The 55,831-nt window shown below is 63.8% G+C and carries 58 protein-coding genes (1 of these 58 cut by a window edge); 23 read left to right on the top strand and 35 right to left on the bottom strand.

The window, feature by feature from the left end; genetic code table 11:
* Together ACHIRB_RS02095 and ACHIRB_RS02090 are read right to left on the bottom strand one after the other, a co-directional pair.
* A protein-coding gene (locus ACHIRB_RS02095) for a LuxR C-terminal-related transcriptional regulator (protein ID WP_395123913.1) crosses the window boundary here: on the bottom strand, positions 1-2,347 show its 5' portion. 245 nt of this gene lie to the left of the window's left edge; the window shows 2,347 of its 2,592 coding nt (coding positions 1-2,347); its start codon is at positions 2,345-2,347; its stop codon lies beyond the left edge, outside the window.
* A gap of 82 nt (positions 2,348-2,429) precedes the next feature.
* Positions 2,430-3,719, bottom strand: coding sequence for an adenylosuccinate synthase (locus ACHIRB_RS02090; protein ID WP_199704315.1), 1,290 nt, complete (start codon positions 3,717-3,719; stop codon positions 2,430-2,432).
* Positions 3,720-3,916: 197 nt separating this feature from the next.
* On the opposite strand from ACHIRB_RS02090, the gene ACHIRB_RS02085 reads away from it, so the two are divergent.
* Positions 3,917-4,582 (top strand): hypothetical protein, encoded by a 666-nt coding sequence (locus ACHIRB_RS02085; protein ID WP_395113914.1) that lies wholly within the window; start codon positions 3,917-3,919, stop codon positions 4,580-4,582.
* Positions 4,582-5,364 (top strand): site-2 protease family protein, encoded by a 783-nt coding sequence (locus tag ACHIRB_RS02080; protein WP_395113915.1) that lies wholly within the window; start codon positions 4,582-4,584, stop codon positions 5,362-5,364. The genes ACHIRB_RS02085 and ACHIRB_RS02080 overlap by 1 nt, the downstream gene beginning before the upstream one ends.
* Here ACHIRB_RS02080 and ACHIRB_RS02075 read toward each other — a convergent pair.
* The 6 genes from ACHIRB_RS02075 to ACHIRB_RS02050 form a co-directional block, all read right to left on the bottom strand.
* The gene (locus ACHIRB_RS02075; RefSeq protein WP_395123914.1) at positions 5,320-6,876 is read right to left on the bottom strand and encodes a GMC oxidoreductase; all 1,557 of its coding nucleotides are present in this window, start codon (positions 6,874-6,876) and stop codon (positions 5,320-5,322) included. The genes ACHIRB_RS02080 and ACHIRB_RS02075 overlap by 45 nt on opposite strands.
* A complete protein-coding gene (locus tag ACHIRB_RS02070) occupies positions 6,873-7,466 on the bottom strand; it encodes a hypothetical protein (RefSeq protein WP_395113917.1) in 594 nt (197 codons plus the stop codon). The genes ACHIRB_RS02075 and ACHIRB_RS02070 overlap by 4 nt, the downstream gene beginning before the upstream one ends.
* Positions 7,463-7,822, bottom strand: a complete 360-nt coding sequence (locus ACHIRB_RS02065) for a hypothetical protein (RefSeq protein WP_395113918.1) — start codon at positions 7,820-7,822, stop codon at positions 7,463-7,465. The genes ACHIRB_RS02070 and ACHIRB_RS02065 overlap by 4 nt, the downstream gene beginning before the upstream one ends.
* A 2-nt stretch (positions 7,823-7,824) precedes the next feature.
* Complete coding sequence (locus tag ACHIRB_RS02060; protein ID WP_395113919.1) at positions 7,825-8,868, bottom strand: alpha/beta hydrolase family protein; 1,044 nt, start codon at positions 8,866-8,868, stop codon at positions 7,825-7,827.
* 81 nt (positions 8,869-8,949) lie between these two features.
* Complete coding sequence (locus tag ACHIRB_RS02055; protein ID WP_395123915.1) at positions 8,950-11,550, bottom strand: LuxR C-terminal-related transcriptional regulator; 2,601 nt, start codon at positions 11,548-11,550, stop codon at positions 8,950-8,952.
* 42 nt (positions 11,551-11,592) lie between these two features.
* Entirely contained in the window at positions 11,593-12,120 is a 528-nt protein-coding gene (locus ACHIRB_RS02050; protein WP_395123916.1) for a hypothetical protein, read from the bottom strand.
* A gap of 252 nt (positions 12,121-12,372) precedes the next feature.
* Here ACHIRB_RS02050 and ACHIRB_RS02045 point away from each other — a divergent pair, with 252 nt between their 5' ends.
* The 5 genes from ACHIRB_RS02045 to ACHIRB_RS02025 all read left to right on the top strand — a co-directional run bounded on the left by ACHIRB_RS02045 (position 12,373) and on the right by ACHIRB_RS02025 (position 17,655).
* The gene (locus ACHIRB_RS02045) at positions 12,373-14,199 is read left to right on the top strand and encodes an HNH endonuclease signature motif containing protein (protein ID WP_395123917.1); all 1,827 of its coding nucleotides are present in this window, start codon (positions 12,373-12,375) and stop codon (positions 14,197-14,199) included.
* A gap of 93 nt (positions 14,200-14,292) precedes the next feature.
* Positions 14,293-15,444, top strand: coding sequence for a TIGR03364 family FAD-dependent oxidoreductase (locus ACHIRB_RS02040; RefSeq protein ID WP_395123918.1), 1,152 nt, complete (start codon positions 14,293-14,295; stop codon positions 15,442-15,444).
* A gap of 23 nt (positions 15,445-15,467) precedes the next feature.
* Positions 15,468-16,166, top strand: coding sequence for a phosphonatase-like hydrolase (locus ACHIRB_RS02035; protein WP_395123919.1), 699 nt, complete (start codon positions 15,468-15,470; stop codon positions 16,164-16,166).
* Between the two features lie 173 nt (positions 16,167-16,339).
* Positions 16,340-17,260 (top strand): MFS transporter, encoded by a 921-nt coding sequence (locus ACHIRB_RS02030; RefSeq protein WP_395123920.1) that lies wholly within the window; start codon positions 16,340-16,342, stop codon positions 17,258-17,260.
* Positions 17,261-17,298: 38 nt separating this feature from the next.
* Positions 17,299-17,655 carry an MFS transporter gene (locus tag ACHIRB_RS02025; RefSeq protein WP_395113926.1) on the top strand — a complete coding sequence of 119 codons (357 nt, stop codon included), beginning with the start codon at positions 17,299-17,301 and terminating at the stop codon, positions 17,653-17,655.
* Between the two features lie 66 nt (positions 17,656-17,721).
* On the opposite strand, the gene ACHIRB_RS02020 is transcribed toward ACHIRB_RS02025, so the two are convergent.
* From ACHIRB_RS02020 to ACHIRB_RS01995, 6 genes are all read right to left on the bottom strand, one after another.
* Positions 17,722-18,471 carry a GntR family transcriptional regulator gene (locus ACHIRB_RS02020; protein WP_199704303.1) on the bottom strand — a complete coding sequence of 250 codons (750 nt, stop codon included), beginning with the start codon at positions 18,469-18,471 and terminating at the stop codon, positions 17,722-17,724.
* A 64-nt stretch (positions 18,472-18,535) separates the two neighbouring features.
* Entirely contained in the window at positions 18,536-19,591 is a 1,056-nt protein-coding gene (locus ACHIRB_RS02015; RefSeq protein ID WP_199704302.1) for an FHA domain-containing protein, read from the bottom strand.
* Positions 19,591-20,382: a PP2C family protein-serine/threonine phosphatase gene (locus ACHIRB_RS02010; protein ID WP_395113927.1), complete on the bottom strand. Its 792-nt coding sequence runs from the start codon at positions 20,380-20,382 to the stop codon at positions 19,591-19,593. The genes ACHIRB_RS02015 and ACHIRB_RS02010 overlap by 1 nt, the downstream gene beginning before the upstream one ends.
* Complete coding sequence (locus ACHIRB_RS02005; RefSeq protein ID WP_395113928.1) at positions 20,379-20,555, bottom strand: hypothetical protein; 177 nt, start codon at positions 20,553-20,555, stop codon at positions 20,379-20,381. The genes ACHIRB_RS02010 and ACHIRB_RS02005 overlap by 4 nt, the downstream gene beginning before the upstream one ends.
* 131 nt (positions 20,556-20,686) lie before the next feature.
* Complete coding sequence (locus ACHIRB_RS02000) at positions 20,687-21,853, bottom strand: thiolase family protein (protein ID WP_395123922.1); 1,167 nt, start codon at positions 21,851-21,853, stop codon at positions 20,687-20,689.
* A gap of 3 nt (positions 21,854-21,856) precedes the next feature.
* Positions 21,857-22,624: an acyl-CoA thioesterase gene (locus tag ACHIRB_RS01995; protein ID WP_395123923.1), complete on the bottom strand. Its 768-nt coding sequence runs from the start codon at positions 22,622-22,624 to the stop codon at positions 21,857-21,859.
* 56 nt (positions 22,625-22,680) lie between these two features.
* Between ACHIRB_RS01995 and ACHIRB_RS01990 the strand changes: the two genes are divergently transcribed.
* A complete protein-coding gene (locus ACHIRB_RS01990) occupies positions 22,681-23,199 on the top strand; it encodes a winged helix-turn-helix transcriptional regulator (protein WP_395123924.1) in 519 nt (172 codons plus the stop codon).
* Here the strand turns inward: ACHIRB_RS01990 and ACHIRB_RS01985 are convergent.
* Together ACHIRB_RS01985 and ACHIRB_RS01980 are read right to left on the bottom strand one after the other, a co-directional pair.
* On the bottom strand, positions 23,178-23,756 hold the full coding sequence (locus ACHIRB_RS01985; protein WP_395113934.1) for a TerD family protein: 579 nt from the start codon (positions 23,754-23,756) through the stop codon (positions 23,178-23,180). The two genes, ACHIRB_RS01990 and ACHIRB_RS01985, sit on opposite strands and share 22 nt — an antisense overlap.
* A gap of 70 nt (positions 23,757-23,826) precedes the next feature.
* A complete protein-coding gene (locus ACHIRB_RS01980) occupies positions 23,827-24,774 on the bottom strand; it encodes a helix-turn-helix transcriptional regulator (protein WP_395123925.1) in 948 nt (315 codons plus the stop codon).
* Between the two features lie 63 nt (positions 24,775-24,837).
* Between ACHIRB_RS01980 and ACHIRB_RS01975 the strand changes: the two genes are divergently transcribed.
* Positions 24,838-25,299: a pyridoxamine 5'-phosphate oxidase family protein gene (locus tag ACHIRB_RS01975; RefSeq protein WP_395113937.1), complete on the top strand. Its 462-nt coding sequence runs from the start codon at positions 24,838-24,840 to the stop codon at positions 25,297-25,299.
* On the opposite strand, the gene ACHIRB_RS01970 is transcribed toward ACHIRB_RS01975, so the two are convergent.
* Together ACHIRB_RS01970 and ACHIRB_RS01965 are read right to left on the bottom strand one after the other, a co-directional pair.
* Complete coding sequence (locus ACHIRB_RS01970) at positions 25,292-26,464, bottom strand: FUSC family protein (RefSeq protein ID WP_395123926.1); 1,173 nt, start codon at positions 26,462-26,464, stop codon at positions 25,292-25,294. The genes ACHIRB_RS01975 and ACHIRB_RS01970 overlap by 8 nt on opposite strands.
* Entirely contained in the window at positions 26,451-26,867 is a 417-nt protein-coding gene (locus ACHIRB_RS01965; RefSeq protein WP_199704293.1) for a DUF3151 domain-containing protein, read from the bottom strand. The genes ACHIRB_RS01970 and ACHIRB_RS01965 overlap by 14 nt, the downstream gene beginning before the upstream one ends.
* Positions 26,868-26,977: 110 nt before the next feature.
* On the opposite strand from ACHIRB_RS01965, the gene ACHIRB_RS01960 reads away from it, so the two are divergent.
* Positions 26,978-28,045, top strand: a complete 1,068-nt coding sequence (locus ACHIRB_RS01960) for an Rv0361 family membrane protein (protein ID WP_395123927.1) — start codon at positions 26,978-26,980, stop codon at positions 28,043-28,045.
* Between the two features lie 202 nt (positions 28,046-28,247).
* On the opposite strand, the gene ACHIRB_RS01955 is transcribed toward ACHIRB_RS01960, so the two are convergent.
* Positions 28,248-29,372: a BTAD domain-containing putative transcriptional regulator gene (locus tag ACHIRB_RS01955; RefSeq protein WP_395123928.1), complete on the bottom strand. Its 1,125-nt coding sequence runs from the start codon at positions 29,370-29,372 to the stop codon at positions 28,248-28,250.
* Between the two features lie 13 nt (positions 29,373-29,385).
* Complete coding sequence (fbaA, locus tag ACHIRB_RS01950; protein WP_395113941.1) at positions 29,386-30,426, bottom strand: class II fructose-bisphosphate aldolase; 1,041 nt, start codon at positions 30,424-30,426, stop codon at positions 29,386-29,388.
* A gap of 194 nt (positions 30,427-30,620) precedes the next feature.
* On the opposite strand from fbaA, the gene ACHIRB_RS01945 reads away from it, so the two are divergent.
* Together ACHIRB_RS01945 and ACHIRB_RS01940 are read left to right on the top strand one after the other, a co-directional pair.
* Positions 30,621-31,343 carry a VTT domain-containing protein gene (locus tag ACHIRB_RS01945; protein WP_395123942.1) on the top strand — a complete coding sequence of 241 codons (723 nt, stop codon included), beginning with the start codon at positions 30,621-30,623 and terminating at the stop codon, positions 31,341-31,343.
* 2 nt (positions 31,344-31,345) lie between these two features.
* Positions 31,346-32,005, top strand: coding sequence for a DedA family protein (locus ACHIRB_RS01940; protein ID WP_395113942.1), 660 nt, complete (start codon positions 31,346-31,348; stop codon positions 32,003-32,005).
* A gap of 10 nt (positions 32,006-32,015) precedes the next feature.
* Here ACHIRB_RS01940 and ACHIRB_RS01935 read toward each other — a convergent pair whose 3' ends face one another.
* Entirely contained in the window at positions 32,016-32,423 is a 408-nt protein-coding gene (locus ACHIRB_RS01935; RefSeq protein WP_395113943.1) for a PAS domain S-box protein, read from the bottom strand.
* A 186-nt stretch (positions 32,424-32,609) separates the two neighbouring features.
* Here ACHIRB_RS01935 and ACHIRB_RS01930 point away from each other — a divergent pair, with 186 nt between their 5' ends.
* Positions 32,610-33,521: a DUF559 domain-containing protein gene (locus ACHIRB_RS01930; protein ID WP_395113944.1), complete on the top strand. Its 912-nt coding sequence runs from the start codon at positions 32,610-32,612 to the stop codon at positions 33,519-33,521.
* A 64-nt stretch (positions 33,522-33,585) separates the two neighbouring features.
* Here ACHIRB_RS01930 and ACHIRB_RS01925 read toward each other — a convergent pair whose 3' ends face one another.
* Positions 33,586-34,359, bottom strand: coding sequence for an SDR family NAD(P)-dependent oxidoreductase (locus ACHIRB_RS01925; protein ID WP_395123929.1), 774 nt, complete (start codon positions 34,357-34,359; stop codon positions 33,586-33,588).
* 240 nt (positions 34,360-34,599) lie between these two features.
* Here ACHIRB_RS01925 and ACHIRB_RS01920 point away from each other — a divergent pair, with 240 nt between their 5' ends.
* From ACHIRB_RS01920 to ACHIRB_RS01900, 5 genes are all read left to right on the top strand, one after another.
* A complete protein-coding gene (locus tag ACHIRB_RS01920) occupies positions 34,600-35,388 on the top strand; it encodes an MFS transporter (RefSeq protein WP_395123930.1) in 789 nt (262 codons plus the stop codon).
* Entirely contained in the window at positions 35,307-35,963 is a 657-nt protein-coding gene (locus tag ACHIRB_RS01915; RefSeq protein WP_395113948.1) for an MFS transporter, read from the top strand. Before ACHIRB_RS01920 ends, ACHIRB_RS01915 begins: the two co-directional genes overlap by 82 nt.
* An 80-nt stretch (positions 35,964-36,043) precedes the next feature.
* On the top strand, positions 36,044-36,874 hold the full coding sequence (locus tag ACHIRB_RS01910) for a transketolase (protein ID WP_395123943.1): 831 nt from the start codon (positions 36,044-36,046) through the stop codon (positions 36,872-36,874).
* Complete coding sequence (locus ACHIRB_RS01905; protein WP_395113949.1) at positions 36,871-37,860, top strand: transketolase family protein; 990 nt, start codon at positions 36,871-36,873, stop codon at positions 37,858-37,860. Before ACHIRB_RS01910 ends, ACHIRB_RS01905 begins: the two co-directional genes overlap by 4 nt.
* A 116-nt stretch (positions 37,861-37,976) precedes the next feature.
* On the top strand, positions 37,977-38,639 hold the full coding sequence (locus ACHIRB_RS01900) for a GntR family transcriptional regulator (RefSeq protein WP_395113951.1): 663 nt from the start codon (positions 37,977-37,979) through the stop codon (positions 38,637-38,639).
* Here ACHIRB_RS01900 and ACHIRB_RS01895 read toward each other — a convergent pair.
* From ACHIRB_RS01895 to ACHIRB_RS01845, 11 genes are all read right to left on the bottom strand, one after another.
* A complete protein-coding gene (locus ACHIRB_RS01895) occupies positions 38,636-39,844 on the bottom strand; it encodes an MFS transporter (RefSeq protein ID WP_395113952.1) in 1,209 nt (402 codons plus the stop codon). The two genes, ACHIRB_RS01900 and ACHIRB_RS01895, sit on opposite strands and share 4 nt — an antisense overlap.
* 31 nt (positions 39,845-39,875) lie before the next feature.
* The gene (locus ACHIRB_RS01890) at positions 39,876-41,228 is read right to left on the bottom strand and encodes an LLM class flavin-dependent oxidoreductase (protein WP_395113953.1); all 1,353 of its coding nucleotides are present in this window, start codon (positions 41,226-41,228) and stop codon (positions 39,876-39,878) included.
* 19 nt (positions 41,229-41,247) lie between these two features.
* Positions 41,248-41,994 (bottom strand): ABC transporter ATP-binding protein, encoded by a 747-nt coding sequence (locus ACHIRB_RS01885; RefSeq protein WP_395113954.1) that lies wholly within the window; start codon positions 41,992-41,994, stop codon positions 41,248-41,250.
* Positions 41,970-42,863: an ABC transporter permease gene (locus ACHIRB_RS01880; protein ID WP_395123931.1), complete on the bottom strand. Its 894-nt coding sequence runs from the start codon at positions 42,861-42,863 to the stop codon at positions 41,970-41,972. Before ACHIRB_RS01880 ends, ACHIRB_RS01885 begins: the two co-directional genes overlap by 25 nt.
* Positions 42,863-43,957 carry an ABC transporter substrate-binding protein gene (locus ACHIRB_RS01875; protein ID WP_395123932.1) on the bottom strand — a complete coding sequence of 365 codons (1,095 nt, stop codon included), beginning with the start codon at positions 43,955-43,957 and terminating at the stop codon, positions 42,863-42,865. Before ACHIRB_RS01875 ends, ACHIRB_RS01880 begins: the two co-directional genes overlap by 1 nt.
* 64 nt (positions 43,958-44,021) lie before the next feature.
* On the bottom strand, positions 44,022-45,152 hold the full coding sequence (locus ACHIRB_RS01870) for a glycoside hydrolase family 76 protein (protein ID WP_395113958.1): 1,131 nt from the start codon (positions 45,150-45,152) through the stop codon (positions 44,022-44,024).
* Between the two features lie 21 nt (positions 45,153-45,173).
* Positions 45,174-45,863 carry a TrmH family RNA methyltransferase gene (locus ACHIRB_RS01865; RefSeq protein WP_199704281.1) on the bottom strand — a complete coding sequence of 230 codons (690 nt, stop codon included), beginning with the start codon at positions 45,861-45,863 and terminating at the stop codon, positions 45,174-45,176.
* On the bottom strand, positions 45,863-46,645 hold the full coding sequence (locus ACHIRB_RS01860) for an SDR family oxidoreductase (RefSeq protein ID WP_199704280.1): 783 nt from the start codon (positions 46,643-46,645) through the stop codon (positions 45,863-45,865). The genes ACHIRB_RS01865 and ACHIRB_RS01860 overlap by 1 nt, the downstream gene beginning before the upstream one ends.
* 25 nt (positions 46,646-46,670) lie before the next feature.
* Complete coding sequence (locus ACHIRB_RS01855) at positions 46,671-47,408, bottom strand: ABC transporter permease (protein WP_199704279.1); 738 nt, start codon at positions 47,406-47,408, stop codon at positions 46,671-46,673.
* Entirely contained in the window at positions 47,405-48,151 is a 747-nt protein-coding gene (locus ACHIRB_RS01850) for an ABC transporter ATP-binding protein (protein ID WP_199704278.1), read from the bottom strand. The genes ACHIRB_RS01855 and ACHIRB_RS01850 overlap by 4 nt, the downstream gene beginning before the upstream one ends.
* 8 nt (positions 48,152-48,159) lie before the next feature.
* Positions 48,160-48,819, bottom strand: a complete 660-nt coding sequence (locus tag ACHIRB_RS01845) for an LppX_LprAFG lipoprotein (protein ID WP_395123933.1) — start codon at positions 48,817-48,819, stop codon at positions 48,160-48,162.
* An 88-nt stretch (positions 48,820-48,907) separates the two neighbouring features.
* On the opposite strand from ACHIRB_RS01845, the gene ACHIRB_RS01840 reads away from it, so the two are divergent.
* The 3 genes from ACHIRB_RS01840 to ACHIRB_RS01830 all read left to right on the top strand — a co-directional run bounded on the left by ACHIRB_RS01840 (position 48,908) and on the right by ACHIRB_RS01830 (position 50,766).
* Entirely contained in the window at positions 48,908-49,354 is a 447-nt protein-coding gene (locus ACHIRB_RS01840; RefSeq protein ID WP_395123934.1) for a hypothetical protein, read from the top strand.
* Positions 49,345-49,821: a hypothetical protein gene (locus ACHIRB_RS01835; protein ID WP_395113965.1), complete on the top strand. Its 477-nt coding sequence runs from the start codon at positions 49,345-49,347 to the stop codon at positions 49,819-49,821. Before ACHIRB_RS01840 ends, ACHIRB_RS01835 begins: the two co-directional genes overlap by 10 nt.
* 144 nt (positions 49,822-49,965) lie before the next feature.
* A complete protein-coding gene (locus tag ACHIRB_RS01830; protein ID WP_199704273.1) occupies positions 49,966-50,766 on the top strand; it encodes an alpha/beta fold hydrolase in 801 nt (266 codons plus the stop codon).
* Positions 50,767-51,084: 318 nt separating this feature from the next.
* Here ACHIRB_RS01830 and ACHIRB_RS01825 read toward each other — a convergent pair whose 3' ends face one another.
* Complete coding sequence (locus tag ACHIRB_RS01825) at positions 51,085-52,896, bottom strand: tyrosine-type recombinase/integrase (protein ID WP_395123935.1); 1,812 nt, start codon at positions 52,894-52,896, stop codon at positions 51,085-51,087.
* Positions 52,893-53,912 carry a tyrosine-type recombinase/integrase gene (locus ACHIRB_RS01820; protein WP_395123936.1) on the bottom strand — a complete coding sequence of 340 codons (1,020 nt, stop codon included), beginning with the start codon at positions 53,910-53,912 and terminating at the stop codon, positions 52,893-52,895. The genes ACHIRB_RS01825 and ACHIRB_RS01820 overlap by 4 nt, the downstream gene beginning before the upstream one ends.
* Positions 53,913-53,976: 64 nt before the next feature.
* Between ACHIRB_RS01820 and istA the strand changes: the two genes are divergently transcribed.
* Together istA and ACHIRB_RS01810 are read left to right on the top strand one after the other, a co-directional pair.
* A complete protein-coding gene (gene istA, locus ACHIRB_RS01815; RefSeq protein WP_395123937.1) occupies positions 53,977-55,464 on the top strand; it encodes an IS21 family transposase in 1,488 nt (495 codons plus the stop codon).
* The coding region (locus ACHIRB_RS01810) for an ATP-binding protein (RefSeq protein ID WP_395127592.1) at positions 55,461-55,831 on the top strand (371 nt) is incomplete at its 3' end. The genes istA and ACHIRB_RS01810, both read left to right, overlap by 4 nt.

Here is a 55,831-nt window from a genome sequence, read left to right as displayed (position 1 = left end):
GACGTGCGGCAGTCGCTGCCGACGACACCTGGCCGCGCCGATTCTTGTTGCGCTCGTAGGCAATCGACGATTGAGCTGCCGCGTCTGCCGCTAACAGGATTGCCCCCATCCGTTCCCACAGCGCCGACGCGACGATCAACCCGGAACCGTCGTCAGCGGCGAACGCCGCCGCGTGCGCGGCCTGCATACGCATCGGCTCGACATCGACCGAATCCGTCAATTCGGCCAATCGTGTTGCGACGCTTCGATCTCCGAATCGCGCCGCCGCGAACAGCGCGTTGGCCTCGACGGTCCAGCGGCCGGATTGTGCTGCGATGGAGGCAGATTTGTGTGCGTGCGAGACTGCGGCCGACGACTGCCCCTGCGCGGCCGCAAGCCAGCCACGTGCAATTTCCAGTTCCGTTTCCAGAAGCTGCCCAGCGCCGCCGATCAACTTCTCCGCGCGCGCGAGTGCTTGCGTCGCCACCTCGACCTTGCCGAGCAACGCCGCCGTCTGGCACAGGTTGGTCGCCGCGAAGAATTCCCACGACTGCCCGACGCCCTGCAGTGCCGCGATCGCCTGCTCGAACTCACGACGAGCAGACTCGAGCCGTCCCGTCGCAAGGTAGACCTGGCCGAGCAGCACACCGGCTTTGGCACGGGCTGGTTGCTGACCTACCGCGTAGCCGACATACCGGTTGGCAGCGACCTCGGCAGCCTCGAGATCGCCATGAATCACGAGTGCGGGGACTTCGAGTAAACCGAGATTGAAACGCAGCAGACCGGACTTCGATTGCGAGGCAGCGCGGAGACCGCGCTGGACCAGGTCGAGCGTCTGCTCGATTCGACCGGACTGCAGATGAATACTCGCGGCGATGAAGGCCGCCCAGCCCTGCGACGCAGGACCTGTGAGGTCGGAGTCAAGCACCTCGTGTGCCGTTCGAAGTGATGCCCCGACGTCGTTGTCGACCATCGCCTGCCACATGTCGACGAACACCACGATCGGCCGCGCCGTCAGTCGGGAACGGACGCCGCGCAACACCGCATCGGCCGAAACACGGTCCCCCAGCATCCAATACAGGTTGGCAGCGCGGGTGGTCGACCAGATCGCGAGCTGGATTTCGTCGAGACCATCGGGGTCGAGCTCGGCGAGAACCGCTTCGGCTTCGCGCCCTTTGCCCTGCCAGGACAGCGACTGCGTAAGTGCAAGAGCAGCTTTGAATCCGCCGCCGAGTGCGACCGCCCGGCGTGCAAGTCGCTCTCCGAGCTCCAGATTGCCCAATGTCATTGCGTCGCCACTGGAATCGACCATCGACTCGACGTCGGGTTCACGGTCGCTGTCGAGTGCGAGGGCAACAAGCGCGATTCGGTCGCTGACGTGGGTCGGTCTGCTCGCAGACAGCGCGCCGACGAGTTCACCTCTGATCCGTCGCGCCTTCAGCGTCCCGGTGCGTGCACGAATCACCTCGGCGTAGATCGGATGTGACAGGGCGACAGTGTCCTTGTCCGCGTTGCTCAGCGACTTCGTCAGGCCTGCGGCGGCAGCTGCATCGACCGCACCGGGTTCACGCAACGACCGCAATACGTCCGCGTCGAGATTTCCGCCGAACGCCAACAGTTCGACGACCTTCAGCGATTCCTCGGGCAAGCCCGCCAGCCGCGCCTCGACGAGCGTCGACAGTTGTGGATTGATCACCGTCGGCCCCCGGAGTTGCCACACGCCGGCTACACGTCGCAGATTGCCCGCTTCGATCGCGCCTTCGACGAGGTGTCGCAGAAACAACGGATTGCCTTGCGACGTCTGCAGCAGCCGGTCGGCGCTGACGTCCTCGAGAGGTCCTTGCAGAACGGTTTCGACGACGTCGACAATCTCGTCGCGACTGAACGGGCTCAGATCGACCCGGGTGAGCAGGCCGTCGCGCCACAGCGCACTGATCGCGTCCGGCACATCGGACTCGATTCGGACGGTGACGACAAAGTGTGCGGCCCGCTCCATCGCCAACTGATGAACAACGGTGGCCGAGAGTCGGTCCAGCAGGTGCGCGTCGTCGACACCGACAACAACGTTGGGGTCGCCGAGCAGCAGGTGCTCGCGGACGGTCCGCAGTATCGCGTGGGGTTCCCGCCGGTCGGACACCTCGACGAGGTGAGCGAAAGCGCCGAGCGGAATACCTTTCGCGGTCTCGGTTCCCGCAACCCAGCGCGTTGTGCCGCGGAGTTGTTTCACCGTATGCCGAGCGAGCGTCGTCTTGCCGAGCCCGGACCCGCCCGTGAGTACGACACCGCGCGGACCGCCTCGGCTGCGCAACGCGGCCGACAGGGTGGTCAGGTGGCTTTGCCGTGCAACGGTGGGCCACGGCGACAACATGAACGAATTCTAGGGCGCTCCGCGCCTTGTGAGTCTTTTTGGTGGGCGGGCCCACCGAAAGACTCACGAGCGGCGGAGCCGCCTATGCCAAAATATCGCGGCGCACGATCGTCTGATCGCGACCGGGGCCGACGCCGACGCACGAGATGTGCGCTCCCGCCAGATCTTCCAGGCGCAGCACGTAATCCTGTGCATTTTTCGGCAGGTCTGCGAACGTGCGCGCGCCCGAGATGTCTTCCCACCAGCCGGGCATTTCCTCGTAGATCGGCTTCGCATGGTGGAAACCGGTCTGCGTCATCGGCATATCGTCGAAGCGTTCGCCGTCGACCTCGTAGGCAACGCAGATCGGCACGGTGTCCAGGCTCGACAGCACGTCGAGCTTTGTCAGGAAGTAGTCGGTGATGCCGTTGACCCGCGTCGCGTAACGAGCGATGACAGCGTCGAACCAGCCGCAGCGCCGTGCCCGACCGGTGGTCACGCCCACTTCGCCGCCCTGTTTCGCCAGGTAAACACCGTATTCGTCGAACAGCTCCGTCGGGAACGGACCCGACCCGACTCGGGTTGTGTAGGCCTTGAGAATGCCGAGAACGGTGGTGATCCGGTTGGGTCCGATACCCGAACCGACGGCAGCGCCGCCGGCTGTCGGGTTGGACGACGTCACGTACGGGTAGGTGCCGTGATCGACGTCGAGCAGTGTGCCCTGCGAACCTTCGAGCAACACCGTCTCGCCGCGCTCGAGTGCATCGTTGAGCAGCAGGCGCGTGTCGCTGATGCGGTGCTTGAAGCCTTCGGCCTGCTGGAGCACCTCGTCGACGACCTGCTGTGCGTCGAGCGAGCGGCGGTTGTAGATCTTGACGAGCACCTGGTTCTTGAATTCCAGTGCAGCCTCGACCTTTTGGGTGAGGATCTTCTCGTCGAGCACGTCGGCGGCGCGAACCCCGACCCGAGCGAACTTGTCCTGGTAACACGGGCCGATGCCACGACCGGTAGTACCGATCTTGTTGTTGCCGAGGAAGCGCTCGGTGACCTTATCGATGGCCACGTGGTACGGCATGATCAGATGCGCGTCGGCCGACAGCAGGAGCTTGTCGGTATCGACGTCGCGGGCTTCGAGACCGGCGAGCTCGTCGAGCAATACACCCGGGTCGACGACGACGCCGTTGCCGATCACGTTCGAAACACCCGGCGTCAGAATGCCCGAAGGAATCAGGTGCAGCGCGAAGTTGTCGCCGTTGGGAAGCACAACAGTGTGGCCTGCGTTGTTGCCACCCTGATACCGAACTACCCACTGGACGCTGCCACCGAGCAGATCCGTAGCTTTGCCTTTGCCCTCGTCGCCCCATTGGGCGCCGATCAGCACTATTGCCGGCATTGAGTTTCTCCTACGGTCGTTGCGCAGCGTCGCGAAGGCTGGCTGCAGCGTCCTGCCGTCCCTGCGGCAGTGGCCGGGAGCACAGTCTAGTCGAGAGGGTGCGGTCCACCCCAACCATGCTCTGCGCAATCAGCGTGCGGCTATCGTGGCAGTCTCGCACCGCGTCATATTCCCGCGCCCGACACGAGGAGCATTGCGTGCACATCTTCGTCCTGCGCTGTGGCGACGGGCCGGTGCCTCTTGCACTGGCGTCCCACACTGCGACGACGGTGCCGCCGATCCCGACTGCCGGTGACCTCGAAGATCTGCTGCACGCGATCGACGACGAGAAGCAGCCCCGATTGATCGTCCTCGGCGACGATTCGGCGCTCGCGGCGGTCCTGACTGTGCTGATGCGAACCGAAAGACTGCAGGTCGAAGTCGGTTACGTCCCGTGCGACCCGTCACCGTCCGCGCGGATCTACTCGACCGGCACGGGTGCGCAGGCAGCGAACAATGCCCTCAACGGCTCTGCGGTCGAAATGCCGCTGATCCGCGACGACCTCGGCATCGTCCTCGTCGGTGGCGCCACGATCACCGGCCCGCCAGGGGAAAGACTCGAGGGCGAGGCATACGTCGACGACACCAAACTCTTCACCGGTTCGATCGAGTCGATTGCACTGGAGCCGACTGCCGCCATGCCGGGGTTGCGCGCACACGTCCGGCGCCGCACCGTCCTCACTCGACGCCGGTGGGTGGCGGGGCGAGCGATGCAACTCGGCGCCCGTACCGCGGTGCTCGTTCGTGACGGGGTCCCGAGTGCGCACAGCCAGACCAGGTCGGCCTTCTACCGGCACCACGAGCCCTGGCTGCTGGTGCGCTGATGACGTATCCGTCACGCATACGCTCCAACGCCGTCCGGCCGAGCCCGGTGTTCCTTGCTGTCATCGCGCTCGCGGCGGTAGGTGGCGCCATCGCGTGGTCGGCTGACGTCGACAGCATCCTCGCCCACGTCGGCGTGATCATCTTCGTGGTCTTCGGCTGGATCGTGTCGCTGTGTCTGCACGAGTTCGCACACGCCTACACAGCGTGGCGTGCCGGTGATCGCGAGGTCGAGGTCCGCGGCTATCTGACGCTCAACCCGCTCAAGTACAGCCATCCGTTGCTGTCCATCGGATTACCCGTTCTGTTCATCGCGATGGGCGGCATCGGATTGCCCGGCGGTGCGGTCTACGTACGGTCTGGCATGTTCGGCCCAGCGGTGCAGCGCCGGATCAGTCTCGCGGGGCCCGCGGTGAATGCGGCGTGCGCGGTTGTTCTGCTGACGATCGTCAAGATGTTCGGCAGTTCCACCGAAAACGAAGCATTCTGGTTCGGCGCGAGTTTCCTTGCGTTCCTGCAGATCACCGCAACGGTGTTGAACATGCTGCCGATACCCGGCCTCGACGGTTACGGCGCGCTGGAGCCGTCGCTGAGTCCGAAGACTCGCCACACGTTGGAGCAGTACAAGTCACTCGGCCTGCTTGCGGTGTTGGCGCTGCTGTTCGTCCCGCAGCTCAACGCGGCGTTCTTCGACAGCATCTACTGGCTGTTCGAACTGTCGGGGATACCGTCGTGGTGGTCAGGCAATGGCGCCTTCCTCACCCAGTTCTGGCGTGGGCTCTGACCCCGCCTTCTCTCCCAGCAGTATTTCGACCGCACGTTCGGCCACGGCCGCAATAGTTTTCGATGGATTTCGGCCTATCGCGTACGGGATGATCGAACCGTCCATGACGTACAAGCCCGTGTGGCCGAACACTTTGCCTGCATGGTCGACAACACCCTTATCCGGCGACGACGCCATATTGCAACCGCCGAGCGGGTGCGGGGTGATCAGTCCGCGAAAAAGCTTCCAGAACAACGACGGCCATGTGGTTCCACCGGTCTTCGCCGTCAATTCTCGATGCTTCGTGCGCATCGCCTCGATGGTCTGGAACGAATCCGCGGGATCCCATTTCATCTTCAGCGCCGGCGATCGGCGCCGCCACCACGATCGGCGAATGTAGAGCTCACCGTTGGACGCGTCGATGGCCTGGCCGAACCACGGCATAAAAGACACTGCGGCACCACGATTGTGAAGCCACTTCTTGAATCCGCGCGACTGCGCGTCGGTCTTGAAAAACACATCGGCCAGATTGGGTATGCCGCCGTCTTCGACGAAGAACCGCGCATTGTCGGTCTTTCCGTCGAGGTAGTCGATCGCGGCTGTGATCACCGGTCCCCTTGTCGGTTCGACGGGTCGGTTGCGGTAGCGCGCGATGGTGAGGAAGTCGCCGTTGGAACTCCAACCCTTGCCGAGGGCTGTAGGCAGGTCGAGCAGCGTCTTCTCGACATCCCTCGACCACATGAGGATCTCGGTCGAACCGATCGAGCCCGCGGCAAGAATCACGTTGTGGGCCAACACGGTTTCGTTTGTCGGCACCGACGTTCGGAAGTCCCGGTAGTGCACAACCCAGTCGTCTCCTGCTTTCGAGAGGTGACTCACTTGGCACAGCGGACGAATTTCGGCATAACACTCACGCGCGCGGGCCAGGTAGTTCACATCGAGCGTGTGCTTAGCGCCTACCGCGCAACCGATGTCGCAGTTGCCGCAATGGATGCACGCCTTCTGTCCGTTCTCGTCCGTCGAGCCATCCGGGGAAAAGTTGACGGCCAACGGGAGCTTGCGAAAATTGGCGGCCGGGTCGAGTTTCGTGATCGCATCGTGCATCAGGTGGTAGCGCACGGAGAGTTGATTGTCGGGAACTACTTCCGCGGGCATCATCGCTGCGACTTTTTCGTAGTACGACGTCAATCCGTCCCTGGTGATCTCGGGCGGCCAGTTCTTCAGGAACGCCTCCTCGCCGGCATCGACGGACACGTTGGCGTAGATGAGCGAACCGCCGCCGACCGCGGCTCCACAGACCACCGTCATGTCGCCGTCCATTCGGCGCACTTCGATCCACCCGTTCCAGCGCTGCGGATTTCGGTTGCTGTAGAACCAGTTTCGTCCGGATTGGCTCGGATAGTCCTTGACCTTCCACTCCCGGCCACGTTCGAGAACGAGGACCCCCTTTCCCGCCTCTGCCAGCCTGCACGCCGCAACGGCACCACCGAATCCACTACCGACAACGACGAAGTCGAGTGGCTCTCTTTTCATGCCCGCCTCCGCAACAGATAGGTCGATACCAAGCCCGTGGTGAAAAAAGTCAGAAATCGCAGCACATTCCAGGCGCGAGCATGCCAGCGCGCGCTGGTACCGCGCATCGTCGCGAGCATCGCCAACACGCCGGGCAGGTTCAGGCGCACAATCCCGGCGCCCACGATGGTGCCGCTGCTGTCCTGTCCTTCGTGGACGGTCGTGTACAACGTTGTCGTCGCCGGCCACAACCGCCAAATAGCCTCGACCCGTATCTGTTTCACGCCGACGATCCAGTGCGGACGGCCGTCGACGGTGACCGGCAGCTCGTAGATCATGTGCGTCGTCCTGGCGTGCTCGGTCGGTGTGAACAAACCGAACGTGCCGCGTATACGGGAGCCGCACTGCTCGCCCCACCTGGGCACATCGACGTCGGCACGCAAGCCGCCACGATGATTCGGATCGTCGAGAAATGCTGAGAGGTCGGGGATCTCGATCGTCGCGTCGACGACGAATCCCACCGAGTTCGGGTTCTGGTAACCCGCACGCGGATCGGTTGTCCCGAGCGTCAACTGCCCAGTCATGACTTCGCGAAAGGTGACTCCGCTCATCGGTCAGCCCTCGCGAGGTAGGCCAGTTTGTAGAACCAGTAGGCGACGGCTGCCCAGACGATCAGTCGAACCGCAAGTGCTACAGCACCTTCGACGTCACGATGCGCCAATACCGTCGATACGACGGTAGCTCCGAAAGCGATCACACCGGCTGCTCGAACCCCGGTGAACCACTCTGTTATTAGAAGTACTGCAGCGGTTGCCAGGCAAAGGTAGACCAGGGCGAAGAACCATCCGGTGGGCAGCACATGCTGCGTTGCGGCAGTGCTACCAAGTTCGCGAGCCAGTCCGGCTCCGAGCAGGATCGACGCTCCTGCCAGTAGCCCCAGATTGCTGAAGATGATCACGCGCGGCATGGTCAGTCCTCGCCCAACTCGTCGATGATCATCGGAAAGACTTCGGTCGCAGCATTTTTACCGAGGAAGACATCGAGATGTCCGTAGCCTGGTAACACCTGGAAGCTGTGCCGACCAGGCTCGTGGGCGTCGAAGAATTCGAAGGTCTTCGCCATCCCCGACGGGAGAAAGGTTGCATTCCGTTCGCCTGTCACAAAGGCGAACCGCGCGTCGGTCTGCGGTGGTTTCGAGGTGAACGTTGCGGGCAGGACGTCTCGATGCCGATCCGACGACACCAGTTCGCCCGCCTTGATCGACTCTTGAATCTGCAGGAAGAACGACATCGGTGCCTGCGCCACTTCACCTTTGAGCCACTCGTGAGTTGCGTCCGTCAGGTTCTCGTGCCGCCAGAGTGTCGGAAATCCGGTGCCGTACATGAAGCTCGACATCTTGCACACCGAGTTGTTGCACTCGTGATGGACCGCACGCATCGCAAAGTTCAGTAGCTTCGGCACCGCACCCGGTGGGTGCAAACCCCACTGCGCGTTGAGTTCTGTGACGAACGGGCGAAGGGCCGCCATCGCCAACGGCATCTTCAACCACATCAACTTCGGCACATGCGGATGCAGGGCAACGGAATTGCTGACGACCGTCGACACCTGAGGCAGCAGACCGGAGACGATCGAAATCATAAAACTGGTCGATCCCTGGCAGTGCACGATCGCTTTGATCCTGTCCCGCTTCGTCACGGCGCAGATCGTGGCGACGGCAGCGGGGTGGTCGTATACGGCGGCGTCGTCGAGTGTGAAATCCGTCGCAGGTAGATCGATGCTCGCTCGCCAGTCGAGAAGCCAGACGTCGTAGCCTTCGTCGGACAGCATTCGAGGCAACGTTCGCGGCAGTGGCGGGCTGAAGATCCCTGCCCGCACACTCGTTCCAGCAATCATCAGCACAGGCCCGAGCTCGTTGACCCCCGACCTCAGCTGCAAGCGGTGAAGCATCAACCGCCGTCCATCGAGAGCGTCGAAACCGATCGTCTCGAACGCCCCATTCAGAACATCTGTCACAACGCCTCCGGCCATCGATCGGCCCCCGACTACTCGGTTTAGATTGTGATCGCTCAGGCGCAGAGGAACATGAGTAATCGACTACCTGTTCTCAGCACTCACCGCTGCGGCCAACGCGGCGCGGTCGACGACCTCCAGTTTGGTGCACGCTCGGTAGATGTGACCCTCGACGGTCCGAACGGATACGACGAGGCGGTCGGCGATGTCGCGGTTGGAGAGTCCGTCGGCGATCATCTTCGCCACTTCGCGTTCACGGTTCGTCAGCGGGAGCGAGCGGGCGGATACCAAAAGCGCAGGCGTAAGCGCATGCCCGCACAGCGCGGAAAGCCTTTGTGCAGCTGCGGCCGCGGACAACTCGTCCGAACGCTGCCCGGCGGTCGCGTACTCGGCCGACGCGAGCGCGGCAAGGTCTGCCGCGATGAGCAGCAGTCCCATCCGCTCGAATTCGGCACTCACCGAGAGCAATTCGCGGCCACCGGCTTCGAGCAGAGCGGCACCGAGTTTGCCTGCCGCTGTGGCGAACTCACCCGGCACCGCGCCTGCCGCCGTCACGAGGTCCGCGGCGATGGTGCGGTCGCCGAATTGTGCTGCTGTCGTCAGCATTCGGCACAGCACAGCCGTCTGACCGCCGTTCCTCGCAACATCAGCGGCTTGGCGGGCCAGGCTCCGCGCGGTGGGGCTGTCCCCATCGGAAGCGGCGACCCATGCCCGCGCAAGCAGCAACTCCGGCTCGAAGATCGCGACGTTGTCGCCGAAGAGCCGCTCGGCTCGCGCCAAAGCGTCGTGCGCCTCGTCGCGGCGCCCCAGAGCGGCCGCGGCCTGCGCCAAATGCGTCGCCGACAGCATCGCCCACGAGTACCCGGTGCCTTCGAGACCTGCTGCGGACGACTTGAATTCGGCACACGCGGCAGGCAGGTCGCCGCGTGCGAACAGCACCTGTCCTAGCAGTACGCCGCCGATCGACCGACCCGGCTGCTGCTGTTCCGCGAAGTCGACGTAGTGCTTGGCGAGACGATGCGCGTCGTCGAGGCGACCGGTCATGATCAGCGCGAAAGTTTGGCCGAGCCCACAGGTGAATCGAACGTTGCCACTTTCGGCGAGGGTCGCAGCTTCGAGTCCAGGCTCGGCCAGCGCCTCCACTTCGTCGAATCTTCCGAGAAAGGCGAGGCTGACCGCACCGGACGAGCCTGCCCACGCCCGAGCGAGTGGCGTGCTTGCGGGCGAATCCATCAGCCGCGCAACGACGTCGACCGCCTCGGACAAACGCGATTCGTAGAACATGAAGGTCGCGTCGAGCGCGTCGAGCAAGTTGTCGACCATCTTCTCGGTCGCTCGCCCCTTCATCAGCTCCAGCAGGGCGCGTCCCTGCGCAGGCCGACCGAGCATCCAGTAGAAGTTCGCCGCGCGCGGCAGACCCCAGACCAACATCTCCATCTCGCTGAGCGCAGCCGGATCATATTGGCCGAGTTCGGCTTCCACCTCCTCGCCGCGGCCGAGCCAGGCCAGGGCGAAGCCGAGATAGACCGACGCGTAGAAACCTCCACCACCTGCTTTGGCGCCGTTGGCGAGTCGTTCGCCGAGCGTGATCGCACCCATCCGCAAAGCGTCGCGAGCGGCGTCCACCAGCAGTTCGGGGTTGGGCGGGATGTCGCTGTCGAGCGCTAGGGCCGCCAGGCGGATCTTGTCGATGATGTGAGTCGGCTTGGTCACCGACATCCGCCGAACGAGTTCGCTACGAATCCGGCGAGCAGTGAGGCTTGCGGTTTGACTGCTCAGGACCTCGCCGTACAGCGGATGTCCAAGGCGCGCAACAAGTCCTGCTTCCCCACTCGTGACACGAACGAGGCCGTCACGTTCGGCAGCTTCGACGGCGTCGGCCGAGCTGAGGTCGGTGAGCACGTCGAGGTCGAGCGGTTCGGAGAAGGAAAGCAGCTCGAGCACTCGGCGTTCGGTGTCCGAGAGGCTGTTGATTCTGCTCTCCACCAACGTGTTCAAGTGCGGCGTGATGGCAGCTTCACCCCGCAACTGCCACACTCCGGCGACTTCACGCAGCGAGCCTGCGTCGAGCGCCCCCTCTATGAGGTGGCGGAGAAACAGCGGGTTGCCCTCCGACACACGGAAGATGCGGTCCGCGCTAGGGGCTTCGAGGGGTCCGCCGAGCACGGTTTCGGACAGGTCGATGGTTTGCTCGCGGGTGAAGGACGACAGCTCGATTCGGTGCAGCCATTCGTCTTTCCACAGTGCTGTGATGGCGTCAGGGGCCGGCTCGTTGTCGCGAATTGTCACGACAAGCCGCGCACTTCCGCCCATCGCCAACTGGTGGACGAGTGTCGCCGAGAAGTTGTCGAGCAGGTGCGCGTCGTCGACTCCGATGATCATTCCGGCCATACCGGCGACGATGTCGCGACGAGCGGACCGCAGGACCGTCGCGGGCTCGATCGGACTGGTCACCGAAATCAGGTGTGCAAAGGCACCAAGTGGGACTCGACGCGCAGTCTCGGTTCCGACAACCCACTTGAACGGCACACCGGCATCACGGACAGCGTCCTTGGCGAGTGTCGTTTTGCCGACGCCGGCGCCGCCGGTGAGGACGACACCGTTCGCGCCGCTGCTGGGGAGCAGCGAGGAGCCAATGGCGTCGAGGTGCGTCGCCCTACCGAGGGTCGGCCAAGCAGTTCCCATACGGAGATCCTATTGGCCGAGGGGTGCGATTGTCGCTGCGCGTCAATGCAAGTATGCGAAGCCCGGCGCGATCTGTTCGGAATTCGAGCGCCCGCCTGTCAACTCGACCATCGCTGCTACGACGCCACCTCGGCCTATGGTCACCGATGCCGCGCACGTCGTGTCCGACGCCACCGTCGCTGCCGGTACGACCATCCTGGCAACGCCACCGGTCAACGACTCGAGGTTGAACCAGACCACCGCGAACAAGCCGAGGTCGAGCGGAGATCGGCCGCCGACCTCCTGGTCGAGGGTGAATCTGACGTTCTCCAGATCCGGCGTCGCCCTGTCGGCTCGCGCGTACAGGTCTGGCCCGACAGTGTGGGAATGCTGGACGCTGGCGCGGTGTGGCTGGATTTGAAAGGCACAGGACCCGTCGCGGTCGGCCGTCATGGGCGCTACACCGAGGTCGAGTATTCGGCGCGCCGCATCGACCGCTTTCGCCTGAAGCAGCCCGCCCCGTCTGCGCAGTTCGGTCTCCGCGGCCACGAGCCGGACCCGGTCGAACATGTCCAGTGTCGGCGAGAACATCGTCCCCCTTCGTCGAACGTCCCCCAGCCTGGAAAGTTATTGACTGCGGCCCCCCTCGTGGCCGCAGTCCCCTAGGACGCTAGGTGCGAGGGGCTACCTGGCGCCTGAGTAGTGGACTACCTGTCTTCGCCCACTGGGGAGGCGGCTCCGCCGCTCGTGCGTCTTTTTGGTGGTTGGGACCTCCTAAAAGACTCACGAGTCGAAGGATGTTTTTGCTGGACAGAGGGTATTTTTGGGTACATAATAGAACACATGTTCGACACCTTCAGCTTGACTCGCGCACCGGACGGCTCACCCCGCCCGGCGGAGTCGACTGCCGAACACATCAACCTCCTTGCACTGCATCAACAGGAAGAAAATGCCGCCGCTGCCCGCAAATGCCACGCGGCCACAGACTCCTGGCACATGCGAATGGCCGACGAGATGGCTCTTGGAGCCGAAGGCAGCGCCATCACCGGCACCCACTCCATCTACGCGGAGATCGCACTCGTCACAGGCACCTCGCACCGCGCCGCACAAACACTTGTCGAGGTTGGCACTGCGCTCGACACCCGACTCCCCCTACTCGACTACACGTTCCGAGCCGGCGACATCGGCTACGCCAAAGTCCGCACCATCTGCCAAACACTCACCGATGCAAGCCTTGCCACCCTCGGCAAGATCGAAGGCGACGTCGTCGCTGCGGCCCGCCACCTCACCCCGCAGCCGCTACGAAAAGAAATCTGGCGGCTATGGATTGCCGCCAATCCCAAAGAGGCGGGCGCCGTGCAGGACGCGAAGAAGGTCGCAGACCGCACCGTCTACATCCGTGCGGGCGAACCCGGCCTCGCCTCACTGAGCGCGTGCATCACCGACATCGAAGGCGCTCAGGCCCAGCTACTCATCGACGAAATTGCCAACTCGGTCTGTTCCGCCGACCCTCGATCGTTGCCGAACCGACGCGCCGACGCACTGATGGCTTTGCTGCACGGCGACCGAATCCTGAAGTGCCAGTGCGATGCCGAGGCCTGCCCGACGCAAGACGTGGACGTTCCGGCCCGACGCACCCACCTCACCCAGATCCTGATCGACATCGAGACGCTGCTCGGACTCACCAATAAACCTGCGCGCCTCTCCGATGGCACACCGCTCCACCCCGACCTTGCGCGAGCACTTGCCGAAGACTCCACCTGGCAAGCGATCCTGACCGAAATGCGGTCACTCGCCGAGACGCAGGGGCGTATCCCAGACGACACCACCAACGACCCGGCAGCGGGCAACGCTCCAGCCCCGGATCGTTTCACCTGCACGCACTACCTCGGCAGTGGACGCAAGCGCCGACCCGCGAGCCCCGCTGTCAGGGCACCGATCTGCCTTGCGCCAACTCCAATTCACAGCAACGGCAGGGTAATCGACGAAATCCTCGACGCCATCGCCTGCGATGCCTACCTACACCCTCGGAACCACGACACCGGGCAAAGCCGCAACCCGACCCCGCCGCCAAGCGCGCTGACGTATCGGCCGCGCGCCGATGTCGCCGCCCTCGTGCGCGCCGCCTACCCAACCTGCGTCTTCCCCAATTGCTCAGTGCCGTCGAAGAATTGCGAGCTCGATCACCGAATCCCGTTCGATCACAACAACCCTCGCAACGGCGGTTGGACCATATTCGAAAATCTGCAACCTTTGTGCAAGAAGCATCATGACATCAAGACCCGGCGCCATTGGAAGTGTCGGCGCCTTCCGAACGGCGCGATCGAGTGGACCAGCCCTACTCGCCTGCGTACGGTCACGCTGCCCGCCGCCGGACGCGTCGCCGAACTCCCAGCAGCCACCACAACCGATGCACACCACGGCCCACCCACCCCGACCGCGCCGCCGAGCTACGCCGACCCCGTCACCGCCGACGATCGCGAGGAGTACCTGTGCCAAACGACCTGGTGGGAACGCCATATGGGCGGCGCCGAACCCCCGACACCGGTAGGCCTCGCTACGAGCAAGAGTGCGCAGCAACAGAACGACACCGAGTACCTCCACCAGCGATATCGCGACCACCTCGCTATCGCCGCCGAACGAGAACGAACGCGACCACTTCCGTTCTAACTTCATGTCACACCTCGTAACTTATATCTACTAGTTAAGAATTACCCTCTACTTGTATTGACAAGTGCTAGGGATGGCCCTCACACTTGGTCCATGGCAAACGAAACGAAATACGACGTCGTGGTCGTCGGTGCCGGGATCGTCGGACTCGCACACGCGTACCACGCTTACAACCGTGGCCTGCGCGTCGCTGTTGTCGACCATGCCGACGGGGTGACGGGCGCATCGGTGCAGAACTTCGGCCACGCGTGCATCACAGCGCAATCCGGTACGGCCCTGCGCTACGGAACAGCGGGCCGCCAACACTGGCTCGACCTCTCCCGCAAGGCGGGCTTCTGGTCAGCAGCGGTCGGCACCCTGTGCGTCGCCCGGCACGACGACGAGCTTGCGCTGATCAACGAGTTCGCCGCCGAACGCGGATCGAGCGACGTTCGACTGCTCGACCGAACTCAGATTCTCGACCGACTGCCGATCCGGCCCGACGGCGTCACCGGCGGCATGTACCTGCCGAACGATCTTCAGGTCGACCCTAGAACTGCGGCGCCGTCGATCGCACGATGGCTGGAGGCATCCGGTGTCGACTTCCACTGGCGAACCGCAGCAACACATTTCGACACCGGCGTTGTCCACACGACGCGAGGCGACCTCCACACGGAGACAACGTTCGTCACCGTCAACTACGACATCGACCGCCTCTTCCCCGAATTCGCCGACCGCGACGAACTGCAGCGCTGCCGACTACACATGCTGCGCGCACACGCTCCGCTCGCCTTCACCCTGCCGACCCCGCTCTTCACGGGCTGGTCCCTGGTTCGGTACTCCGGATTCGACCACCTCGCATCCAAAGGCGCTGTCCTGCAACGTCTACGCGCCGACTACCCCGACTACCCCGACTACGTGGACATCGACCTGCACCAGATGTACACACCGCAACCGGACGGTTCGATCCTGGTCGGCGACACCCACGCGAAAGACATTTCGACGTCGCCGTTCCAGTCGGAGAAGGGTTTTGCGGTCTTGATCGACGAAGCCGAGAAGCTGTTCGGCGTCCCGCTCACCGTCACGGAACGTTGGCAAGGCGTCTATTCGTCCGCTCCCGACAAGGAATTCCTGATCGAGGAACCGATCGACGGCGTTCACGTCGTGACCGTCACGACGGGAATCGGCATGACGACCTCGATGGGCCTCGCCCTCGAAAGTGTCGAAAACGCACTGACAAACAACAACATTCGTATCCCAGCCTGACCATTTCGTACACAAGGAGAATCATGAGCCCCACCGAACAAGCCAAAACAACCCTCGTCGTCTTCGACATGGCAGGCACAACCGTCGAAGACACGGGCCTCGTCCAGCAGTCGTTCCTCGCGGCCGACGAGTACGCGGGCCTCTCGAAGAACGCCGACGAGCGCGCGGAGATGCTGCGCTACGTCCACGACACGATGGGACAGTCGAAGATCGTCGTGTTCCGGCACCTCAGCCGCGGCAACGAGGAGCAGGCTCAGGCCGCCAACAAAGCATTCGAACGCTGCTACGCGCAGCTCGTCGAAGACGGCAACTGCAGTCCCGTTCCCGGCGCCGTCGACACCATCTCGGCACTGCGGGAGCAAGGCGTCAAGGTCGCACTGACCACAGGCTTTGCACACGAGACCCAGTCGGCCATCATCCGGGCCCTCGGCTGGGAGAACCTCGCCGACGTCGTCCTGTGCCCCGGCGAAGGCGTACGCGGCAGGCCCTACCCGGACATGCCCCTCACAGCTCTGTTGCGCACCGGCACCGACTCGGTCCAGCAGATGGTGGTCGTCGGCGACACCTCGTCCGACATCACCAGCGGCGTCCGAGCCGGTGCGCGTGCTTCGATCGGCGTGCTGACCGGCGCACACAACGCCGAACAGCTCCGAAACGCAGGAGCGACACACGTGCGCGACAGCGTCGCAGAGCTGCCCGCTCTGCTCGCAACTCTCGTCTGATCCACCTGTAACACCGCAACACCCGATCCACCCACCGCCGCTGGTGTGCGGCCCTCCTCCACCCGGACTCAGCCCCCGGACGGCCGCACACCGGCGTTGCCTCGCAGCGCAATTCAGCCCTGCCACAACTCATTCGAGCTTTCGGCCACCCCACTCCCGGCTAGGTGCCTACCATGTCGAACACAGTCATGTCCCCTCGTACCACGATCCCAGGCTACGAACGCTGGCGACGCCAAATTTTCGCAATCACCTGGATTGCCTATGCCGGCTTCTACTTCACCCGGCAGACCTTCTCCGTGGCCAAACTGGGAATCCTCGAGGATCCAGTGCTGTCGACCACACTCACCAAGAGCACGCTGGCCAATCTCGACGCCGTCTACCTCACCGCGTACGCGGCAGGTCAGTTCGTGTGGGGGTCGGTATCGGACCGCTACGGACCGCGCATCGTGCTCATCGGTGGACTCGCGATGTCGGCCATCGCGACGATGTTCATGGGCCTGTTGCCTGCTCTGGTCTTCTTGGTTCCGCTGATGATCGTCCAGGGCCTCTCCCAGTCGACGGGCTGGTCCGGAACGCTGAAGAACATCGCGCAGTTCTTCTCGATCGGCGAACGCGGACGTGTCCTCGGCCTTTGGAGCACCAACTACGCATTCGGCGGACTTGCCGCGGCACCGTTCCTCGGCTGGGTTGCCTACAGCGTGTTCGACAGCTGGCGGATCTCGTTCTTCACCGGCGCGATCGTGGTCGCCGGCGTCCTCGTCCTCGTGATCGCATTCCAGCGAAATACGCCCGCTGACGTCGGTCTGCCGCCGATCGAGGACTACCACTCCCTCGAGGACCTGCCGCCCCTCGACAAGGACGCCACGGCTATCGCAGAACCATCCGCATCCTTTCGCGAGGTCTTCCTGACGGTGACGAAAGACCGGATGGTCATGACGCTCGGCGCCGCATACTTCCTGCTCAAGCCGGCTCGCTACGCAATCCTGCTGTGGGGTCCGGTGATCGTCGCCGAGCGCCTCAACGACGCAGGCAACTTCAAAGCGATCACCGTTCCCATCGCGTTCGGCGTCGCAGGCCTCCTTGCGCCGTTCTGATCGGTCGCATCTCGGACAAGGTGTTCAAGGCTCGGCGCGTGCCGGCCTGTGTGATCAGCCTTGCGGGATTGGTCATAGCTCTCGCTATGTTCGGCCCGCTGACCGAGACCGGGAACATGTGGATCATGGTCGCTCTCCTCGCCGCGATCGGGCTGACCGTCTACGCAGCCGACGCGATGATCTCGTGCGTCGCAGCGGTCGACTTCGGCACCTCGAAGCATGCCGGAGCCGCAGCGGGAACGATCAACGGCTGCGGTTCGGTCGGCGCGATCCTCGGCGGACTGCTCCCCGGCTACATCGCTACCGAGCAGCTGTTCTACGGCTTCGCGGGTGCTGCGTTCATCGCGATGCTGCTGCTGATCCCGCACTGGCGCCGGATGCCCGCCACCGTCTGAACGACCCATAGCAACGCCGGGATGCAGTCACACTGCATCCCGGCGTTCGGCTGTCAGTACCAGAGCTCAGCTGCGGACAGCATGGTTTGCATGATCGCGCGGATCGATCGTGCGGGCGTTCACGATGCTGAAAGCGACTCTGTCGGGTCGGTAGCGGTCGTCGGCGAACTCGAACGGTTCGCCACGCTCGTTCCACGACGTCCGGCGCTCGCGCAACAACGGACTCCCTGCGTCGATCCCAAGATTGTCGGCGTCGACGCCGTCGGCCGAGACGGCATCCATGACGTGCCGCATCGACTCGAAGCGCACTCCGCGTGAAGTGAGGAAGTCGGTGATCGATCCGCCGTCGGTATCGAAGTCGAACAGCAGCGAACCGACGCTCTCGATGTAGGACGTGCGCTCCAGCATCGTCGGTTCGCCGTCCAACAACCTGAGCCGCAGAATCTCGACGACGAAATCGTCGGGACCGATCCCAAGCGCCGACTGTGCGGGCTCGGACACTCGGCGACGCGAAATCTCCACGGTGCGGCTACCTGCGTCGCGACCGGTCAGTCGCGCCCACTGCGTGAACGGGGTGAACGTATCCAAGGTCTGCGTGACGTCGAACCCGCGGACCACCGCCGGTTTGCCGCGTGAGAGAACAACGAGCCCTTCGTTTTTCAGCATTGCCAGCGCCTGCCGGACAGGGCCGCGCGAGACCCCGAACTGCGTGCACAGGGCACTCTCGCTCGGCAACGAGTCGCCGACCTCGTACTCGCGACCGAGGATCTGCAGTCGAAGCTCACGCGCGACCACTTCGTAGCGCGGCTCGCTCACCGACCACCCTTTCGTTGCCCGACACCTGGTGCCGAGCTTAATACGCCGCTCGCGGGTGCCGTTCTCACGGCAGATCCTCGAAACACAGGATGACGCCGTCGCCGATATCGATGGTGTCGCCCGTCGCCAGTGTCAGTGGCTCGTCGGGACGGATACGCGACGGCGCTCGGCCGTCCCTACGGAGATAGGACCCGTTTGTACTGTGCAGATCGAGCGCGACGACTCGCCACCCGTCGACCTTGATCCCGAGGTGGCTCCGCGAGATTTCCCGAGCCGCACTCGGGACCGTAACCAGTTGTGGCAGATCGAGTTCGGAGACTTCCCGAACACTCGGCCGAGCCCCGATCACAAGAGCCTTGTCGATCGGAACGAGCATTCCGGTCGAGAAGCGGATCATCCCGAGCGTCGGACGACGGACCTCTCGCGCGTCACCGGTCAGCGGCGCCGAACACGACCGGCACACCCGCCGATCGGGCGGATTCGCATGTCCCAGTGGACATACGAGGGCAAGCACAGGCGGACCCGACCCCTTCGGGGCGGCACCGTCGGAAGGAGAGACAGCAGGGGCGGCACCCCCTGGCACCGCCGCGACCGCGGTTCGCATCGGATCGGCAACCAGCGGCGCAACCGCTGCCGCCGGTGCGGTGACGGGACCGAACGATTTCACCGCCTGGGGTCGCGGTGCAATTTCCCACCGCAACGACACTTCGGATGCAAGTACAACTCCCGAAGCGATCGGCAATTCGACTGCGCTCGAACCGCTTTCGTCGCCGAGCCGAGCGGTCACCGCGGCGAGCGCACCGTCGAACGGCCCTTCGATCGAAGTCTCGCGATCTCGTCCGCGGACCACCGAACGTTCCCCGCCGCTGACGGTGAGTTCGGCAAAAAGATTGCCACGCATCGCAACTCGGCCTCGACCCGACAGGCCAGGTTCGCGGCTGACCCACACGTAGGCGTACGCAACCTCGAGCAGCGCAAGCACAGCATCATCGCTTGCTTCGTCGAGGAGCGCGTCGTAGAGCTCCAACACGACAGCAGGCGGAACAACAGGAGACAGCAAGATCAAACCGCGATCACAGACAACCGCCGGCCAGCCGCCAGGGCGATATCTGTGGCGCATCACTGCATCCGTTGCACCGGCATCGGCGACGTCGCATCCGACGGAGCGCCCGCTTGCACAGCGTCGACGATCAGCACGGTGACGTTGTCATGTCCACCTGCAGCAACGGCGTCGCGCACGAGTTGGTCGGCAGCAGCTTGCGGGTCTGCGACCTCACGAAGGACCGTTGCGATGCCGTTGTCGTCGACCTCACGGGTCAGACCGTCCGAGCACACCATGATGCGGTCGCCCGCAATCATCGGGAGCAGCCACACGTCGGCCGGATATTCCGTGTTGGGCAGCAGCGCCCGCGTGACGATGTTTCGGATCGGATGAAAGTTCGCCGTTGCGGGATCGATCTCGCCGGAGTCGATCAATTCCTGGACAGCCGAATGATCGACGGTGACCTGTTTGAATCCATCGGAATCGAGCTTGTACGTGCGTGAGTCGCCGATGTTGACGACCATCCAGTACGGCTCCGCATCGTCCTGCGTCACGATCACGCCACTGAGCGTCGTGCCCGGCGGCCGACCGTGGTCGACGTCGATCCGAGCGATCCGTGCGCGCGCGTCCGCAAGACTCGCGGTCAGCATTTCGCCCGTCACCGGAACCTGATCGGCGAGAGCGGAAATAGCCGCGATCGCCTCCCTGCTTGCGACGTCGCCGGCGGATTGACCACCCATACCGTCTGCGACGACGAACACGGGCGGCTGCGTGCAATAGGAATCCTGGTTCATCTGACGCACCGCACCGACGTCGGTCGCCACACCCCAATTGAGCGTCGCCCCAGCAATAGCTGCGGTGCCTGTCATCGCCGAACTCCGAATCTGCCTGCGCCGATCTCGACTGTCGCTCCCAGCGTACGGACATCAGCGCCGCAATCACGCGCCGATTGCAGATGTCGGCACAAGGCATCGACGCCGAACGCCGGTGTCGGCAGCAGATGGCTCATCGAAGGCATTCCCGTTCGCTCGTTGGTAGTCACGAAAGAACCCGGACCAACGATGTCACGCAAGGCGCTGTTCGCTCGGTTGAACCACCGCAGTTGGCAAACTTTGTGCAGACACGCCCCCGACCTGGCACCGAAACGGGGCCAGGTCGAGGATCAGGGAACGGTTACAGGCGTTCGACGACCATTGCGTTGGACAGTCCGCCTGCCTCGCACATCGTCTGCAGTCCGTACCGCGCGCCGCGATCTTCCATCGCACCGAGCATGGTGGTCAGGATGCGGGCACCACTTGCACCGAGGGGGTGCCCGAGCGCGAGGGCGCCGCCGTGGACGTTGACGCGATCGAGGTCGGCACCGGTCTCGTGTGCCCACGCGAGCACAACCGAGGCGAACGCTTCGTTGACTTCGAAGACGCCGATGTCGTCGAGGGTCAGCCCGGCACGGCCGAGCACTTTCGCGGTCGCCGGGATGACGGCCGTCAGCATCAGGAAGGGGTCGTCACCGACTACCGCGAAGCTGTGCAGCCGCGCGATCGGGGTGAGTCCGAGTTCCTTCGCCTTCTCGCTCGTCGTGATCATGACCGCTGCACTGCCGTCGCTGATCTGACTCGAGTTCGCCGCGGTGACGTTCCAGCCGATCTCGGGAAAACGTGCCGCCGCGGCCTCGCTGTAGTAGGCGGGACGCAGACCGCTCAGCGCTTCCAATGTGCTGCCCGCCCTGACGCCTTCGTCGGTTCCGAGCTCCGGCAACGACACGAGCTGCTTGCTCAGCAGGCCACCCTGGCTTGCCGCATAAGCCCTTTCGTGGCTACGCAACGCGAACTCGTCGAGCTGTGTCCGCGACAGCTTCCACTTGGACGCAATCAGTTCCGCGCTGATTCCCTGCGGTACAAGACCGTTCGGATACCGTTGCGCGAGTCCTGGGCTCCACGGCGAACTGTCCCGAATGTTGCTGCCCATCGGCTGCCTGCTCATCGACTCGACACCACCGGCGACGGCGATGTCGTACGCACCCGACAGCACCCCTTGAGCTGCGAAATGTATTGCCTGCTGACTACTTCCGCACTGCCGGTCGACGGTCGTTCCCGGTACCGATTCCGGATAGCCCGCCGCCAGAATGGCATTGCGGGTGATGTTCGCGGCCTGCTCGTCGACCTGCGTCACCGCGCCGCCGATCACGTCGTCGATCAACGCCGGATCGATACCCGTCCGTTCGACGACAGCACGCAGGCTGTGCGCCAACAGGTCGACGGGATGGATCGAATGCAATGCGCCGGTTGGCTTTCCCTTGCCGATCGGCGTACGAACGGCTTCGACGATTACTGCATCTCTCATCATTCATCCCTTTCTTACGATGCGACGAAGCTGACGCGCCTGTGCTGCCAGTTCTCCTGTCGCGGTGAAGAGTTCGGTCTCGTCGACACTGAGGTCGGCGGTCGAGCACGCGGTGCGATGCCGCAGGTAGTACCAATCGCTACCCGAGTTCGAGGTCGGCGCGAAGTGTGCCGTCATCTCGATCGTCGGAATGAGTACGGGGCTTGTCATCGTCGCGAAGAGTCCAGGAGGCAAGGCGTCGAGCAGAACGGCCGCGCGGCCCTGCTCGGTCAGTCCGAAGTTCTCACGCAGCCGAATCCAAACGATGAACTCAGGCTCGTGCCCACCTGCGAAGGGCCGCGCCGCGTTCACGGGCCGAATGTCGACGTACTGGGAGAACGGGACGAAGTCGACCGGAAGTACCAGCGGTTCGAGTTGTTCCGGATGCTCTGCCGCTGCAACCGAATTGCTCGAAGGCCAGGTGCGGTTTCCGAACGGTTCGCGGCTCGTTCGGACCAGAGCTGTCGCCCGACCCTCGATAGTCGCGGACACGCTGCCGGTCCGGCCTGCGCGTATGACGTCGACAGCGATCTCCACCTCACCCGGCTGCACGGGTGCATACATGTGCGCCGATATCCCGATCGGGATGCTGCCGACGTGATCTGCAGCGGCTTCCGCGAGCGCGGCGAGCAACAGCCCACCGTGCACTCCGCCGAAGCCGAGCCACGTGGCGTCGAAACTGGTTGTGACCGTCGCCGTCTCGGCTACAGCTAGCTGACTTTGTATTGCCATAGTTAGACAGTAGGACCTGACTATGGTTTACGCAAGTTAGATGTAGTATGAAACACATGTCCGGAATGCAACTCACTGGCGCCCTCGCCGACCGCTCCCGCTGGAACACAGCGGAATGTTCGATCGCGAAGGCGATGGAGATCGTCGGCACCCGGTCGGCGATCCTGCTGATGCGCGAAGCCTTCTACGGCACAACACGTTTCGACGACTTCGCCGAGCGTGTCGGCATCACCCAGGCGGTCGCCGCAACCCGGCTCAAAGAACTGACCGCTGCCGGATTGCTCGAGAAGCAGCCATACCGCGAGCCCGGCAAGCGGACCCGCCACGAGTACGTGCTCACCCAGATGGGCCGCGATCTGTTGCCGGCCGTTCTGGCCCTGATGCAATGGGGCGACAAATATCTACAGGGCCCGGGCGGGGCGCCGTTGACCATCCTGGACGACAAGTCGGACAGTCCCGTCCGCGTACAACTACGCGGCGACGCCGACGAGGTCGTCGAGATGGAACACCTGAAAATCAAAGTGTCGCCGCGAAAGTGGGCGGAGCTAACCGCTCAGGACACGTTGATCCCGTAGTCGCGAACGATGCCGTACAACCCCGACGCGTACCCCTGACCGACCGCTCGGAACTTCCACTCGGCACCACGGCGGTACAGCTCACCGAAGATCATCGCCGTCTCCGAGGACGCGTCCTCGCTGAGATCGAAGCGCGCCAGTTCGGTACCGGACGTCCGATCGACAACACGAATGAAGGCGTTGCGGACCTGCCCGAAGTTCTGCCTGCGCGCATCGGCGTCATGGATCGACACCGGGAACACCACCGACTGCACCGCGGGCGACAACGCCAGCAGATCGATGTTGACGCTTTCGTCGTCGCCGTCACCCTCGCCGGTGCGGTTGTCGCCGGTGTGCTCGATGGCACCGTCCGGCGAACGCAGATTGTTGTAGAAGACGAAGAAGTTGTCGTTGACGGCCTTACCGCCATCCGTCAGACCGATGGCGCTCGCATCCAGATCGAATTCGACGCCGGTGGTCGCACGAACGTCCCAGCCGAGCCCGATCGTCACGGCGGTGAGGTTCGGCGACTCCTTCGACAGCGATACGTTGCCGCCTTTTGCCAGTGTCACGCCCATGCGATAACCCCTCCTCCTGTGCCAGTCTGCCGAGCAGGCCACCCGACCCTCTCGATTCTATTAGCAGTCATCAACCGTTGCGGGCGGCCATTGCCACACCGACAGCACCTAATCTCCGCCGAAGCGATTGCGGCGCGACGACTTCCACCCCCGCACCCAACGCCGTCAACTGCCCGAGCGCGACCTCCTCCGATTCCAACAGCAACTCGACCGTGACCCAACCCGACTCGTCCGGCGCCGACGGCGTCACTCTCGCCGCCTCCGTTCCGATGTGGTGAGCGATATCGCGCCATGCCGTCGGCGACAACCGCAGCGTGGCGGCGAACCGGAGCAGCGACCTGTCGAACTCCGCCTCCGCGTGCTCCCACCATGCAACAAGGTCGAACCCGTCCGGACGGTCGAAGGCGTCGGCGAGCACGACGGCAGCTGTGATTCGCGACGTCCGATACGACAGAATTCGGCCGCGGCTGCGAGCGACGAGATACCAGACAGCTGCCTTCGCGACCAGGCCGAGCGGGTCGACGGTCCGCTGGGAGCCGCGGTAGTCCATCCGCAGTCGTCGGCCCTGCAGCACTGCGTCCGCCACGGTCGGCAGCTGCGGATCAGGTGTACGCGGACGCCGAAACCAGCCCGGAGTATCGACGTGCAATCGATCACGCCACTGTTCGGCGCCGATTCGCAGCGGCAGTGGCAGCGCTCCGAGCAACTTCGACTCCGCGCTTGCGGCAACGGAGCCCAAACCGAGGTCGTCGGCGAGTGCGGGAACACCGAGCAACATCAGCGCAGACGTCTCGGCACCGGTAAGCCCGGACAGCTTCGACTGCCAGCCATCGAGCAACCTGATGCCGCCGTTGCGACCCGTCTCGGTCCACAGCGGAACACCCGCAGCCGATAGGTCGGCAATGTCGCGATACACAGTTCGCAGCGAAACCCCGAGGTCGTCTGCGAGCGCCGCAGCGGTCGTCCTACGGCTGCCCTGCAGGCGCAGCATCATCTCGACGAGCCGACTGGACCGCACGCAATCGAGCCTATCCGTATTTACTGACAGAAGATGTCAGTAATCACCCCGCAGACTGTAGCCATGGCGACCTGGCAGCAGTTCAACGACGAAGCACCCGACCTGGCCTCGGCAATCGCGGCGCGACTGAGCGCACACAAACATCACGTCATTGCCACGCTTCGCAAGGACGGCTCACCCCGCGTGAGTGGCACGGAGGTCGAGATGTTCGCGGGTCAGTTGGTACTCGGCTCCATGATCGGTGCACGCAAAGCCCTTGATCTGCAACGGGAACCGCGCTTCGCGCTGCACAGCAATCCGGGACACCACACCATGGACGGCGGCGACGCGAAGATCAGTGGCCGCGCCCGCGAACTCGACGGTGACGAAAAGACGACGATCGTGAACTGCTACCCCGAAAACCCAGGGGAAGCACACTTTTTTGTGCTCGACATCGAGGAGGCCGTACTCGTCACCGTCGATGACGAGCGCCTGCACGTCGACCTGTGGCAGCCGGGAGCAGGGGTGCGGCGGACCACTAGGTAGCCGGTCCGTCCAGCCCGAAGCCTTCTTCCGGCGCCACGTACGGATGCTCGACGGTCGGCGGCAGCATCGACAACGCAGCCTTACGGTCGAGACCCGACGCCTGCAGTAGGTCGACGATCGTCGAACGTAGCTGTGCGAGAACCACGTTTGCCGACAGTCCGCCCCTGCTGACCAACTCGTAGCGCGCACCCGCTGCCACCGCACGCAGCACCCGCTGCACTTCGAGTTCGTCGGGATCCTCGCCGGGTTTCGCGAGAATCATGCTTCGCAGCACGTCGACCGCATGCGACAGCTTTTCCACCTCGTCGACCAGTCGTGGGTCGAGGATCTCGTCGTCACGAACGAGGGACAAAGACCGCCGAACCAACACACGAATGTTGCGCAGCGCGTTGTCGAGCGGCTCGGCCATCGCATCGAGCCGGACGACGCGCGCGCGCGTATTCCAGTGCAACGGCGAGATTCGGCTGATCTCACGACCACTCGTGAGGTCGTTGCGGAGCGCATCGAGTTTGGTCTGGCTCGCGCGCGCCTGCTTCAAGGCTTCGACGAGCAGCTTGGGATTTTGCTCCATCAAGCCGTCGGCACAGAGTCGCAGCACATCCGATGCCACACCGAGAACGTCGCCCGCGGTGTCGCGCGCACGCAACATCGGATGGGTCGGCACGATCGCAACCACCGCGATGCCCATCAAACCGCCGACCAACGCGTCGAGCATCCGATCGAAATTGCCGCTAGCACCCGGCGGCAGCAGCGTCGCGACCAGCACTGCGGAACTTGCCGCCTGCACGGCGATGACAGGTCCACCGTCGAGCAGAACGGCGGTGGTCATGGCAAGCGCAACGACGAGAACGATCTGCCAGGTCCCGCTGCCGATCAGGACTATCAGCAGGTCGCCGATACCGATGCCGACCGAGACGCCCACGATCAGCTCGATGGACCGCCGCATCCGCGCGCCGAGCGCGATGCCGAGCGACACGACAGCAGCGATGGGCGCGAAGAACGGTTTCGGGTGACCGACGACTTCCGTCGCAATCCACCACGCCCCGCCGGCAGCCAGCGCGCACTGCAGAATCGGGAGCAGTGACGCACGAACCCGATGCAGTGAATCCCGGACTCGGTCCTTGGTCTTGGCCCGATTCGGGACGAAACGTCTAGTCGACGCCAAGTGCTTCCGCGGCCCGTGGATCGCAATCTTCGAGTAGGTCCAGGCAGCGCGCGTACTCGTCCGACTCACCGATGGCGTTCGCTGCCTTGGCAAGCACCGCAACACATCTCAGGAAGCCGCGGTTCGGTTCGTGGCTGTAGGGAACCGGACCGAATCCCTTCCACCCGTTGCGCCGCAGCTGATCGAGACCGCGGTGGTAGCCGGTACGGGCGTAGGCGTACGCCGTGATGGTTGCGCCTTCGTCGAACGCGCGCTCCGCCAGATACGCCCATGCAATCGACGCTGTCGGATGTGCGGCGGCAACGGTCGCCGGGTCTTCGTGGTTCAGCAGCGCGGACTCCGCGTCGTCATCCCCCGGAAGCAGTGTCGGCTGTGGTCCAAGCAGGTCACCAAAGGACGTCATAGGTTACATTGTGCCGGTCGGCGAGGCGGGGCAAACAGCGACGTGCCAGTTCCGCACTTCTGCTGGCATCACTCACCGCAATACAGGTCAACAAGTGCAAGGGGTAGTGCGTGCCGGACGCGAACGACAACAAGACGCCACAGTCCCCGACCGGTCCCACCGCGCCCGCTGCAGACCAAGCGAAGACTGCCGACAGTGCTGCCGAAAAGACAGCTCCTGAAGAGACAGCTGCTGAGCCTGCAGCCGCACCTTCTGCTGCCGCCGCACCCACCGTGGCCATACCTGCGCAGAAGGCCGCAGCCGAGACCGCCCGCGCCGAAGCTCCGACCGTTGCCATCCCGGTGCAGCAGGCTGCACCGGCGGCGCAGGCTGCTAAGTCGCCCGCAGACGAGGCAGTCACCGAAGCGATCCCCGCCGCAGCCAAGGCTGCTGATCCGAAGAAGATGTCGGTCCGGCCCGTTCAGGTTCGCAAGCCCGAACCTCGCGTAGCCGCGCCACCGCCGGCTGCTGCTGCTCCGCCTGCCGAAGCTCCTGCACCGCCCGCACCTCCCGCGCCACGGCCGCCTGCTCCCCGCCCGCCTGCACCGCGTCCGCCCGCTCCTGCCGCGGCGACACCACCGCCGGCAGCACCGCCAACGCAGCCGCCCCCGGCCGCGCCTGCTCCGGAGCAGCCCGATCGCAAACCACCGCCACCGCCCGTCGCCAAGCCGCAACGCGTCGCCCCCGCCGAAGTTCCCAAACGCAAGCGTGGCAAGTGGTTCGCAGCTGCGTTCGCCGCGTTGCTGCTGATTGCAGCGATCGTCGCGGTCGCTGTCGTTGCGACCGGAACCAACGAGGATGCAAACACTCCCGAAGCGCAGATTCGGCAATCGATAACGTCGTACTCGAACGCACTCGGCGACGGCGACATTCAGACACTGCGCCGTACGTCGTGCGGTGCAAGCGCCGAGTACTACAACGGTCTTACCGACGAGCAGTTCGCCGATGTCTACAAGTCAGCGGTCGAGACAGCGGCGATCCCTGTGGTGCAGAGCGTCGACGCCGTCCAGATCACGGACCGGACCGCGATTGCTTCGGTGACCGCCTACACGAAGGCCGACCCGAGCAACCGGGTGTCGCGGACCCTCAACCTGGAGGAATCCGACGACGGCTGGAAGGTGTGCGACCCGCCAGCCTGATCGGATCCGCTCGCTTTAAGCACTTCTTAAGCAAACCCCATGCGGGGCACGGCAACCTAGGTCCTACCCAAGAGGGGGGAGCTGGGGCCGGGTCCACTTGGAGGGAAGTGGATCGGGTCCCAGCTCCGGGTGAGGCGCTCCGCGCTCGTGCGCACTTTCGGCGGGCCCGACCACCAAAAGGACTCACAAGCGGCGAAGCCGCCTATCGGCCTTCGAAACTCATCAGCGTCGACCCGATTCGGATTGCGTCGCCGTCGGACAAAATCGAACCGCCGTCGATCTGGCGACCCTGAACGTAGACGCCGTTCGCGGACTGCAGATCCCGTATCAACAATCCGGCCGGGCTCGGTCTGATCTGCGCGTGATAGCGACTGACCTTCGGATCGTCGAGTTCGAGATCGTTGTCCGTCATCCGACCGATTCGTAACCCGTCAGAAGGAATCGCGACGACGCGACCGTCGTCGAGACGGAGTCGGCCGCGCCGCACAGCCTGCGGTATCTCGCCGATCGTTTCGTTCATCGCCTTCGCCAACCGTGCGGCCTGTTCGACCGAGCCGACCGTCAGCGGTTCCTGCCGCAGCACACGCTGCTCGAGTTGCACCAAGGCCGGGCTCGGATCGATGCCGAGTTCGTCGGCGAGAATCGCACGAACACGCCGACACGCATCCAGAGCCTCTGCCTGCCGATTCGAGAGGTACAGCGCGGTGACGAGTTGACCCCAGAGCGGCTCGCGCAAAGGGTGCTCGGTCGTCAGTGCCACCAACTCGCCGACAACCGCGGCCGCACGCCCACACGCGATGTCGGCATCGATGCGTGCCGAGATCGTCAGCAGACGTTCTTCGTCCATCGCAGCGGCGAAGTCGTCGGCGAACTGCAGACCGCGCAGATCCGACAGCGCCGCGCCCGACCACTCGGCTAGCGCGGCACCGAAGAAGAACGCCGCACCGGCCTGGTCACCGGATTCCGCCGCTTTGGTTCCTGCCGAACGCGCAGCCTCGAACCGGCCGAGATCGGACTCGACGTCCGCGATCTCGAGCCGGTAACCGGGCGACGCGGTGGTGAGCAGGGCAGCAGGATCGACTCCGGCCGTGCGCAGCGTCTTCCTCAGGTTCGACACGAACACTTGCAAGCTCGATGCGTAGGCGTCGGGCGGATCGTCGTCCCATACCGCGTCGGCGATCGCCTCGGACGGCACTGTTCTACGCCGATTCACGGCAAGCAATGCCAGCATCGTCCGCGGTTTCGGACCGCCGATCGCCAACGGTTGCCCGTCGACAGTCAGCTGTACCGGTCCGAGAACGCGCAGATCCACGCGCGGACCGGCCATCGCCTACGCGCCCCTAGCCTGCGCTGACAGAACGACCCGCGGACTTGAGGTCGTTGCAGGCCTCGATCACGCGAGCGCTCATGCCGGCTTCGGCCTTCTTGAGGTAGCTGCGCGGGTCGTAGAACTTCTTGTTACCGACCTCGCCGTCGACCTTGAGCACACCGTCGTAGTTCGAGAAGAAGTGCCCAACCATCGGACGTGTGAACGCGTACTGGGTGTCGGTGTCGACGTTCATCTTGATGACGCCGTACTGCAGCGAGTCGTCGATCTCCGACTTGAGCGATCCCGAGCCGCCGTGGAACACGAAGTCGAACGGCTTCGAACCTTCCGGAAGCCCGAGCTTCTCGGATGCCACGCGCTGACCTTCCGCGAGCACCTCCGGCTTGAGCACAACGTTGCCGGGCTTGTAGACGCCGTGCACGTTGCCGAACGTCGCAGCGAGGAGGTACCGCGAGCCGGTATCGCCTGCGCCGAGGGCGTCGACGGTCTTGGCGAAGTCTTCCGACGAGGTATAGAGCTTGTCGTTGATTTCGGCTTCGACACCGTCTTCCTCACCACCGACGACACCGATTTCGATTTCGAGAATGATTCGCGCAGCTGCTGCGCGGGCAAGGAGATCCTGCGCGATCTCGAGGTTCTCGTCGATCGGCACGGCCGAACCGTCCCACATGTGCGACTGGAACAACGGATTTTTGCCTGCGTCGACGCGCTCCTGCGAGATCGCGAGCAGCGGACGCACGTAGGAATCGAGCTTGTCCTTGGGGCAGTGATCGGTGTGCAGTGCAATCGTCACGTCGTACTTGGCTGCGATCACATGCGCGAATTCGGCGAGCGCTACAGCGCCGACAACCATGTCCTTGATACCGAGTCCCGAACCGAACTCGGCTCCGCCGGTGGAGAACTGGATGATGCCGTCGCTGCCCGCATCCGCGAAGCCTTTGATGGCGGCGTTGATCGTTTCCGACGACGTGCAGTTGATCGCAGGAAAGGCAAAAGCGTGCTCTTTCGCCCGACCAAGCATCTCGGCATAGACCTCGGGAGTCGCGATTGGCACTGAGAAGACCTCCGTGTGATGGTGAGCCCGATCCGGTAGGAGTCGGCACTGGTCTGCATAGCCTAAGGGAGAACACTGTCCTGTCGACACCGGACCCGAAGCTTGTGGTATTGAACTCCCCCGGTGCCGAAGTGGGGTGATGGGGTCGCGACGCCGGTACTGTGGTCGACGTGATTGTGCAGGCAGCGGACTCAGTGACCACGAACCTGGCTTTGATGCCGGACTTCCTCGACCCAGTGCATTTGTTGACCGGTGACGGTCCCTTCGCGGCGGCAGTTCTGCCTGCGATTCTCATCATCGTCTTCATCGAGACCGGGCTGCTCTTTCCGCTGCTACCTGGTGATTCGCTGCTGTTCACGGGTGGGCTGCTCGCCGCGCAGACGCCGCCACCGGTCTCTATCTGGGTGCTCGTTCCGGCAGTGGTCGTCACCGCCATCGCGGGCGATCAGACCGCGTACTGGATCGGGCGTCGAATAGGGCCAGCGCTGTTCACGAAGGAAGATTCGCGGCTATTCAAGAAGAAGTACGTCGTCGAATCGCACGCGTTCTTCGAAAAATACGGTCCCAAGACCATCATCCTGGCGCGCTTCGTTCCCATCGTCCGAACGTTCACCCCGGTGCTCGCCGGCGTATCGAAGATGACCTACCGCAAGTTTCTGGCGTTCGACATCCTCGGCGGCATTCTCTGGGGTGGCGGCGTCACGATCCTCGGCTACTTCCTCGGCAACATTCCGTTCATCGCGAACAACATCGAAGCGATCTTCCTGCTGATCGTGTTCCTATCGATTCTGCCTGCGATCATTCACGTCGGGCAGCGCATGCTTGCGTCCCGTAAGGCCGGAGCGCAGCCTGAAGCTGTGCAGTCCGAACCCGTGCATCCTGAAGCCGTGACAGCTCCGAACGACCCGACAGGCTGACCATGATCGTCGCGTCAGGCGGATTCAACGTTCTTGAATCCGCGGGTCCAACCGTCGTCTGGGTAGTCGTCCTGACGCTCGTCTTTCTCGAATGTGCGCTGATAATCGGATTGTTCCTCCCAGGCGACTCGATGCTGATCACCGCAGGCATCGTGCTCGCAACGCATTCGACCGGACACCAACAAGCGTGGGCGCTTTCCCTCGGCGCGATGATCGCCGCGATCGCCGGCAATCAGGTCGGGTACGTGATCGGCCACAGGTCGGGCGCGAAGTTGGTTGCGCGACGCGACGGCAAGTACCTCAATACGTCGAATCTGCACAAGGTCAACGCCATGCTCGACAAGCACGGCTTCTGGGCTGTACTCGTCGCCCGCTGGATTCCGTGGGTCCGCACGCTCTGCCCCATCGTCGCGGGCGCGGCGAAGATGGACCATCGCAAGTACACGATTGCGAGCACATTGGGCGCGATCGTCTGGGCGCCTGTACTGATATTGCTGGGCTTCTACGCTGGCGAATTCCTGGACCGCATCCCATGGCTGATGCCGCTAGTGATCGGCGGCATGATCGCCGTCCTGATCGTCGGCACGGTGCTCGGCATTCGCCACTACTTCCAAGAGATGGCGAAACCCGCCGAAGAGGTCGAGGTCGGCGGGGTCGAATAGGCCTGTCCGTCTAGCGGTCGGACCCGAGCTCCCACAGATGGTCGGTCACGTCGTGGAAACCGATCAACGCCACTTCGTCGTCGTCGCGGGCCAAGACCGATTTCGTGACGAGGGCCTTCACGATCGACCCGTCACTGTGCCGCAGCGCGATCACCGCTCCCGCACAATCGCGGATGACGTCGACACCGACGACGTCGAACTCAGGATCGTTCGCGACAAGTCGTCGCGCCGCCGTGCCCGCGAGGGTATCCGGCTCGTAGCCGAGCATCTCCTCGAACGCGGGGTTCGCGGAGACGACCGTGTCGTCGTGATGCACAGCGAGCATCGGCACCGACAGCCGTCGCAACAACACCGACGACGGCAACTGTTCGAGATAGCCGAACGATTCCTCTGGCCGCGGCTTTCTCCGCTCCTGCATGTGTAAGCCCGCCACCTTTCCGACAGAATCACCAAATCCTAGTCACAACGACGCCGACGTCCGGCCAGGATCCCACGTTTCGCACCGAACCGCGTTACCGGCGGTACGGCGGAATGGCAACACAGGTCTGAGATCTTGTTGGATACCTCTCGGATTCCGGGAGCTTTCACCCAAGATTCGGCGCCAATGGAACCGATCTGGCCGGGATACGTCCAAACCGGTGTGACCCCGAAGAAAGTGCACTCGATCATGGCGGCCCAGGACGGAGTCGTGACGCTTGCCCAGGCGCTCGGTGCAGGCATGTCCGATGCGGGCGTGAGCAGACGGGTTTGCGCAGGTGAGTGGCGGCGCTTGTCGACGGGCATCTACCTGCGCTCGGATCGGACCTGCGGACCTGCCGCCGGGTTACGCGCTGCTGTCTACGGTGCTGGACCGGATGCCGTCGCATACGGACCCAGTGCTGCCTGGTGGCTCGGCATCATCGACACTCCGCCGAGGCTGAACTGGGTCACAGTCCCCTGCCGGCGCACACCTCGGGATCGTCCTGGACTCCGGCTGCGACGCCGAGATCTGCCCGCTGCCGACGTCGGCTCGCGTCGCGGACTCCCGACCACTGGGCTTGCGCTGACCATTCTCGAAGCTGCGGTCGAGCTACCATATGGTGCCGCGATGATGGATCGTGCACTGCAGAAACATGTTTCGCTACCAGCGCTCACAGCCGCGCACGAGCGCAACGCCGGGCGGTCCGGCAGCACAGCGGCCGCGGCACAACTGCGGTCGGCGGGCGAAGGTGGCGCATCGGAGGCCGAACGAATGCTGCAACGCCTGCTTCGGAGGTCCGGGCTGACGGGTTGGAGCCAGCACGTCCGCAGTTGCGGATTCGAGATCGATGTGGCCTTCGAGGCTCAGCGGGTGGCGATCGAAGTCGATGGCTGGGCTTGGCATCGCGACGCCGAACGCTTCGTTCGCGACGCCGAACGCCAGAACATCCTGGTCAACGCAGGCTGGCACGTCCTTCGGTTCACCTGGCACCAGCTACACGACAGCCCCGAGACGGTTTTGGACTCCATCCGCGCCGCACTCGCCGCCCGCAGATGATGTGGGAAAGCTCTCGGATTCCGAGTGCAATCGCACCGAAGTTCGGCGCCCCGATGCAGAACGCTCAGTGCATGTGGCTGCCGCCGTTGATATCGATCGTCGTGCCAGTCAGGTACGCGGCATCATCCGAGGACAGGAACGTGATCACCGACGCGACCTCACGGGTGGTCGCGGTGCGTCCGAGCGGAATCCCTTGTGCGATAGCGGTTTCCTGCTCCGAGGTGCTGCCGACCCGGATGTTGGTGTCGACGGCCCCGGGAGTCACGGCGTTGATCGTGACGCCGGTGTCCTCCAACTCGCGCGCAAGCGCCTTTGTGAAACCGAGGACTGCGGCCTTGGCCGACGAATACGGAACCTTGCCGAACACTCCGCCTCCCCGTTGGGCGGACACCGAGGACATGGTGACGATGCGTCCCCATCCCAGCGCGATCATGTCGGGCAAAAATGCCTTGGTGACAAGATATGTTCCGGTCGCGTTGACCGCGAACACCCTGTTCCACAGCTCGAGCGTGGTGTCGAGGAACGACACAGGCGAGGTGATGCCGGCGATGTTGGCAACAGCGCCAACCGCAGGTAACGCCCCCGAGTCGACCTCGCTCCTGGTTGCGAGGTAGGCGGCTTCGACCGACGCCTCATCCGAGACGTCCACGGCATGACCGAATGCCGGCACGTTGTAGGTTCCGCCGATCTCGGCCGCGACCTTGGCAGACACTTCCCCGTCCAGATCGAGGATGACGATCGCCCAGCCGTCCTCTGCGTAGCGCTCGGCGGTGGCCCGACCGATTCCTCTTTCCGAGGTCGCGCCTGTGACGACAGCGGTGCGAATTCGACTTGCCATGTGGTCTCTCCTGAAGACGAGCAGCGGATTCCCCGTCTGCGATGGGTGGATCGATTACGAGCCGACGGCGTTGACGCCCTCGCGCTTCGTGATGTGACACACGTTACGACGTCAACCATCAACAGTCAACCGTTACCGGTTGACTGTTGACAGTAAGAGGAGTGGGTCACACTCGACACTGTTGACAGTCGACAGTCACTAGACGAGTTTGTAACCACTACCCTTTGCAGGAGCGTTCACATGAGCACAGTCGCTCTCGAAATGCGCGGACCGGTTCACGGCACGAAGGACGCCAAGCGCGTCGCCGTCGGATCGTCAGTAGGCGCAGTAATCGAAACCTACGATTTCATCGGCTTCGGCACCGCGGCCGCGCTGTACTTCGGCACAGCATTCTTTCCAGGCCAAAGCTCCGTGGCAGGCACCCTTGCCGCATTTGCAACACTCGGAGTCGGGTTCGCCGCCCGTCCGATCGGCGGTATCGTCGGCGGTCACCTCGGCGACAAGGTCGGTCGCAAACCCGTCCTCGTCGGGTCGCTGATCCTGATGGGCGTCGCCACTTTCGCCATCGGGTTGCTGCCCACCTACGCTCAGGCCGGCGTTATCGCGCCGATCGTGCTTGTGCTCGTGCGCATCGTGCAGGGCCTCGCCTTCGGCGCCGAATGGGGCGGCGCCATCTTGATGAGCTACGAGCACGCCCCCTGGCGGCACAAAGGCAAGTTCACCGGCATCGTTCAAGCCGGGTTCCCAGTCGGACTGCTGCTCGCCAATCTCGTCTTTCTCGGCAGCGTGCACCTCGGTGGCGACTGGGCGTGGCGGGTGCCGTTCCTGTTCAGCATTGTTCTGGTCGCGGTCGGTCTGATCACCGCTCGAAGGTGCCGGAGTCACCGGTCTTCGAGGACGTCAAAGAGGAAGGCGTCACCGCCTCCCCGATCAAGGAAGCCATCCGGTTGGACTGGCGAAACATTCTGCGCGGCATCGGCCTTCGCATTGCCGAGGCCGCGGGCTACGCAGTCTCGGTCACGTACATGATCTCGTACCTGCACACGCAGGAGCTGGCGTCGACGTCCCAGACCATCACGGCACTGTGCATCGCATCCGGCATCGGCATCTTCGCCACCGCAGCCTGGGCAGCTCTGACCGATCGCATCGGACGTCGTCCGCTGTACGTGGCAGTCTGCGCCTTCGCCGCCGCGTTCGGTGTTCCGATGTTCCTGCTCGTGAACACCGGGTTGATGTTCTTTGTCATCGCCACGATCGTCCTGTCCTACGCGGTGTGCCAGAACGCCCTCGCCGGGGCTCAGGGCGCATGGTTTCCGGAACTGTTCGCCGCCTCCCACCGAGCGTCCGGAGCGTCACTCGCATACCAGATTTCGGCCATGGCCTCCGGATTCACCCCGTTTATTACGACGCTGCTATTCGTCTGGTTGGGATGGCTCGGACCCGCACTGCTCTTCGTGACCTACGCCCTGATCGGTCTGCTGTCCGCACTGGCCACCAAGGAGACCTGGGGTCCGACCGAACGTCGACTGGCCGTCGAGGCCGAGCTCACCACACCGATGTACCCGACCATGACCTCCCCCATCCGCGAGAAGGAACTCCTGTGACCGCCACGACCGATTCGCCTACCACCACCAGCACCGACCGACTCACTCGCATCGACAACGCTTCCCAGTTCGCATATCGCATGCGCCACAACGTTATCGACATGGGCGAGGCGCAAGGCCAGGGTTATGTCGGTCAAGCCCTCGGTGCAGCCGATATTTTCGCCGCGGTCTACGCCGACCGCCTCAACTATCGGCCCGAGGATCCCAGCTGGGAGCTGCGCGATCGGTTCCTTCTTTCGACAGGCCACTACGCGATCGGTCTCTATGCCGCGCTCGCGGAAGCAGGCATCGTCCCTCGTGACGAACTCGAGACCTACGGGTCCGACGATTCACGTCTCCCGATGTCCGGAATGGCCACGTACACACCAGGAATGGAGATCTCCGGCGGATCGCTCGGCCACGGCCTGACAGTCGCTGTCGGTATGGCACTAGGGCTACGGCATCAGCAGTCGCAGTCTCGTGTCTTCAATTTCCTCTCCGACGGCGAACTCGACGAAGGCTCCACATGGGAGGCTGCGATGGGCGCGCATCACCACCGCCTCGGCAACATCATCGCGATGGTCGACATGAATGCGCTACAGGCCGACGGCCCGACCGAGGGCGTGCTCGGAATCGAGCCCGTGCACGAAAAGTGGTCGGCCGCAGGCTGGTTCGTCCAACGGGTCGACGGAAGCGACCCGGCCGCGCTCGACGACGCATTCGACACCGCCTGTGCAGCAGCCTCTCCCGTCGGCACGCCCGCCGTGATCATTTGCGACACCAAGATCGGCTTCGGTGTCCCGTTGCTCGAAACTCGCGAGAAAGCGCACTTCATGCGCATCGACGAAGACGAGTGGAGCATCTGCCGGAACCAACTGACATCTCGCTACACCGACCCCACCTACCTGCAGGAAAACGAGGATCTGGCATGAGCACCACGACACAGCCGAAGCTCAAGACTTCGGCAATGATCGCGTCGTTCGTCGACCCCGGACAACGCACCGTCACCGCCCCATTCGGGCACGCTCTGGTGGCAGCGGCCGAGGGCAACGACAAGATCGTCGGATTGAGCGCTGATCTGGCCAAATACACCGATATGCACAACTTCGCGCAAGCCTTCCCCGACCGCTTCTTCCAGATGGGAATGGCCGAACAATTGCTCCTGGGTGCATCGGCAGGGATGGCCGAAACTGGACTGATCCCCTTCGCGTCGACCTACTCGGTCTTCGCGGCCCGCCGCGCCTACGACTTCCTGTGCCTCGACATCGCCGAGCCCAACTTGAACGTGAACGTCGTCGGCGGCCTGCCCGGCCTCACGACAGGCTACGGACCGAGTCATCAAGCAACCGAAGACATTGCGATCTTCCGTGGCATGCCCAACCTCACGATCGTCGATCCCTGCGACTCCGTCGACATCGAACAAGCCGTCCCGCAGCTCGCTGCCACCGACGGGCCAACCTACCTGAGGCTGCTTCGCGGGAAGGTCGCCACCGTTCTCGACGAATACGACTACACCTTCGAACTCGGCAAGGCAAAAGTCATTCGGCCCGGCGCCGACGTCGTCCTGATTTCCAGTGGGCTTATGACGATGCGAGCACTTCAGGCCGCCGCCAACCTCGAAAAGCACAACGTCGACGTCGCCGTCGTGCACACCCCGACCATCAAGCCGTTCGACTCGGCGACCGTGCTCCGTGAGCTGAACACCGACCGCCTCGCGTTCACGCTCGAGAATCACTCCAGAATCGGTGGATTGTTCGAGACAGTGGCCTCAGCAGTCGTCGAGCGTGGCCTTGGCAAGAAGGTCGGATCGATCTCGTTGCCCGATGAATTCCTCGCCGCCGGAGCACTGCCCACATTGCACGAGCGGTACGGGCTGTCGACCACGAGCATCGAAGCCAGAATCCTGTCAGCGCTCTAAGGAGGCGTCGGCATGCGCGTTCGCCCCGAACGGGCACCCGTACACTCACTGTCAACAGGCAACCGTTGACTGTCTGCGGCGGCGTCACCCCGACGCCCTCGGCGAAAGGGGCCTCCATGGCGGAGCAAGTCGGCACGCTTCTCGGATTGCAGCGGACCAACCTTCGTGAGCAGGCAGTCACCGCGTTGCGCACTGCTATCACCAGCGGGGAGCTGCGTCCGCGCAGCGCTCTTGTCGAGACAGAACTGTCCGAACGCCTGGGAATCAGCAGAGGGACTCTGCGCGAAGCTCTGCGCCAGCTACAGCAAGAGGGCCTGGTGGTCACCGGCGCACGAGGACGACTTCACGTTCGACACCTAGACACGAAAGAGATCGAAGACATCTTCTCGGTCCGCGCCGCGCTGGAGGGTCTTGCGGCGTCGACCGCTGCAGACCACTCCGAACGCTCCAGCATCGTTGCATCCCTGAGATCAGCCCTGGACCGAATGAATCAAGCACCGAAAGATGAGACGCTCGACGACCGCATCGAAGCCGACCTCGACTTTCATCGCCTCCTCTGTCGGTCAGCGGACAACGAGACCCTCCTACATTCGTGGACCAACCTCGAAGGATCGATCCGCATGTCGATCATGTACGCCGGACGCGACAGAGCAGTAGGAAACATGGACGCCGACCGACACCACGAGATCGTGGACGCAATCGAAAGCGGTCGACCCGATGCCGCATTCGACGCCGTCCGAAACCATATGCGTTGGGCCGCAGCCAACCTCGTCGCTTAGTCCGCGCGGTTCGGGTCAGAGACCCACCGGTGCATCGCAGCAGCGCCGAGCCCTGACAGCGCACCGAGTGCGACCGCCGCCGCACCGAGCACAGCGACCCCGCTGATTACACCGACCACGATCGGACCTGTGAACATGCCGATGTCGTGGGTGAGACGCCATGCCCCGAGGAACTCGGCGCGATGGCCGGACGGCGCAGAGTCTGCCCCGATCGTCATGATGACGCCGTTGCTCAACCCGTTGGCGACGCCAAGTGAAACTGCGACCGCGCCGACCGCAATTGCGTTCGACGACAACGGAAGCGCCGCATAGCCGACCGCGAAGAACCCCATCGACGGCACCGCGACCGCACGCCGACCGTAGCGGTCCATCGCCACACCAGCCGGATAGGACAACAGCACGTCGACCGCACCGCTGATCCCGAAGATGACGCTCGTCGCGGCCGCACTCATTCCGATGTGTGCAGCCCACAAAGGCAGCAGCGCTGTACGCGAGGCCCGAGCGGCACCCATCAAAAGTGCTCCGGAACCCAAGGTGCTCAACAGTTTTCGATGCTCGACCAGCACGGAGGTCAGCGACCTCCCGACCCGATCACTACTTGCGGGCGGGCCGCGATCGGGTAGGGAAACCATCAACCCACCGGCGACGAGCGTCGCAACGAGTTGAACCCACAGCCCACCCGTGAGGCCCGACCAGTGCACCACGACCGCACCGATGAACGGCCCGAGGAAGAAGCCGAGACGCATGGACCCCGCCATGGTCGACAACGCCCGACCCAGGTCAACCGGACGCACCGACGAGACGACGTAGGACTGCCTGGCAAGCCCCCATACCGCGTTGGCGACCCCCATCAGCAGCATGCCGACACCGAGCACTGCGACGTTCCAGGCACAGATGCACAGCACGACACCGACCGCCCCGAGGACCGACCCGATCGCGACGGACCACCGCTCACCGATCCGCGCGACGGTCCGTCCGGCAGGCAGATCGCCCAACACCATTCCGAGTCCCGACAGTGCGACGATCACGCCCGCGATCGCTGCCGACGCACCGAGTTCGAGAGCCTTCAACGCGAAGATCGGGGCCGCCGCACCCTGACCGAGCCCGTAGACCGCGGCAGGAACGAACACCTGCAACGTCATGTCCCGCAGGCGAACGTGCGGGTGGGTCTCCTTCGAACAGTCGGGGTCTGCTGTGGCCGTCACCGCTCGCACAACGCGACGGGTACGCGGCTGATCACTGAGCTGCTGCGATCCCGCCGGCGAACCGACTCTCCGGGCGAGGAAGACCGAAGTGGTCGCGCAGGGTTGTGCCGGTGTACTCCGTTCGGAAGAGTCCGCGCTCCTGCAGGATCGGTACAACGGTCTCCGTGAAGACCTCGAGTCCGCCCGGGTAGTACGGCGGCATCACGTTGAAGCCGTCCGCGGCACCGCTGGTGAACCACGTTTCGATGGTGTCTGCGACCTGCTCGGGAGTACCCGCGAACACCCGGTGCCCGCGAGCACCGGCAAGGCGATGCAGCAATCCGCGCACGGTTGGTCGCTCGCGCTCGACGATACCTGCGACAACCTGCAGCCGACTGCGGGCGTTATCCGTGACATTGCCTGCATCACTGAACAATTCGAGCGGAACGGTGTCGTCCAACGGGAGGCTGCGGAGGTCCTTGCCGACGATTCCCTGCAGCTGAGCGAGTCCGTATTCGGGAACGGTCAGTTCGTTGAACTCACGCTCGAGCGCCTTGGCTTCGGCCTCGGTGTCCCCGATGAACGGACTGATGCCTGGCAGAATTTTGACGTGGTCGGGACTACGCCCGAAGGTAGCAACTCGCTTTTTGATGTCGGTATAGAAAGTCTGGGCATCTTCGAGGCGCTGATGTGCCGTGAAGATCGCCTCGGCATACTGACCCGCGAACGACCTGCCGTCGTTGGACGCGCCCGCCTGCACGAGCACAGGGTGGCCCTGCGGCGTGCGAGCGGAGTTGAACGGACCACGGACACGCAGATGCCTTCCAACATAGTTGATTTCGTGAATCTTGCCAGGGTCGGCGTAGATACCCGACTTCTGATCGAGGATGATCGCGTCGTCCTCCCAGCTGTCCCACAGCGCGCCGACAGCGTCGACGAACTCCCGCGCACGCGAGTAACGCTCGGCATGGACCGGATGTTCGGAAAGTCCGAAATTGGCTGCGGCCAAATCGGTTCCGGTGGTCACGATGTTCCAGCCCGCCCGACCTCCCGAGATGTGGTCCAACGACGAGAACAGTCGTGCGAGGTTGTACGGCTCGTAGTACGTTGTTGATGCCGTCGCAATGAGTCCGAGATGTGTTGTAGCGGCGGCGATCGCAGTGAGCAGAGTGATCGGCTCCAGACCGGGAGCCGCGTTGTACTTCACATTCGTACGCAACGCTGGGCCGTCGGCGAAGAACACCGCGTCGAACTTTGCGGCTTCCGCGGTTCGGCCGATTTCCTGGTAGTACGTGACGTCGTAGATGCGGTCCGGTCGACTGGCCGGGTGCCGCCACGCTGCTTCGTGGTGACCGGACGGGTAGATGAAGGCGTTGAGGCTCAGCTGACGTTTCTGGTCGGTCATATCGATGCCCTTTCGGAGTTCATGCGGTCGCCGCCACGGGTTCGCGTTCGACGCCGAGGCTGGTCAGAAGGATTTCGCGAAGTTCGATGAACTCCGGATCACGATGTGTGCGTGGACGGTCGAGTTCGATTCGCAGGTCGAGCGCGATCGAACCTTCGTCGAGCACGAGGACACGATCGGCAAGCAGCACTGCTTCGTCGACGTCATGCGTCACGAGCAGCACTGCGGGCCGATGCCGCTCGCACAGTTCTTGAAGTAGCACGTGCATCTTGATCCGAGTCAACGCATCGAGCGCGCCGAACGGTTCGTCGGCGAGCAAAAGTTCCGGCTCGCGCACGAGTGACCGCGCAAGCGCTACGCGTTGCTGCTCGCCACCGGAAAGCTCTTTCGGCCAGGCCTTTTCACGGCTGGCAAGGCCTACCTCGGCAAGCGCAATCTTGCCGCGCTCGTGGGCGTTCGGACCGCCGAGTCCGAGAATCACGTTGTCCAGCACCCTCGCCCACGGCAGCAGTCGTGAATCCTGGAACACCACTGACCTGTTCGCGGGAACGTCGAGTGCGCCGGACCCTGGAACGTCGTAATCGAGCTCCGCCAATGCGCGCAGCAGCGTGCTCTTGCCCGATCCGCTGCGACCGAGCAGCGCGACGAATTCGCCACGAGCAATCTCGATGTCGACGCCACGAAGCACAGCCCGACCGTCGAAGCCCCTGCTCAAATCCTTTGTCCGCACTACCGATTCACTCAGTCCCCCAGTGATTGGCGCCATGACAACGCCCTCCTTTCGATCGCGCGCACTCCGATGTCGCTGAAGAGGCCGAACAGTGCGTACACGACGAGTCCGACGACGATGATGTCGATCTGGCCATACAGCCGAGCTTGGGTCATCAGATAGCCGATCCCGCTCGTGGCGTTGACCTGCTCGACGACCACCAGCGCGAGCCACGAAATCGTGACTGCCATTCGCAATCCGGTGAAGAACCCCGGCAGCGAACCCGGCAGCGCAACGCGACGGATGAATTGCAGACGCGAAAGGCCGACGGTTTCGGCAAGTTCCACGTGGCGCGCATCGACACCACGCAGATGAGCGTGTGTATTGATGTAGACCGGAATGAGCACACTTGTCGTGATCACGATGATCTTCATCGACTCGCCGATGCCGAACCACACGATGAACAGTGGGATCAACGCCAACGTCGGGATCGCACGCTTGATCTGAATGGGTCCGTCGACGATCGCCTCGCCGATCCGGCTCAGTCCGGAAATCAGCGCAAGCACCACACCGATCAGCACACCGAGTACCAGTGAAATGCCAGCTCTCTGAACCGATGTCAGCAAGTTGCTCTGCAGCCGTCCGTCGGCGATCAGGTCGTGCGCGGCCTGAACCACGGTCGACGGAGCAGGCAGGGTCTGCGGATCGAGCACCCCGGTGGCCGAGGTGATGATCCACGCTGTCAGCAGCAGTGCCGGGCCTATCGCCGCACCGAACGGGATCGCGCGTCCCGGTCCGAGTCTGCGCGCCTTCACTTTTCGCTTGCCGAGCAGCGGGTCGCTGCTGTCGACCCGCGTCGACCCCGGAGACTGGACAACGTCGGGTCGTCGACGCGCAACCGGACGATTCAGCGACTGGACGGCCATCAGCTGGCCGTCCTTTCGAAGCTCGCGCCCGACTCGTTGACGGTCTTGGTGATCACGTCGTCGAACCTGAGGTCGAAGCCGTCGGCGGCCTTGACCTTCTTGGGCAGTTCACCTGCGTTGTCGATCACGTCGATCGTCTGCTGCTGGCGGTCGACAATCGCCTGATCCAGATGCGGGAAAGTGTAGGTGCCCAACGAATCCACAATGCGCTGACCATCTTCGGGCTCCAGCTTCTGGTTCTGCACGTAGTAGGACTGCAGCCAGGAATCCGGATGCGTGTTCGCCCATTGAATGGACCGAATGTATGCGGCGACGTAGGCCTGCAGCGCCGCAGCTTTCGCAGGATCCTGCAATGCCTCACGACGCGCGTAGAGGAAACTCAAACCAGTCGAGGTTCCGTCCGACTCTTCGATCGGGATCACAGACGCGCCGTCGTTACGCAGGTACCGAGTCAGGTTCGGTTCGTTCAGCGGAGCAACGTCCACCTGACCGGTGCGGATCGCGTCGGGGAACTCGGCGAGTTGCAATCGGATCAATTCGACGTCCGACGGAGCCAACCCGGCCTGGTCCAATGCACGCAGCACAACTGCCTGCTGAGCGGTGCCCTCGGCGTAGGCGATCTTGGTGCCCTTCAGGTCCGACAGCTTGGTGACGGACTTGCCCGGCGCAACAGCGAGGCGGATGCTGTTCGGATCGGACTGCAGTGCCGCGATGATCGGAACGTCCTGCCCCGCAACAAGTGCCTGAATCGGCGGGGTGTCGCCGACATAGGCGACATCGGCCGCTCCGGCACGGAAAGCCTCCAGAACAGCGGGTCCACCGACGAAGTTGGCAAATTCGTATTCGAACGGCAACTTGTCGAGCTCGCCGGATGCGCGCAAGAACCGCTGCTGACGCTCGGTCTGATCGGCGATCACAAGCTTGGTGCCTGGCGGGATTTCGGTCGGCAGTGCCGCGTCGGACGCGAGCGCGTTTTCCGGGGCTTCTTCGCCTGCGCAACCGGTCAGAACGGTTGCGGATGCCGCGAGCGCTGCGAGAACGAGTGCAACACCACGGCGTCCTCGACGACGGGGTGTGTTGCGAAATGAGGTCATGGGGAGATTCCACCGCCGAAGCGGTGGGAGCAACACCATTTACGTTGTCGTGATCGGAACTGCCCTAGATCGGTGAATTATTGCGTTCCACTCGCGCAGCAGCTTCCAAGACCATCCACCCGCTCAGCTGGACGGAGAAGTCACGCTCGGGAATCGAGGACGACCCGACCGCACCATCGGTGAACCTTGCTATCGCGTCACCGACACCCGGAACCTGTGCTGGGACCGACCAATCCGGACCGAACACGGGTAGCCCTTCGTGATCGTGTTTGTTGTCCCATGCTGCCGTCGCAGATGTCGTGACAATCGCAGCAGCTTTGGCTCGCGCTGCCCTGTCGAGCGGCGCAGCACCCGGCAGCGTCGTCGCAACGAAGGCAAGGTATCTGGCGAGAATTCCGGAGAACAAGCCACCGTCGCCGCCACCGACACCGAAAATCACTCCGCCGGTGGTCATTCCACGTTCGACGGCATCGACGAGAGCGTGCACTCGAGCGCTGTGTCGCGGATCGCCAACCTGCACAGCGAGTTCCGTCTCCAACCCGAGCGTGACCCCTTGGCAATAGGTATAGAAGGTGCGTTCCATCTTGCGTTCGGTGCGTGCCGGACGAATACCGTCGAAGATCAAGCCGGATTCGGGATCACGCAGTGTCGTATCGATCCAGTCCGCCATTTCCTGTGCGCGCCAGATCTTTCCGGTGCGCGCCAACATGATCCCCGCGGGACCGTTCGCTGGTGCGTTGTAGAAGTCGGAACCCTTGCACCACGGAATGCCGCCGCCCTGCTCCGGCGCCCAGGAGTCGTACAACTCCGCTTCCAGCGTCGCGATCGGACCGCGGTGATCGATGAGCAGATTGCGTTCAGCACGCTCGAGTGCAAGGCCGAGCCACGCCATATCGTCGTAGAAGGTGTTGGTCCAGCCGGTCGTATTGCGCAGGCGATGCGAGCGAAACAGCTTCTCGACTCGCTTGAGTCGACGCGGCGTCACATCACGTTCGGCTGCATCGATCGCGCAATCGATGAGATGCGCCTGCCACCAGTAGTGCCATGGCAACCAGGCGATCCGCTCCTTCGGCACTGCCGGATACGCGACGACTCCGAGTTTGGTGAACGGGAGAGCCCACACCCGGCGCAGGTGTCGAGCGACGACGGCCGCCTCGGCCGCATCCGCACGGTCTCCCCACAGCTGCGCATTCATGACTCGATCTTGCCGCAACGGCTACCAGGCGGTGCCAAGATCGGCATGTTGCCTTATCCACGCGTGCATCGCAATGCCAGCCGCGACACCGGCATTGATGCTTCGCGTCGAACCGAATTGCGCGATCGACACCGTCATCGCGGCGGCGTCGCGAGCGTCGGAGGTGACGCCCGGGCCTTCCTGCCCGAACAGCAGGATGCAGTCACGTGGTAGATCCGCCGTCTCCAGCGGAATCGAACCCGGTGTGTTGTCGACCGCAACGACCGAAAGTCCTTTGTCACGAGCAAAATTCAGCAGCGCTGCTACGTCGGCATGATGTTCGATGTGCTGGTAGCGGTCGGTGACCATGGCACCGCGACGATTCCACCGACGGCGGCCGACGATGTGCACTGCCGCGGCGGCGAACGCGTTGGCGGTGCGAACAACTGTCCCGATGTTGGCGTCGTGGGCGAAATTTTCGATCGCGACGTGAAACGGGTGCCGGCGGGCGTCGATATCTGCGACGACTGCTTCGCGGGTCCAGTAGCGGTAGGCGTCGACGACGTTGCGCCGATCCCCGTTTTCGAGAAGTTCGGCGTCGTAGTACGGATCGGTCGGTAGCGGAGTGCCGTGTTCGAGCGCCCACGGCCCGACCCCGTTCGGGTTCTCACCCCATTCGGTCGGTCCGAGTTCCGGGTCACGTTCGCCGTCGGTCCGATCCGCGTCCGCCATCAGCTGCGCGTCAGTACGCGGTTGATAGTTCTGACAACGAAGTCGGGCGAGTATTTCGCCGCGATGGCCAAGGCCTTTGCCTGGATGCCGACCGCATAGTGGACGCCGGGCAACCAACTGCGGTTGCGCGTGACGCTCCAGATTTCGTTGCCGACGTCCTCGGCCGTGAGTCGGATGCCGAGCGACTTCGTCGATCCGGTTTCGACGCCGTCGACCATCGCGGTTTGCACGAAGAGCGGCCACATCGCGATGACACGGATGTTGTGTTTGCGCCATTCGAGGTCGAGCGCCTCGGTGATGCTCTTCACCGCGGCCTTGGTAGCGCCGTAGGTCGCGAGCTCCGGCTGGCCGTAGATTGCCGACGCCGAGCAGAGGTTGACGACCTGGGCACCCTCGGTGTCGCGCAGATACGGGAACGCGGCGCGGGTGCCATAGACGACGCCTGCAAAGTTGATGTCGATCATGCGCAGATGCACCGACGGGTCCATCTCTTCGAACGGTCCCGCGGTGAGCACTCCTGCGTTGTTGATCAGGATGTCGAGCCGTTGGTGTGCGGTCCAGAAATCGTCGAGCGCGGACTGCCAGTTCTTCGGGTCTGCGACGTTCATCAAGCCCGCGTATGCGCTGCCACCCGCAGTGGTGATTTCGTCGCGAACCTTGCGCAAGCCCGGCTCGTCGACGTCGTACAGACCGACGAGATAGCCCTCTTTCGCGAACCGCAAAGCTGTCGCGCGGCCGATGCCTGCGGCAGCGCCGGTGATGAACACGGTCGGTTTACTCATGTGCCAAGGGTATTTGCTCGCGGCCTCACGCCGTACGTCGGCGCAGGGTCGCGGCACCGCCTGCGATCAGGAGCAGCGCAAATACCACGATGACGGCGAGGTCGCGCCACATCAGATCGGTCGGCAACGGGTAGGTTTCCACCTCACGAAGGGCCTCGGCCGCGTAGCGCAACGGCATGACGTTGCTCAGGGCCTGTAGGGCGCCGGACATCTCCTCACGTGGCCAAATGAGTCCGCAGAGCAGAATTTGCGGCACAACGATCGCGGGCATGAACTGCAGCGCCTGGAACTCCGACTTCGCGAACGCACTCGTGAGCAGACCCGTCGACGAGCCGAGTACAGCTGTGGACGCTGCGATCAGAATCACAACCGCAACGCTGCCCTGCGAGCGCAGACCGAGCAGTCCGTACGTGACAGCAGACGCCACACTGGCCTGGATTATGGCAACAAGCGCGAAGGCGATCCCGTAGCCGAAGAGCAGGTCGAGCTTCTGCACGGGCGTACTCAGCAGCCGTTCGAGCGTGCCACTCACCCGCTCCCGCAGCATCGCGACGCTCGTGACCAGGAACATCGACACGAACGGAAAGATGCCGAGCAGCATGAGGCCGATCTGATCGAAGATGTCGGGTCTGCCGTCGAAGATGAAGCGCAGCAGCGTCAGCAGCATGCACGGGACCAGTAGGAGTACTGCGAGTGTGCGTCGGTCGTGCCAGATCTGGGTCAGCACGCGGCCGACAGTGTTCAACGTGATCCTGACACTCATGCCGACACCTCGTCCTGGGCAAGAATGAGTTCGAGAAATGCGTCTTCCAAATTGCGGGCGCCCGTCGACTCGAGCAGTTGAGCCGGCGTCTCGTCGGCAAGTAGTTTGCCTTCGCGGAGCAGGAGCAACCGGTCGCAGCGGTCGGCTTCGTCCATGACGTGGCTCGAGATCAGCAGCGTCGTTCCCGCGTCCGCCAAGTCGTGGAACTGCTGCCACAGGTCGCGGCGCAGTACCGGATCGAGTCCCACGGTCGGCTCGTCCAACACCAGCAGCGCGGGCTGCGCAACCAACGCGCAGGCGAGCGACACCCGTGCGCGTTGACCGCCCGACAGGGTGTCGACCAGCTGTCCTGCAATGTCTGCGAGCCCGACATTGGCGACGGCGGTATCGGCGACTGCGGCACCCGCGCCGTAATTGCGCGCAAAGTAGCGCGCGTTCTGGGCGATGGTGAGATCGCCGTATACGGACGGCGACTGCGTGACGTACCCGACCTCACGACGTAGGCGCTTGGATCCCGCGTCGTCACCGAGGACGATGACCGACCCGGACGTGATCTTCTGGACGCCGACGATCGCGCGCAGCAGGGTTGTCTTGCCGGAACCACTCGGTCCGAGCAGTCCCGTCACACTGCCCTTACCAACGGTGAAGCCGACGGTGTCCAGCACGCGCTTTCGGCCTCGCACGACAACCAGGTCGGTCACATCGATCGCTACATCCGTTGGGGCCAAGCCAGTTTCGTCCATATCGGTCCTCATGTCGGGGGCGCTATCGACACCGGTTTGTTGACATCGGAGACGACGAACTCGAGCGCGCCACCTGCGGGAAACGTCAAGATCGTGCGCAACGGCACATGCGGTGCGCGCACTCGCAACCACACGGTGAACTCGGCGCCCGATGCCGCATCTGGCAGGATGGCCGCGAGCGTCGTTTGCGGGACATTGCCCCTCAGCTCGAAAGCAGCAACCCCGTCGAGTTCCGTTTTGGCGAATGTCGTCGGGGCTTCGAGCGTCGAAAACAGTTGGCTGATGCCACGTTCGGGATCGAGCATGGCGGCTGGACTCGGTAGCGCCACCCCTGCAGGTGCGGGTGCGTACTTACCGGACGGTCCCTTCACGAACAGGACACCGTCGGATTCGATGAAATCAATCGTGCCGAGATCCGTCACTGCACTCCCCGCGGAGGCGGCGGGGCTGGATTCGCGGCTGATATCGGCGTCGAGGCGCTGTAGCGACAAGCCTGGGACCGAACCGTCCGCCGTCACCGCGAGGTGCGCGCTGGAGATGCTTTTCGTTGCGTAACCGGCATTTCGGATCATCAATTGGGCGTCGGGGAGGCCGCCGGAGCCGTCGCCCGAGCAGCCGCTGACGAGAACGAGTGCAACGAGGATCACGCCGATCGATCGTCGCTTCATTCACACCCCCTCGTTGGGTAGTGACGGTACGTGGCGCGGGCAGCCGACGGCAGCCCACAACAGGCATATTCTTGACGGGGAGGGTCACGTGAACCACGAGCGAATACTGCGCACCGTGCTCGGCATCAGCGCCTGCTATGTAATCCTGCTCGCGGTCTGGGCGGGATGGCTGATCGAACACACCCCACCAGGCACGATGCCGTATCAAATCGCCGGACTCCTCGGGCTCTTCGGATTTCTGATCGGCGTCGGGATGATGTTGGCAAACAGGCCGACACGCGAGGACCGACGGCTACGCAAACGCGGCCTCGAAGGTTGGGCGCGGATCGACGATGCACACTCCGTCGGGCAGACCGACCACGCGACCGAGCTCACCGAACTGGAACTCACACTCACCGTGCCAGGATCCGAAACCTACAGCGGGCGAGTGGTTTACGACCTCTCGCCGGTGGATTGGCCACGATTTGCAGTTGGCGAGACGCTGTCCGTGCGGGTGGACCCACAGAACCGTGATCGGATCATTCTGTGCCCCTGACCAATCCGTTCGAGGGCGACTCCATCGACTGGCGATTTCCGATGAACAGCGCAATCGGCGCGACAGATGCACCACCTGGATTGGTCAGTGCATTCGAAGCGGTCGGGCGCGATCTGCAGTATCTGCGCTACGGACGCGACGTCGATCTGAGCCCGTTGCACTGGACACTGAGAATTGACGAGCACTACTTCGTCAGTATCGGCTGGGTCGCGGTCGGGAAAATCAAGGGTGGATTCGGCGGGTTCGAGCGCGGTGAGGACATGCCGTTCGATGCCTCTGCAGCGGAAGCGACCGTCTGGATCGCTGACCTGACGCAAACCGAGCTGGCCGGCTACGAAGATATCCAGTGGCCGTCGCGAGGCTGGCAGCTGCTACTCCCCCGGCTGATCGACGGCGTCGCGATGTGGGTCGACCCGCATGGCGATGTACCCGTCGCAGCGATAGGCGAGCTGGGCGCGACCGCATGAGGTAGGGGTGGACTGCGCACCGCGCAATCACACTGCGCACAGCCTCCAACACGCCGAACACTATGCGCAGTGACAGCGACGGTTGCGCAGTCCGACGGCCGACCATTCGACGCCACTCTCGGAGATAGGTGACAGGATCGACCTGTGGATGTGCGCGCCAGAAACAACGTGAGGATCACCGGGTCCGCCACTGGGCCGACGGTGCTGCTCGCGCACGGTTTCGGGTGCGATCAGAACCTCTGGCGTCTGGTTGCTGCGGAGTTGGCGCCGCATTTTCGGATCGTGTTGTTCGATCACGTCGGATCCGGCGCCGCCGATCCGTCGGCATGGGACACCGACCGTTACTCGACGCTGAACGGCTACGCCGAGGACGTCCTCGACATCGTTCGTGAGTTGAATCTGCAGGACGTGACATTCGTCGGGCATTCGGTGGCGTCGATGATCGGCGTGCTCGCCGTCGGCGCGGACCCGAGTCTGTTCCGGCAACTCGTCCTGCTTACGCCGTCCCCGCGCTACATCGACGACGACGGCTACCGGGGCGGCTTTTCCCGTGACGACATCGACGAACTTCTCGAGTCTTTGGACAGCAACTACCTCGGCTGGTCGCACGCGATGGCGCCGCAGATCATGGGTACACCCGACCGACCCGAACTGAACGACGAACTCGACGACAGCTTCTGCCGAACCGATCCGACGTGCGCGAGCGCCTTCGCGCGGGCGACGTTCCTGTCCGACAACAGGGCCGACCTCGCGCGGGTGTCGCTACCGACCCTCGTGATCGACTGTGCGCACGACACTTTGGCGCCACCGGAGGTCGGCGCCTACGTGCATCAGCAAATCGCCGGAAGCGAACTCGTCACCCTGGACGCAACGGGGCACTGCCCGCACCTGAGCTACCCGAAAGAAACCGCGGCTGCGATTGCCTCGTTCGTCAGGAAGCGATGACCGCGGACCGCCGAATCCCGGGCGAACCGCGGGACGACCTTCTCGACGAGACGATCGAGGACCTCTACGAAAACGCGCCCTGCGGATACCTGACTACCTGGCCCGACGGGCGTATGTCCGTGGCCATGAAAAAGTCCCCACTGGTGGCCAGTTCTAGGTCCCCACGGGTGGCCAGATAAAAGTCCCCACCCGTGTTCGTTGTGTCGTACGGGAGCTCGAGGCCTGGGCGGTGACGGTGAAGGTGCCAACCACACACCACACCGCCCAGGGAGTTTCCATTGAAGTCTGCGAGGGACCGCATGGTTATGCGGGTGAAAGTCAAGGGGCTGACGCGTCCAGCCTGTTGAGGATGCCGTCGAAGATCTTCTCTCGTCCGACTTGCCCCTTGTCGTGGGCGTCGTCGCGTTGCCGTTCGAGTGTCGGCTTGAATTCGATCGTGGTGACGAAGAAGGTGCAGGACTCGCAGATCGATTCGAAGTGGCAGTCGAGGTCGACGGGTCGAGCGCAGTATCCGTTGCCGAGCATCCGCCGGTGCGTCTCCCGCCGGAGTTTCGCCATTTCGGTGCCTTCGGCCTCGGCGGGCAGCTGGTGCGGCTGGTCGTAGAGAGCTTCGACCTTTTCGGTGACGGCGAAGTATTCGTCGGCCACCGTCCGGTCGGCGATGCGCGCGTAGACGAGGGTCATCGCGAGCGATTTATGCCCTAGTAGAGCGGCGATCGATTCGAGTGACATGCCGCGGTTGATGGCTTGCGTGGCGAGGGTGTGACGAAGTTGATGAGGGGTCACGTGCCCGATTCCGGCTGCCGACGCCACTGCGGTCAGTGCGGTGTTGAGTCGAGATGCGTTGATACGACGTCCTTTTTCGATGAACAACAGATCGGAACGGACGGTCTCACCGCGGGCTGTGAGCCACTGATCGAGCAGTGTCTTGACCTGCGGGTGCAGGGGGACGTAGCGATCGGTGTGCAGTTTGCCGAGCGGGACCCGCAGCCAGAACGAGGAGCCGATCTGCACCACTGCGTTGATGGTCAGCCCGAGAAGTTCGCTGCTGCGTAGTCCGGTGCGAGCGAGTAGTTCGACGGCGGTGCGGGTGAACACATCGGGATGGGCGCGGACGGCGACGAGCAGCTTCGCCGCCGCGGCGTCGTCGATGAACCGTGGCAGCGGGTCGTCCTTGATCGGCAGATCGCGGCGCATGATCGGCGAACGGCGCGGCGCATCGGAGATGTCTAGTTCGTCGAGCCGGTCGAAGAACGCGGCCAGTGTTCCGAGTCGAGTGCGGATCGTCTGATTCGCCATCGTGGGCCCACGGTTTCCCGGGCGCGCGGCAAGCCAGGCTTTGTAGGCCTGAACGTGGTTGCGGCGAACTGCGGCAACCGTTTTCACCTCCGGGTGCTGGTCGACGAGGTAGCCGGCGAATGCCCGCAGGGAGGTGTCAATGGCCGTGATCGAGTTGGGTCGGAGCCGAACCGACAGTTGGTCGAGGTAGTCGCGCAGGGTCGCGGCGAGCACGGGGGCGTGGTCGATGATGTTCTGCCAGTCCGCATCTCGGCGTCCCCCGCGGCCGTTGCCGCGGGAGGGAAGGGTGTCGAGGTGCCCGAGGTGGAAGAGCACTGTCTGCATGCCGAACACGTTCGCCGACAGGTTCCGGACGGGGCGTTGGCCGAGACGCGCAGCAGCTTGGGTGCACTGGGCGAGTCCATCGGCGATGCGGGTGGCGCTCAGTCGTGTCGGCGAACTAGTGCAGACCGCGGCGATCAACAGCAGTGCACTCCACTGACGCCGTGCGATCGTGGCCGGAACTCCGAGAGCGTCTGCGGTGAAGGCGAATTCGGCGGAGAGCTGGGGGTGGACGAGGTCGCCGATGGCAGCCAAATGGCCGCGGCATGCCAAGAGGTAATCGGCGGACGGAGCCAGTTGCGCGGTGACGATCAACCACGCTACGAACCGTCCGCACGAGTCTTGGGCAGCGAGCTGGACGGCCAGTGGGGCCTGCTGCCAGCCGGCCGGGTCGGCGAACGCGGCGAGAAACGCGCGTGCTTCGCGACGGCGTTTGACGGCGGAGGATGCGGTGAATGTGGCGTAGCAGTGTGCCAGCTGAGCTGGCGTGCGCGTCGCGGTGTGGTTCACGGCGCGTCCGTCGCGGTGGCGTCGATAGCAGTGATGGCGTGGCGGTATTCGGCTTCGAGCCAGCCGTTGGCCAGGTGCAGATAGATCCGGGTGGATTCGATGGACCGGTGCCCAGCCTGGGCTTGGACCGCTTCCAGTGCCATGCCCGCCTCGCGCAACCGGGTCAGGCAGGTGTGGCGCAGTTGGTGGCAGGTCAGTGCGACGCCGCTGCGGTGCGATGCGCCGCGGATGATCTCGTCGAGCCCGGCCGTGGACAACGGGTGTCCGCGCCGTGGCCCCTTGAGGACGACGAACACGCGGTTGGTGCTGGTCGGCGGGCGTTCGTGCTCGAGGTAGTCGGCGAGAACGGTGAAGAACGTCGCGGACACCGGGACCAGTCGTTGGTGTCCGCCCTTGCCTTCGGCGACGAACAGCCGCTTCTCACCCACCCGGATATCGTCGAATCTCAGGCCGAGCACCTCACTGCGTCGCAAGGCTCCGAGGAGCATGGCGTGTGTCATGGCTCGGTCTCGGGCGGTGCGCAGCGCGGCGAGGAATCTGTCGACGTCGGCGGGGCCGAGGACTCGCGGCAACGTCCGCGGGGTCCGCACCAGCGGCACACCTCGTCCTCGCGTCGTCGCGCGGCGGCTCGCGAGCCCACCTGGCACCGGGTTGACCGCGATGCCGGCGTCGCCGCGGGCGATCAGATAGGAGAACAGGCCGGACACGGAGGTCAGTCGGCGTTTCACTGTCCGCGCCGCCAATCCGGCCTCACCGTCTTCGAGTCGAACCACGGTCGGACCCCGGCGCGGGGCTCGTTGGTGTTTCAAGAATTCCAGCACATCCCGGGTGGTCACCATCGACGGCTCCTTGGGCACGACGGTGAAGAACACCTTGAGGTCGTAGGCGTTGGCCAGCACCGTATTCGGGCGTGCACGTGCGGCAACGAACTGCAAATAGTCATCGACATCGGGATCACCCAACGACGCCGAACGGTTGTCGGCAGTGGGAAGGACAAGGCACGGAATCCAGGCCATCAAGCACTCCTTCAGCAGAGGCTCGACAGCCTCGGGTTCGATTGAGTGGATCACCTACATATTCATGGACATCATTTCCGCGTATCGAGAAGTCGGAACCTATCGAGGGGCCGCCGATCTGTGCGGCACCACCCACAAGACCGTGAGGCGAGTCGTCGAACGGTTCGAAGCCGAACAGCACGGTCACGACTCGACTGAGCGCGTCGAGCGGCCGCATAACTACGACGTCGTGATCGAGCTCGTCACCGAGCGAGTGGCCAAATCCAACGGCAGAATCTCAGCGAAACGGTTGCTGCCGATCGCCCGGACCGCCGGCTACGAAGGCTCTGACCGCAACTTCCGTCGCCTGGTCGCGGAGGCGAAAGCGTTGTGGCGCAAAGACCATCACCGCGGACGACGCCCCGCAGTCTGGACCCCCGGTGAGTACCTGGTGATCGACTGGGCCACCGTCGGTGGCGGGTTGCACCTGTTCTGTGCCGTACTCGCCTTCTCTCGGTGGCGGTTCGTCGGCTTCGCCGACAACGAACGCGCGACCACCACCCTCGGATTCATCGCCGCGGCAATGGACGCGATCGGTGGTGTCCCGTTGAAAGTACTCGCTGATCGGATGGGCTGCCTCAAAGGCGGTGTGGTCGCCAACGTCGTCGTCCCGACACCGGAATACGTCCGTCTGGCAACCCATTACGGGTTCCGCCCGGACTTCTGTCATGCCAACGACCCGCAATCGAAAGGCATCGTGGAGAACCTGGTCGGCTACGCCCAACGCGACCTCGTCGTCCCGTTGCTCACCGACGCCGACATCGCCGGTAAACCGGTCGACGTCCACACCGCCAACGCCGCAGCGCAGGCGTGGTGTGCCGAGGTCAACGCCCGAGTGCATTCGGAGATCGCGGCGATCCCCGACGAACGGCTGATCACCGAACGTCAACTGTTGCAACCCTTGCCGTCGCTACGTTTGCAGATCGGACCCGCACCGGTCACCCGCAAGGTCGACCGCCTGTCCTGTGTCCGGTTCGCCTCGGCGCGGTATTCGGTGCCGACCCGGCTGATCGGCACCACCGTCACCCTGCTCCAAGACGGTGGCCGGTTGCTGATCGTGCAACCCGGCACCGGGGAGGTCGTGGCCGATCATGAACTGGCCGCACCAGGCACGGCGTCGGTCCACGACGACCATTACGACCGACCCCGGCCGGCACCCGATCGTGGTCCGCGCCCGAAAACGGCTGTGGAGCAGCAGTTCTGTGGACTCGGGCCCGATGCGGAAGCGTTTCTCGTCGGGGCTGCCGCGATCGGCAACACCCGCCTCGGCTCGGAACTGGAGATCCTGCTCGCTCTCGGTGCCGCGCACGGGCCCGATGCGTTGATCGGTGCGTTGGCGCGGGCGGTGGCGTTCAAACGGTTCCGTGCCGCCGACGTCCGCTCGATCCTGGCCGCCGGTGCCGGCACCCCGCACCCCCGTCCCGCCGGTGACGCCCTGATCCTGGCCCTGCCCACCAGTGCGACCCGGTCGTTGGATGCCTACAAGTTCAGCCCCGATACGGCGATGCCATGACCACCACCGCGCAGGTAACGCCACCGGCGGCACCGCCGTTGCCGGCCGATCTGGATGCGGCGTTGCGGCGGCTCAAACTCGGCACCATTCGCCGCACCGCCCCGGAGGTGTTGTCGCGAGCGAAGATTCAATGCTGGACACCCGAAGAGGTGCTTCGCACGTTGATCGAAGCCGAGATCGCCGCTCGTGATGCCTCCAACGCCGCCACCCGACTCAAGACCGCGGCGTTCCCGGTCGCGAAAACTCTCGACACTTTCGACGTCGCGGTGTCGTCGATCCCGGCAGCGACGTTCTCCTATTTGTCGAGCTTGGAATGGGTTCGCGCACATGCCAATCTGGCGATGATCGGTCCGACGGTTATCGAGGG

The organism is Antrihabitans spumae, assembly GCF_043944905.1.
GTDB classification, from domain to species: Bacteria; Actinomycetota; Actinomycetes; order Mycobacteriales; family Mycobacteriaceae; genus Antrihabitans; species Antrihabitans spumae.
This window is presented reverse-complemented; position numbering and strand designations above follow the sequence as displayed.

Coding starts and splice junctions, on each gene's coding strand:
- ACHIRB_RS02040 (WP_395123918.1), top strand. CDS start 14,293: ATGGCAAACGAAACGAAATACGACGTCGTGGTCGTCGGTGCCGGGATC.
- ACHIRB_RS02000 (WP_395123922.1), bottom strand. CDS start 21,853: ATGAGAGATGCAGTAATCGTCGAAGCCGTTCGTACGCCGATCGGCAAG.
- ACHIRB_RS01885 (WP_395113954.1), bottom strand. CDS start 41,994: ATGGCGCCAATCACTGGGGGACTGAGTGAATCGGTAGTGCGGACAAAG.
- ACHIRB_RS01865 (WP_199704281.1), bottom strand. CDS start 45,863: ATGGCGGACGCGGATCGGACCGACGGCGAACGTGACCCGGAACTCGGA.
- ACHIRB_RS01820 (WP_395123936.1), bottom strand. CDS start 53,912: ATGGCCTGGATTCCGTGCCTTGTCCTTCCCACTGCCGACAACCGTTCG.
- ACHIRB_RS02015 (WP_199704302.1), bottom strand. CDS start 19,591: ATGCGCCACAGATATCGCCCTGGCGGCTGGCCGGCGGTTGTCTGTGAT.
- ACHIRB_RS02090 (WP_199704315.1), bottom strand. CDS start 3,719: ATGCCGGCAATAGTGCTGATCGGCGCCCAATGGGGCGACGAGGGCAAA.
- ACHIRB_RS02035 (WP_395123919.1), top strand. CDS start 15,468: ATGAGCCCCACCGAACAAGCCAAAACAACCCTCGTCGTCTTCGACATG.
- ACHIRB_RS01860 (WP_199704280.1), bottom strand. CDS start 46,645: ATGAGTAAACCGACCGTGTTCATCACCGGCGCTGCCGCAGGCATCGGC.
- ACHIRB_RS01855 (WP_199704279.1), bottom strand. CDS start 47,408: ATGAGTGTCAGGATCACGTTGAACACTGTCGGCCGCGTGCTGACCCAG.
- ACHIRB_RS01965 (WP_199704293.1), bottom strand. CDS start 26,867: ATGACGTCCTTTGGTGACCTGCTTGGACCACAGCCGACACTGCTTCCG.
- ACHIRB_RS01995 (WP_395123923.1), bottom strand. CDS start 22,624: ATGGCAATACAAAGTCAGCTAGCTGTAGCCGAGACGGCGACGGTCACA.
- ACHIRB_RS01850 (WP_199704278.1), bottom strand. CDS start 48,151: ATGGACGAAACTGGCTTGGCCCCAACGGATGTAGCGATCGATGTGACC.
- ACHIRB_RS02010 (WP_395113927.1), bottom strand. CDS start 20,382: ATGACAGGCACCGCAGCTATTGCTGGGGCGACGCTCAATTGGGGTGTG.
- ACHIRB_RS01875 (WP_395123932.1), bottom strand. CDS start 43,957: ATGACCTCATTTCGCAACACACCCCGTCGTCGAGGACGCCGTGGTGTT.
- istA (WP_395123937.1), top strand. CDS start 53,977: ATGGACATCATTTCCGCGTATCGAGAAGTCGGAACCTATCGAGGGGCC.
- ACHIRB_RS02045 (WP_395123917.1), top strand. CDS start 12,373: ATGTTCGACACCTTCAGCTTGACTCGCGCACCGGACGGCTCACCCCGC.
- ACHIRB_RS01845 (WP_395123933.1), bottom strand. CDS start 48,819: ATGAAGCGACGATCGATCGGCGTGATCCTCGTTGCACTCGTTCTCGTC.
- ACHIRB_RS01990 (WP_395123924.1), top strand. CDS start 22,681: ATGTCCGGAATGCAACTCACTGGCGCCCTCGCCGACCGCTCCCGCTGG.
- ACHIRB_RS01870 (WP_395113958.1), bottom strand. CDS start 45,152: ATGAATGCGCAGCTGTGGGGAGACCGTGCGGATGCGGCCGAGGCGGCC.
- ACHIRB_RS01905 (WP_395113949.1), top strand. CDS start 36,871: ATGAGCACCACGACACAGCCGAAGCTCAAGACTTCGGCAATGATCGCG.
- ACHIRB_RS01985 (WP_395113934.1), bottom strand. CDS start 23,756: ATGGGCGTGACACTGGCAAAAGGCGGCAACGTATCGCTGTCGAAGGAG.
- ACHIRB_RS02050 (WP_395123916.1), bottom strand. CDS start 12,120: ATGTTCTCGCCGACACTGGACATGTTCGACCGGGTCCGGCTCGTGGCC.
- ACHIRB_RS01935 (WP_395113943.1), bottom strand. CDS start 32,423: ATGCAGGAGCGGAGAAAGCCGCGGCCAGAGGAATCGTTCGGCTATCTC.
- ACHIRB_RS01920 (WP_395123930.1), top strand. CDS start 34,600: ATGAGCACAGTCGCTCTCGAAATGCGCGGACCGGTTCACGGCACGAAG.
- ACHIRB_RS02080 (WP_395113915.1), top strand. CDS start 4,582: ATGACGTATCCGTCACGCATACGCTCCAACGCCGTCCGGCCGAGCCCG.
- ACHIRB_RS01925 (WP_395123929.1), bottom strand. CDS start 34,359: ATGGCAAGTCGAATTCGCACCGCTGTCGTCACAGGCGCGACCTCGGAA.
- ACHIRB_RS01900 (WP_395113951.1), top strand. CDS start 37,977: ATGGCGGAGCAAGTCGGCACGCTTCTCGGATTGCAGCGGACCAACCTT.
- ACHIRB_RS02065 (WP_395113918.1), bottom strand. CDS start 7,822: ATGCCGCGCGTGATCATCTTCAGCAATCTGGGGCTACTGGCAGGAGCG.
- ACHIRB_RS01930 (WP_395113944.1), top strand. CDS start 32,610: ATGGAACCGATCTGGCCGGGATACGTCCAAACCGGTGTGACCCCGAAG.
- ACHIRB_RS01955 (WP_395123928.1), bottom strand. CDS start 29,372: ATGGCCGGTCCGCGCGTGGATCTGCGCGTTCTCGGACCGGTACAGCTG.
- ACHIRB_RS02055 (WP_395123915.1), bottom strand. CDS start 11,550: ATGGGAACTGCTTGGCCGACCCTCGGTAGGGCGACGCACCTCGACGCC.
- ACHIRB_RS01890 (WP_395113953.1), bottom strand. CDS start 41,228: ATGACCGACCAGAAACGTCAGCTGAGCCTCAACGCCTTCATCTACCCG.
- ACHIRB_RS01975 (WP_395113937.1), top strand. CDS start 24,838: ATGGCGACCTGGCAGCAGTTCAACGACGAAGCACCCGACCTGGCCTCG.
- ACHIRB_RS02030 (WP_395123920.1), top strand. CDS start 16,340: ATGTCGAACACAGTCATGTCCCCTCGTACCACGATCCCAGGCTACGAA.
- ACHIRB_RS01910 (WP_395123943.1), top strand. CDS start 36,044: ATGCGCCACAACGTTATCGACATGGGCGAGGCGCAAGGCCAGGGTTAT.
- ACHIRB_RS02075 (WP_395123914.1), bottom strand. CDS start 6,876: ATGAAAAGAGAGCCACTCGACTTCGTCGTTGTCGGTAGTGGATTCGGT.
- ACHIRB_RS01940 (WP_395113942.1), top strand. CDS start 31,346: ATGATCGTCGCGTCAGGCGGATTCAACGTTCTTGAATCCGCGGGTCCA.
- ACHIRB_RS02070 (WP_395113917.1), bottom strand. CDS start 7,466: ATGAGCGGAGTCACCTTTCGCGAAGTCATGACTGGGCAGTTGACGCTC.
- ACHIRB_RS01880 (WP_395123931.1), bottom strand. CDS start 42,863: ATGGCCGTCCAGTCGCTGAATCGTCCGGTTGCGCGTCGACGACCCGAC.